Annotated in this window: 49 protein-coding genes and 1 tRNA gene; 18 read left to right on the top strand and 32 right to left on the bottom strand. The window is 67.1% G+C overall.

Annotated features, from left to right (window positions below; translation table 11 throughout):
* Positions 1 to 1,014, top strand: a 1,014-nt coding sequence (locus EPO55_RS12390) for an MFS transporter (RefSeq protein ID WP_296337145.1), incomplete at its 5' end; no start/stop codon positions are given.
* Here the strand turns inward: EPO55_RS12390 and EPO55_RS12385 are convergent.
* The 3 genes from EPO55_RS12385 to EPO55_RS12375 are packed head-to-tail and all read right to left on the bottom strand — an operon-like array spanning position 1,002 to position 3,470.
* On the bottom strand, positions 1,002 to 1,910 hold the full coding sequence (locus EPO55_RS12385; RefSeq protein WP_296337148.1) for a nitronate monooxygenase: 909 nt from the start codon (positions 1,908 to 1,910) through the stop codon (positions 1,002 to 1,004). The two genes, EPO55_RS12390 and EPO55_RS12385, sit on opposite strands and share 13 nt — an antisense overlap.
* Before the next feature lie 55 nt (positions 1,911 to 1,965).
* Positions 1,966 to 2,592 (bottom strand): glutathione S-transferase C-terminal domain-containing protein, encoded by a 627-nt coding sequence (locus EPO55_RS12380; protein WP_296337144.1) that lies wholly within the window; start codon positions 2,590 to 2,592, stop codon positions 1,966 to 1,968.
* Between the two features lie 41 nt (positions 2,593 to 2,633).
* Entirely contained in the window at positions 2,634 to 3,470 is an 837-nt protein-coding gene (locus EPO55_RS12375; RefSeq protein ID WP_296337143.1) for a DMT family transporter, read from the bottom strand.
* 130 nt (positions 3,471 to 3,600) lie between these two features.
* On the opposite strand from EPO55_RS12375, the gene EPO55_RS12370 reads away from it, so the two are divergent.
* Positions 3,601 to 4,377, top strand: a complete 777-nt coding sequence (locus tag EPO55_RS12370; RefSeq protein ID WP_296337142.1) for an aldolase/citrate lyase family protein — start codon at positions 3,601 to 3,603, stop codon at positions 4,375 to 4,377.
* Here the strand turns inward: EPO55_RS12370 and EPO55_RS12365 are convergent.
* The gene (locus EPO55_RS12365) at positions 4,364 to 5,581 is read right to left on the bottom strand and encodes a cytochrome P450 (RefSeq protein WP_296337141.1); all 1,218 of its coding nucleotides are present in this window, start codon (positions 5,579 to 5,581) and stop codon (positions 4,364 to 4,366) included. The two genes, EPO55_RS12370 and EPO55_RS12365, sit on opposite strands and share 14 nt — an antisense overlap.
* Before the next feature lie 134 nt (positions 5,582 to 5,715).
* Here EPO55_RS12365 and EPO55_RS12360 point away from each other — a divergent pair, with 134 nt between their 5' ends.
* Genes EPO55_RS12360 through EPO55_RS12350 form a run of 3 tightly spaced genes read left to right on the top strand, consistent with a single transcriptional unit; the run spans position 5,716 to position 8,774 of the window.
* Positions 5,716 to 7,662 carry a potassium transporter Kup gene (locus tag EPO55_RS12360; protein ID WP_296337140.1) on the top strand — a complete coding sequence of 649 codons (1,947 nt, stop codon included), beginning with the start codon at positions 5,716 to 5,718 and terminating at the stop codon, positions 7,660 to 7,662.
* Between the two features lie 15 nt (positions 7,663 to 7,677).
* Positions 7,678 to 8,376, top strand: a complete 699-nt coding sequence (locus EPO55_RS12355; RefSeq protein ID WP_296337139.1) for an alpha/beta hydrolase — start codon at positions 7,678 to 7,680, stop codon at positions 8,374 to 8,376.
* Positions 8,373 to 8,774 (top strand): GNAT family N-acetyltransferase, encoded by a 402-nt coding sequence (locus tag EPO55_RS12350; RefSeq protein WP_296337138.1) that lies wholly within the window; start codon positions 8,373 to 8,375, stop codon positions 8,772 to 8,774. Before EPO55_RS12355 ends, EPO55_RS12350 begins: the two co-directional genes overlap by 4 nt.
* 145 nt (positions 8,775 to 8,919) lie before the next feature.
* On the opposite strand, the gene EPO55_RS12345 is transcribed toward EPO55_RS12350, so the two are convergent.
* Positions 8,920 to 9,312: a hypothetical protein gene (locus EPO55_RS12345; RefSeq protein WP_296337137.1), complete on the bottom strand. Its 393-nt coding sequence runs from the start codon at positions 9,310 to 9,312 to the stop codon at positions 8,920 to 8,922.
* Positions 9,313 to 9,458: 146 nt separating this feature from the next.
* On the opposite strand from EPO55_RS12345, the gene EPO55_RS12340 reads away from it, so the two are divergent.
* The gene (locus tag EPO55_RS12340; RefSeq protein ID WP_296337136.1) at positions 9,459 to 9,866 is read left to right on the top strand and encodes a translational machinery protein; all 408 of its coding nucleotides are present in this window, start codon (positions 9,459 to 9,461) and stop codon (positions 9,864 to 9,866) included.
* 12 nt (positions 9,867 to 9,878) lie between these two features.
* Here EPO55_RS12340 and EPO55_RS12335 read toward each other — a convergent pair whose 3' ends face one another.
* Entirely contained in the window at positions 9,879 to 10,295 is a 417-nt protein-coding gene (locus EPO55_RS12335; protein WP_296337135.1) for a MerR family DNA-binding protein, read from the bottom strand.
* Between the two features lie 127 nt (positions 10,296 to 10,422).
* Entirely contained in the window at positions 10,423 to 10,911 is a 489-nt protein-coding gene (locus tag EPO55_RS12330) for an invasion associated locus B family protein (protein WP_296337133.1), read from the bottom strand.
* Positions 10,912 to 11,014: 103 nt separating this feature from the next.
* Between EPO55_RS12330 and EPO55_RS12325 the strand changes: the two genes are divergently transcribed.
* Positions 11,015 to 11,584: an NAD(P)H-dependent oxidoreductase gene (locus EPO55_RS12325; protein WP_296337132.1), complete on the top strand. Its 570-nt coding sequence runs from the start codon at positions 11,015 to 11,017 to the stop codon at positions 11,582 to 11,584.
* Between the two features lie 6 nt (positions 11,585 to 11,590).
* Here EPO55_RS12325 and EPO55_RS12320 read toward each other — a convergent pair whose 3' ends face one another.
* The 3 genes from EPO55_RS12320 to EPO55_RS12310 form a co-directional block, all read right to left on the bottom strand.
* Complete coding sequence (locus EPO55_RS12320; protein ID WP_296337131.1) at positions 11,591 to 11,908, bottom strand: cytochrome C; 318 nt, start codon at positions 11,906 to 11,908, stop codon at positions 11,591 to 11,593.
* Positions 11,902 to 12,594 carry a CBS domain-containing protein gene (locus tag EPO55_RS12315; RefSeq protein WP_296337129.1) on the bottom strand — a complete coding sequence of 231 codons (693 nt, stop codon included), beginning with the start codon at positions 12,592 to 12,594 and terminating at the stop codon, positions 11,902 to 11,904. The genes EPO55_RS12320 and EPO55_RS12315 overlap by 7 nt, the downstream gene beginning before the upstream one ends.
* Before the next feature lie 108 nt (positions 12,595 to 12,702).
* Positions 12,703 to 13,920, bottom strand: coding sequence for an FAD-dependent oxidoreductase (locus EPO55_RS12310; RefSeq protein WP_363718988.1), 1,218 nt, complete (start codon positions 13,918 to 13,920; stop codon positions 12,703 to 12,705).
* 185 nt (positions 13,921 to 14,105) lie between these two features.
* On the opposite strand from EPO55_RS12310, the gene EPO55_RS12305 reads away from it, so the two are divergent.
* Together EPO55_RS12305 and EPO55_RS12300 are read left to right on the top strand one after the other, a co-directional pair.
* Positions 14,106 to 15,311 carry an MFS transporter gene (locus EPO55_RS12305; protein WP_296337128.1) on the top strand — a complete coding sequence of 402 codons (1,206 nt, stop codon included), beginning with the start codon at positions 14,106 to 14,108 and terminating at the stop codon, positions 15,309 to 15,311.
* A 35-nt stretch (positions 15,312 to 15,346) separates the two neighbouring features.
* A complete protein-coding gene (locus EPO55_RS12300; protein ID WP_296337126.1) occupies positions 15,347 to 15,961 on the top strand; it encodes a hypothetical protein in 615 nt (204 codons plus the stop codon).
* Here the strand turns inward: EPO55_RS12300 and EPO55_RS12295 are convergent, their stop codons facing one another.
* Together EPO55_RS12295 and EPO55_RS12290 are read right to left on the bottom strand one after the other, a co-directional pair.
* Entirely contained in the window at positions 15,962 to 16,339 is a 378-nt protein-coding gene (locus tag EPO55_RS12295; RefSeq protein ID WP_296337125.1) for a c-type cytochrome, read from the bottom strand. It lies immediately after the preceding gene.
* On the bottom strand, positions 16,336 to 16,725 hold the full coding sequence (locus tag EPO55_RS12290) for a cytochrome c family protein (RefSeq protein ID WP_296337124.1): 390 nt from the start codon (positions 16,723 to 16,725) through the stop codon (positions 16,336 to 16,338). The genes EPO55_RS12295 and EPO55_RS12290 overlap by 4 nt, the downstream gene beginning before the upstream one ends.
* A gap of 49 nt (positions 16,726 to 16,774) precedes the next feature.
* Between EPO55_RS12290 and alkB the strand changes: the two genes are divergently transcribed.
* Positions 16,775 to 17,413: a DNA oxidative demethylase AlkB gene (alkB, locus tag EPO55_RS12285; protein ID WP_296337146.1), complete on the top strand. Its 639-nt coding sequence runs from the start codon at positions 16,775 to 16,777 to the stop codon at positions 17,411 to 17,413.
* Here the strand turns inward: alkB and EPO55_RS12280 are convergent, their stop codons facing one another.
* Genes EPO55_RS12280 through EPO55_RS12270 form a run of 3 tightly spaced genes read right to left on the bottom strand, consistent with a single transcriptional unit; the run spans position 17,414 to position 19,988 of the window.
* Entirely contained in the window at positions 17,414 to 18,385 is a 972-nt protein-coding gene (locus EPO55_RS12280; RefSeq protein WP_296337123.1) for a tripartite tricarboxylate transporter substrate binding protein, read from the bottom strand. It abuts the gene before it with no gap.
* A gap of 17 nt (positions 18,386 to 18,402) precedes the next feature.
* Positions 18,403 to 18,831 (bottom strand): Zn-ribbon domain-containing OB-fold protein, encoded by a 429-nt coding sequence (locus tag EPO55_RS12275; RefSeq protein ID WP_296337121.1) that lies wholly within the window; start codon positions 18,829 to 18,831, stop codon positions 18,403 to 18,405.
* The gene (locus EPO55_RS12270; RefSeq protein ID WP_296337120.1) at positions 18,828 to 19,988 is read right to left on the bottom strand and encodes a thiolase family protein; all 1,161 of its coding nucleotides are present in this window, start codon (positions 19,986 to 19,988) and stop codon (positions 18,828 to 18,830) included. Before EPO55_RS12270 ends, EPO55_RS12275 begins: the two co-directional genes overlap by 4 nt.
* Positions 19,989 to 20,047: 59 nt before the next feature.
* On the opposite strand from EPO55_RS12270, the gene EPO55_RS12265 reads away from it, so the two are divergent.
* The 3 genes from EPO55_RS12265 (at position 20,048) to EPO55_RS12255 (ending at position 22,416) form a co-directional block, all read left to right on the top strand.
* Positions 20,048 to 21,571, top strand: a complete 1,524-nt coding sequence (locus tag EPO55_RS12265) for an amidase family protein (RefSeq protein WP_296337119.1) — start codon at positions 20,048 to 20,050, stop codon at positions 21,569 to 21,571.
* A 138-nt stretch (positions 21,572 to 21,709) separates the two neighbouring features.
* Positions 21,710 to 21,952 carry a hypothetical protein gene (locus tag EPO55_RS12260; protein ID WP_296337118.1) on the top strand — a complete coding sequence of 81 codons (243 nt, stop codon included), beginning with the start codon at positions 21,710 to 21,712 and terminating at the stop codon, positions 21,950 to 21,952.
* Between the two features lie 128 nt (positions 21,953 to 22,080).
* Complete coding sequence (locus EPO55_RS12255) at positions 22,081 to 22,416, top strand: hypothetical protein (protein WP_296337117.1); 336 nt, start codon at positions 22,081 to 22,083, stop codon at positions 22,414 to 22,416.
* Positions 22,417 to 22,463: 47 nt separating this feature from the next.
* Here the strand turns inward: EPO55_RS12255 and EPO55_RS12250 are convergent, their stop codons facing one another.
* Together EPO55_RS12250 and EPO55_RS12245 are read right to left on the bottom strand one after the other, a co-directional pair.
* Positions 22,464 to 23,648, bottom strand: coding sequence for a CoA transferase (locus EPO55_RS12250; protein WP_296337115.1), 1,185 nt, complete (start codon positions 23,646 to 23,648; stop codon positions 22,464 to 22,466).
* Between the two features lies 1 nt (position 23,649).
* Positions 23,650 to 24,051 carry a hypothetical protein gene (locus EPO55_RS12245; RefSeq protein ID WP_296337113.1) on the bottom strand — a complete coding sequence of 134 codons (402 nt, stop codon included), beginning with the start codon at positions 24,049 to 24,051 and terminating at the stop codon, positions 23,650 to 23,652.
* Positions 24,052 to 24,071: 20 nt separating this feature from the next.
* Between EPO55_RS12245 and prmB the strand changes: the two genes are divergently transcribed.
* Positions 24,072 to 24,959 (top strand): 50S ribosomal protein L3 N(5)-glutamine methyltransferase, encoded by an 888-nt coding sequence (prmB, locus tag EPO55_RS12240; RefSeq protein ID WP_296337112.1) that lies wholly within the window; start codon positions 24,072 to 24,074, stop codon positions 24,957 to 24,959.
* Between the two features lie 105 nt (positions 24,960 to 25,064).
* On the opposite strand, the gene EPO55_RS12235 is transcribed toward prmB, so the two are convergent.
* The gene (locus tag EPO55_RS12235; RefSeq protein WP_296337111.1) at positions 25,065 to 26,138 is read right to left on the bottom strand and encodes an ATP-dependent 6-phosphofructokinase; all 1,074 of its coding nucleotides are present in this window, start codon (positions 26,136 to 26,138) and stop codon (positions 25,065 to 25,067) included.
* Positions 26,139 to 26,180: 42 nt separating this feature from the next.
* On the opposite strand from EPO55_RS12235, the gene EPO55_RS12230 reads away from it, so the two are divergent.
* Together EPO55_RS12230 and EPO55_RS12225 are read left to right on the top strand one after the other, a co-directional pair.
* Entirely contained in the window at positions 26,181 to 26,711 is a 531-nt protein-coding gene (locus EPO55_RS12230) for a Spy/CpxP family protein refolding chaperone (protein ID WP_296337109.1), read from the top strand.
* Between the two features lie 56 nt (positions 26,712 to 26,767).
* Entirely contained in the window at positions 26,768 to 27,277 is a 510-nt protein-coding gene (locus tag EPO55_RS12225; RefSeq protein WP_296337107.1) for a DinB family protein, read from the top strand.
* Between the two features lie 92 nt (positions 27,278 to 27,369).
* On the opposite strand, the gene EPO55_RS12220 is transcribed toward EPO55_RS12225, so the two are convergent.
* The 10 genes from EPO55_RS12220 to EPO55_RS12175 all read right to left on the bottom strand — a co-directional run bounded on the left by EPO55_RS12220 (position 27,370) and on the right by EPO55_RS12175 (position 36,525).
* Positions 27,370 to 27,445: transfer RNA gene (locus EPO55_RS12220), tRNA-Lys, on the bottom strand.
* A gap of 105 nt (positions 27,446 to 27,550) precedes the next feature.
* On the bottom strand, positions 27,551 to 28,687 hold the full coding sequence (rodA, locus tag EPO55_RS12215) for a rod shape-determining protein RodA (RefSeq protein ID WP_296337105.1): 1,137 nt from the start codon (positions 28,685 to 28,687) through the stop codon (positions 27,551 to 27,553).
* 10 nt (positions 28,688 to 28,697) lie between these two features.
* Positions 28,698 to 30,593: a penicillin-binding protein 2 gene (gene mrdA, locus EPO55_RS12210; RefSeq protein ID WP_296337104.1), complete on the bottom strand. Its 1,896-nt coding sequence runs from the start codon at positions 30,591 to 30,593 to the stop codon at positions 28,698 to 28,700.
* A gap of 10 nt (positions 30,594 to 30,603) precedes the next feature.
* Positions 30,604 to 31,176, bottom strand: coding sequence for a hypothetical protein (locus tag EPO55_RS12205; RefSeq protein ID WP_296337102.1), 573 nt, complete (start codon positions 31,174 to 31,176; stop codon positions 30,604 to 30,606).
* Positions 31,177 to 31,193: 17 nt separating this feature from the next.
* The gene (gene mreC / locus EPO55_RS12200; RefSeq protein ID WP_296337101.1) at positions 31,194 to 32,084 is read right to left on the bottom strand and encodes a rod shape-determining protein MreC; all 891 of its coding nucleotides are present in this window, start codon (positions 32,082 to 32,084) and stop codon (positions 31,194 to 31,196) included.
* Positions 32,085 to 32,127: 43 nt separating this feature from the next.
* Positions 32,128 to 33,168 (bottom strand): rod shape-determining protein, encoded by a 1,041-nt coding sequence (locus EPO55_RS12195; RefSeq protein WP_296337100.1) that lies wholly within the window; start codon positions 33,166 to 33,168, stop codon positions 32,128 to 32,130.
* Between the two features lie 133 nt (positions 33,169 to 33,301).
* Complete coding sequence (gene ppa, locus EPO55_RS12190; protein ID WP_296337099.1) at positions 33,302 to 33,835, bottom strand: inorganic diphosphatase; 534 nt, start codon at positions 33,833 to 33,835, stop codon at positions 33,302 to 33,304.
* 7 nt (positions 33,836 to 33,842) lie between these two features.
* The gene (locus EPO55_RS12185; RefSeq protein WP_296337098.1) at positions 33,843 to 34,181 is read right to left on the bottom strand and encodes a hypothetical protein; all 339 of its coding nucleotides are present in this window, start codon (positions 34,179 to 34,181) and stop codon (positions 33,843 to 33,845) included.
* Complete coding sequence (locus tag EPO55_RS12180; RefSeq protein ID WP_296337097.1) at positions 34,181 to 35,335, bottom strand: acyl-CoA dehydrogenase family protein; 1,155 nt, start codon at positions 35,333 to 35,335, stop codon at positions 34,181 to 34,183. Before EPO55_RS12180 ends, EPO55_RS12185 begins: the two co-directional genes overlap by 1 nt.
* Before the next feature lie 92 nt (positions 35,336 to 35,427).
* Complete coding sequence (locus EPO55_RS12175) at positions 35,428 to 36,525, bottom strand: Zn-dependent alcohol dehydrogenase (protein WP_296337096.1); 1,098 nt, start codon at positions 36,523 to 36,525, stop codon at positions 35,428 to 35,430.
* 42 nt (positions 36,526 to 36,567) lie between these two features.
* Here EPO55_RS12175 and EPO55_RS12170 point away from each other — a divergent pair, with 42 nt between their 5' ends.
* On the top strand, positions 36,568 to 37,323 hold the full coding sequence (locus EPO55_RS12170) for an SDR family oxidoreductase (RefSeq protein ID WP_296337095.1): 756 nt from the start codon (positions 36,568 to 36,570) through the stop codon (positions 37,321 to 37,323).
* Positions 37,324 to 37,467: 144 nt separating this feature from the next.
* Here EPO55_RS12170 and ilvC read toward each other — a convergent pair whose 3' ends face one another.
* Positions 37,468 to 38,487, bottom strand: coding sequence for a ketol-acid reductoisomerase (gene ilvC, locus EPO55_RS12165; RefSeq protein ID WP_296337093.1), 1,020 nt, complete (start codon positions 38,485 to 38,487; stop codon positions 37,468 to 37,470).
* Positions 38,488 to 38,574: 87 nt separating this feature from the next.
* On the opposite strand from ilvC, the gene EPO55_RS12160 reads away from it, so the two are divergent.
* A complete protein-coding gene (locus EPO55_RS12160) occupies positions 38,575 to 39,141 on the top strand; it encodes a hypothetical protein (RefSeq protein WP_296337091.1) in 567 nt (188 codons plus the stop codon).
* On the opposite strand, the gene EPO55_RS12155 is transcribed toward EPO55_RS12160, so the two are convergent.
* The 3 genes from EPO55_RS12155 to EPO55_RS12145 form a co-directional block, all read right to left on the bottom strand.
* A complete protein-coding gene (locus EPO55_RS12155) occupies positions 39,138 to 39,776 on the bottom strand; it encodes a LysE family transporter (protein ID WP_296337089.1) in 639 nt (212 codons plus the stop codon). The genes EPO55_RS12160 and EPO55_RS12155 overlap by 4 nt on opposite strands.
* Entirely contained in the window at positions 39,777 to 40,289 is a 513-nt protein-coding gene (gene ilvN / locus EPO55_RS12150) for an acetolactate synthase small subunit (protein WP_296337088.1), read from the bottom strand. It abuts the gene before it with no gap.
* A partial coding sequence (locus EPO55_RS12145; RefSeq protein WP_296337087.1) for a thiamine pyrophosphate-dependent enzyme occupies positions 40,286 to 40,894 on the bottom strand: 609 nt, incomplete at its 5' end. The genes EPO55_RS12145 and ilvN, both read right to left, overlap by 4 nt.

The following is a 40,894-nucleotide window of genomic DNA, read 5'->3' as shown; positions in this document are numbered from 1 at the left end:
TTCAAGCCGATCGTCGGCATGCTGTCGGACCGCTACGGCCGGCGTATCTTCTTCTTCGTGGCACTCCTGCTGTTCGCAGGCTTCCCGTTCCTCTACCGGTTCGTCCACACGCCCGACCAACTCGTCTGGCTGCGCGTGCTGCACGGCACGGCGACCGCGATCTTCGGTCCCGTCACGCTCGCGATCGTGACCGAGATGTCGACGCAGAGCCGTGGCGCACGGCTTGGCCTGTTCGAGATGGCACGCGGCAGCGGCCATCTGATCGCCCCGGCGGTTGCGGGCTTCATCCTGGCCTGGAGCTCGCCCGAGGTAGTGTTCACCGTGGTCGGGCTGCTGAGCTGCGCCGCCTTCGTGCCGGCGCTGTTCGTGCGCTTCGACGAGTCCAGGCGGGAGGCGGTCGATCGTACGGGTTTCTTCGCAGAGCTGGTCGACGGCGTGAAGCATGCCGCGACGCGACGCGAGCTCTGGTTCGTGGGCGTACTCGAGTTCGCGATCTACGGTTCCATCTATTCGCTCAAGGCCTTCCTGCCGATCTTCGCCCTCGAGGCGGGCTACGGCGTGTGGGCCGCGGGCCTGTTCTTCACCTTCCAGGAAGCGACGCACCTCCTTGTCCGGCCGTTCGGCGGCCGGCTGGGCGACCGTCGCGGCTATGCGCCCACCATCGCCTTCGGTCTGATGGCAATCGGCGGGGCGCTGGTGGCACTGCCGGCCGCGCCAAACGCCGGCGTGCTGCTGGCCCTCGCCGTCGTCGTCGGCATCGGCCAGGGCCTGACGTTCCCCTCGACGGTGGCGCTGATCGGCAATCGCATCGCCGTCAATCATATCGGCATGGGCCTGGGCTTCTACGGCGCGCTACGCAACGGTGGAAAGGTCACGGGCCCGATCATCGTCGGCGCCCTGCTGCAGGTCTTCGCCGCGAAGCTGGTATTCCCCGGCCTTGGAATTGCAGCCCTGCTCGTGGCTGCCGCTCTTCTGATCCTGGCTGCACCGCGCGGCCGCGTTCAGACTCCCTGACGCGCCGCCCGGTACTCGGCCTCGGTTCGCTCGATCAGCTCCGCGACCGAGGGCACGTCGCTGACTCCCGACACCGAGTGGCCGGCGCTCCAGATGTCCTTCCACCGCTTGGCATCGGGCTTGTCGCGCTCGGCGGCATTGATGTCCTTGGCAATGTCGATGGCACCGCGCACCGGCAGATTGTCGGGATCGAGCCCCGCCGCGGCGATCGAAGGCCGCAGCATGTTGGTCTCGAGGCCGGTGAAGGCTCGGGTCAGCAGCACGTCGTCGAGCCGGCTTCGCACCAACATCTGCTTGTAGCCGTCCTTGGCCAGGCTCTCGCGGGTGGCGATGAACTTGGTGCCCATGTAGGCAAGATCGCAGCCCAGGGTCTCGGCAGCGGCGACCGCCTGGCCATCGGCCATGCCGCCCGCCATCACCACGATGCCATCCCAGAACGCCCGGACCGCGCGCACGAAGGCGAAGGGGTTGACCCAGCCGGTTTGGCCGCCGGCCCCTGCCGTCAGCAGCACCAGCCCGTCGACACCGGCGGCGACGGCTTTCTCGGCGTGACGCACCGAGGCCACATCGGCCAGCACCAGGCAGCCCGAGTCCTTGAGCGGTTTTAGCACCGGTTCCGGCGATCCGACCGAGGTGATGACCAGTTCGACCTTGGCGCGCAGCACGGCGGCCAGGTCGTCGGGCACGCGCGGGTTGGAGCGGTGCACGATCAGATTGGGACAGAGCGGCGCCGGTGCGTGCCCGGTCTCGTCGGCGGCGCGCTTCAAGTCGTCGGCCATCCCGACCAGCCAGCCGTCGAGTTCCTCGACCGTGCGACAGTTGGCGGTCGGGAACGAGCCGATCACGCCACTGCGACACGCTGCCGTCACCAACGCCGGCCCCGACACCAGGAACATCGGGGCCGCGATCAGCGGCAGGCGGAGGCGGCTCCTGAGGGTGTCAGGCAGCACCTCAGGCCGCGGCGGCGAGGCCTTCCTGCTCCAGCACGCGCTTCACGGCCGGACGTGCCTTCATGCGCTCGTAGTGGGCGGCGACGTTCTTGGGCAGCGGCATCTTCATGCGGCCGGCCGCCCAGAACTCGACATAGAAGAGCGCCGCGTCGGCCACCGAGAACTTGCCGGCGAGGTATTCCTTGCCTTCCAGCGCCTTGTCCATCAGCGCCAGGCCGTTCTCCATGATCTCCTTGCCGCGCGCCTTGACCTTGTCGTGATCGGCTTCGGTCGGTGCGTAGTTCACCGGCCGGAACATGCGCGAGAAGCCCTGCATGTGCATGGTCGAGACGGCGTAGTCCATGGCTTCGAGCGCCTTCGCCTCGGCGTCGGCATCGGCCGGCATCAGCCCCTTCTCGGGATTCTTGCGCGCGAGCCAGGTGGCGATCGCCGGGAACTCGGTGAGCACCGAGCCATCGTCCTTCTGCAGCGTCGGCACCTTGGACTTGGGATTGAGCTTCACGAACTCGGGCCCGTACTGCTCGCGATTGGCGCCGTCGATCTTGTGCAGGTCGTAAGGCTTGCCGATCTCCTCGAGCAGCACGTGGATCCCGAGCGAGCAGGCACCAGGCATGTAATAGAGCTTCATGGTTTCCTCCAAATGATGGGTCGATACCGGACCAGCATATCTCATCGCAGTAGGGCGAGAAGCGCAATCCCGCCCACGACCAGCGCCGAGGCAGCCGTGCGACGGAGGCCGAAGCCTTCCTTGAGTACAAGGGTGCCCAGCACGGCACCGAAGATCACGCTGGTTTCGCGCAACGCCACCACCGGTCCCAGTGGCAGGCTCCGGGCGGCGAGCAAAAAGGCGAGGAAACCCGACACTGAAATAGCGCCGGCCAGCAGGCCGACAGCGCCATGGCGGCGGACGTAGGCCGGGAGTTGGGCGCGGCGAGTCACCAGGGCGTAACCGACCATGCCGAACCCGGTGACGATTTCCAGGCACGCCTGGAAGCCCAGGACCGTGCCGGCTGCACGTACGCCGAGCCCGCCGAAGAAGCTGTAGGTCGCGACCGACACGCCGGTCGCCAGTGCAAAGCCTACTGCCTGGCGGCTGGCGCCGGCGCCGATCGACAGCGCCATGATGCCGAGCGAGATCAGGCCGACCGCCACCATCTGCCCCATACTCAGCGTCTCGCCGATGGCCAGGAATGCGGCGATCGTCATCAGCACCGGCGCGATGCCGCGTGCCAGCGGGTAGACCACGCTCATGTCGCCCGCACCATAGGAGCGGATCAGAAGCGCGTAGTAGGCGAACATCACGCCGGCGGTGAGGCCGAGCCACTTCCAGCTCTCGGGGGCCGGCCAGTCGACGAACGGCAGGGCGGCAAGGCCCATCAGCAGGCCCGCCGTCCGGATCGCCACCATGGTGAGGACGCGGTCGCCGGCCGACTTCACCAGCGCATTCCAGATCGCATGGGCGATCGCCGAGAAGATGACGAGACCGTAGAGCAGCGCCGGAGTCATGACGTCTGATTGGCGACCCTGTCCGCCAGGCGGTCAACGCGGCGGTTCCAGTTGAGCCGCCACGCAAACGCCGCCTATGGTGCGGACCGCAAAGAGAAATCACACCGAGACGTCCCGGGGGAAACTGAACATGCCGACACCGAACCTGCGCGCCCTCGTGGGCACGCCCAAGACCAAGATCGGCACCTTTCTGTTCGAGTTCACGACTCCCGGCATCGGCCAGATCCTGAAGGCGGCGGGCGCCGACTTCGCCGTGCTCGACATGGAGCACACCGGCTTCGGTTTCGACACGGTGCGCAGCGTCGTGCGCTATCTGCAGGCCGCCGACCTGCCCCTGGTCGTGCGCGTGCCCTCGCAGTCCCGCCACCACATCTCGCGCGCGCTCGATACCGGCGCCGACGGCGTCATGGTGCCGATCGTGTCGTCGGTCGAGCAGGCCAAGGCGGTGCTGGAGGCGGCCAAGTATTGGCCCGACGGCACCCGTGGGGTGGCGCTGGGCCTCGCCCATGAGCGCTTCGCCATGCGCACCGAACCGCTGTTGCCGCGATTTGCCGAACAGAACGCCCGCACCGCCATCATCCTGCAGGTCGAGGACCCGAGGGGCGCAGCGGCCGCCGACGAGATCGCCTCGATGCCCGGCGTCGACATGCTGTGGCTCGGCCACAACGACCTCTCGGTGGCGCTGGGCGAGCCTGGCGCCTTCGACCACCCCGACTTCGCGCAGGCCGAGCAGGCGACGATCGCGGCGGCGAAGAAGCACGGCAAATCGGCCGGCCGGCTCGCGGTCGACGCCCGGCAAGGCGCCGAATTCGCCCGCATGGGCTATGACTTCGTGTCGATCGCGGGTGACGTCTGGCTGCTGCAGCAGGCTTTCGCCGCCGGCATCGAGACGGTCAGGCGCGGATGATCACCGGCAAGGCGCGGATGCCGCGGATGAAGTTCGAGTAGAGCCGCAACGGCGGGCCCGCGAGTTCGATCGCGAGGTCGCGCTTCAGGAGCTCTTCCCACAGGATCCTGAGCTGCATCTCGGCGAGGCGATCGCCGACGCAGCGGTGGATGCCGGCGCCGAAGGCGAGATGATGGCGCGGTTTGGCGCGCCCGACGAAGAATCGCTCGGGCTCCTCGATCGCGCTCTCGTCGCGATTGCCCGAGACGTACCACATCACCACCTTGTCGCCCTTGGCGATGGCCTTGCCGCCGAGTTCGGTGTCGCGGGTCGCGGTGCGCCGCATGTGGATCACCGGCGTCTGGTAGCGGATGGTTTCCGACACCAGGGTCGGCAGCAGGCTGGCATCGGCCCGCACCTTGGCGACCTCTTCGGGATGCTCGATCATCGCCATCAGCCCGCCGCTCATCGAATTGCGCGTGGTGTCGTTGCCGCCCACGATCAGAAGACCGAACGTGCCGATGAACTCGCGCAACGGCAGGTTCTGCGTCGCCTCGCTGTGGGCCATCATCGAGATCAGGTCGAATTTGGGGGGCTGGGCGGCGCGTTCCTTCCACAACGCCCCCATGATCTCGGCCATCTGCATCAGCTCGGCCATCCGCTCGGCCTCGCTCTTCACCACGGCATCCTCGGCCTCGATGTTGGCGATGGCGACGTCGGACCAGTGGGTGAGCTTGCGCCGGTCGGCCCACGGGAAATCGAACAGGGTGGCCAGCATCATGGCGGTGAGTTCGGTCGACACGCGGTCGACCCAGTCGAAGGTCTCGTTGCGCGGCAGGCCGTCGAGCACGGCCTGGGTGCGCCGGCGGATGGTGCCTTCCATGTTGGCGAGGTTGGTGGGCGCCACGATCGGCGCCACGGTCCGGCGCTGTGCGGTATGGCGCGGCGGGTCCATGCGGATAAAGTTGGGCAGATCCTGGCCCCGCGGCTGGTCGGCGATCTGGATGCCGCCCAAGCTCTGGTCCGACGAATAGGTGCCGTGGTCGAGCTCGACCTTCATGATGTCTGCGAAGCGGGTCACCGACCAGTAGGGCCCATAGGGGCTGTCTGCGTGGCGGTGCACCGGATCTTCCCGCCGCAGCCGTGCGAAATGCGGCGCCCAGCCATCTTCGCGGTAAAGGCGCGGATTGCTGACGTCAGCGTGCTCGGGGGCGGGCTCGGTCATGCCCAAAGGCCGCCCCCGGACCGGTTCCAAGTCAAGCCCATTCGCCGCAACGGACCCCGATTTGGCGCGTTGACAGTCGGAAGGCGCAGGCGCAAACCGTCGCGCCGCCGCCCCCTTTGGCGGCGTTTGATATCATGGCCGCAGCCGACACCAGCCCGCCCACTCCTCAGACCTCGCCCGCGACACCCGCGGCCAACGGCAGCAATGGCCATTCTGCGCCTGGCGGCGCCGCGGCCGGCCTGGTGGTGGGGGCGCTGGGCGTGGTGTTCGGCGACATCGGCACCAGCCCGCTCTACGCACTGCGCGAGACCTTCCTCCACGGCACCGGCCTGACGCCGACGCCGGAGCATGTGCTGGGTGTGCTGTCGACGCTGTTCTGGGCGGTGACGCTCACCGTCACCATCAAGTACGTCGTGCTGATCATGCGCGCCGACAACAAGGGCGAAGGCGGCGTGCTCGCTCTGGCGACACTCGCCACGCGCGGGTTGAACGGCAAGAGGCGCAGGGTGCGCCACGCCGTCATCGTGCTTGCGGTCATCGGCCTCGCACTATTCTACGGCGATGCCATCATCACGCCGGCCGTTTCCGTCATGGGCGCCGTCGAGGGCCTGTCGGCCATCACGCCGGCCTTCACCCCCCTCGTGATCCCGCTGGCGCTGGTCATCCTGGTCGGGTTGTTCTTCCTGCAGGCCCGCGGCACGGCCGATGTCGGCCGGCTGTTCGGGCCGGTCATGCTGCTGTGGTTCGTCGTGCTGGGCGTGCTCGGTGCCTGGCAGATCGCCAAGAACCCGGCCGTGCTCTACGCGATCAACCCCTACTACGCCGTCAGGCTGATCTCCGACCAGGGCCTCGGCATCTTCTGGGCCTTCGGCTCGATCGTTCTGGCCGTCACCGGCGCCGAAGCGCTGTACGCCGACATGGGCCATTTTGGCCGTAAACCGATCCGGGCCGGATGGCTCGGTCTCGTGATGCCCGGCCTTCTGCTCAACTACTTCGGCCAGGGCGCGATGATCATCGAGGATCCCGAGATCGTCCGGCAGGTGTTCTTCGAGCTGGTACCGAAGGACTACATCCTCGCGTTGGTGGTGCTCTCGACGCTCGCCGCCGTCATTGCCTCGCAGGCCGTCATCACCGGGGTCTTCTCGCTGACCCGCCAGGCGATCCAGCTCGGCTACCTGCCGCGCATGGAAATCAAGCACACGTCCGAGACCACGATCGGCCAGATCTACATCCCGCGCGTGAACTGGATCCTGATGGGCGGCGTCGTGGCCCTGGTCGTGGGCTTCGGCTCCTCGGGCGCCCTGGCCGGTGCCTATGGCCTGGCCGTCACAGGCGCCATGCTGGTCGACGCGGCACTGGCCACCGTGGTGGCGATCCTGGTGTGGCGCTGGTCGTGGCCGCTGGCGGTGGGCGTGTTCGGCCTGCTCGCCATCCCCGACCTCGCCTTCTTCATCGCCAACGCCCTCAAGATTCCCGACGGCGGCTGGCTGCCGCTGGTGGTCGCGGCCTTCGTCTACTTCACCATCACCACCTGGCGGCGCGGCCGCCGGCTGGTCGCGACCGAACTCAGCGAGGGCTCGCTCCCGCTACGCCAGTTCCTCGAGCGCATGGAGCGCGTGCCCGACCGCGTCGCCGGCACGGCGGTGTTCCTGACGGCCGACGCCACCCACACACCCGCGGCCTTCCTGCACAATCTGAAACACAACAAGGTCCTGCACGAGCGCATCATCATCCTGCAGGTCGAGACCATGGACGTGCCGCGCGTGCCCGACGCCAATCGCGTCGAGGTCGAGCGGCTGGGCAAGGGCTTCCATACAGTGGTGGCGCGCTACGGCTTCACCGAGCAGCCCGATGTGCCCGAGGCGCTCCGTGCCTGCCGGCCGCACGGCATCGCCTACGACGAGATGGAGACCAGCTTCTTCCTCGGCCGCGAGACGCTGGTGCCCGCGCAGCGTTCGACCCTGGGCAGGCTGGGCCGCGACTGGTTCATTTCACTTTCCCATTCGGCGTCGGCAACCAAGACCTTCTTCCGCATTCCGCCGAACCGCGCTATCGAGCTGGGCAACCAGATCCAGGTTTAAGTCCCGAGGGCAGACATGCCGCGACCCACGCTCGTACTGCTGCCCGGCCTGCTCGCCACGCGGCGTGTCTTCCAGCCCCAGATCGACGCCCTTTCCGACATCGCCGACATCGTGGTGCCCGAGCTCTGGCACCACGACTCGATGGCCGCCATGGCCGATGCAGCGCTCGCGATGGCGCCGGCCCGCTTCGCCCTCGCCGGCTTCTCGATGGGCGGCTATGTCGCCTTCGAGGTCCTGCGCCGCGCCTCCGAGCGCGTCGAACGACTGGCGCTGATCGACACCCAGGCCACGCCCGACGCGGCCGAGGCGACGGCCCGCCGCCACGGTCTGATGGAGCAGACCAAGATCGGCCGCTTCCATGGCGTGCAGCCTTCGCTGCTGCCGATGATCCTTCACCGCTCGCACATCGACGACCCGACCATCGTGCAGCCCATCCTCGACATGGCGCTGGAAGTCGGCGCCGAGGGCTTCGTCAACGAGACGCGGGCCACCATCGCGCGGCCCGACAGCCGGCCGCTGCTGGTCGACATCGAAGTTCCGACCGTGGTGATCGTCGGCCGCCAGGACCTGACGACGCCGCTCGTCCGCGCCGAGGAGATGGCCGCCGACATCTCGACCTCGCGGCTGGTCGTGCTCGAGGAGTGCGGCCACATGGCGCCGCTGGAAAGGCCGGCCGAGGTGACGGCCGAACTCAGGAGATGGTTGACGCAATGAACACGATCTACGCCCGCGAGGACTATCTCGGCGCCGACGAATACATCGACGTCGTTCGCAAATCGGGCCTCAACCGGCCGGTCGACGACCGCGGCCGCGTCGAGCGGATGCTGGCCCACGCCAACCTGATCCTGACCGCACGCCAGGACGGCAAGCTGGTCGGCTTCGCCCGCTCGCTCACCGACTTCTGCTTCTGCTGCTACCTGTCCGACCTCGCCGTCGACAAGGCCTGCCAGGGCCAGGGCATCGGCAAGCGCCTGATCGAGGAGACGCGCACGGCGGCCGGCGGTGCGCTCACCACCACGCTGCTGCTGTCGGCGCCGACGGCGATGAGTTTCTACCAGGGCATCAAGATGCCCCAGGCCGACAACTGCTTCCTCTACCGGCGGCAGCAGTAGCGACGCCTCCCGACGCGAGACAAATCGGAAACTGACTTTTTGCGCCCCCGGGCCTCGCCGGCGGCGCCCAAGCGCCTGACCCTCCTGAAAAATCCGGCGCGCGACGGAAGGCGCGTTGTCTCCCGAAGTGAGACATTTTGAAAACTCACTTCTCGCGCCCCAGCACCTCCGACGACCACATCAGCGCGGCCACGATACGGTCGTTGGCACGCCCGATATGGCCGATCTGGCGGCCTCGATAGAGCACCGGCCGCGTCCTGGGATTTTCGACCCGGTCCATGGCGGCCAGCAGGATCGTCTGGCGTCGCCACGTCAAGCGCTCGCGGCAGTCCCGGTCGAACGTCTCGTCCTGCTGGCGCCAGCGGTGGGCGGTGCGGCGGTCTATTCCGGTCCGCGCCGCCGCCTCGCTCATCGAGCCCCAGCGGTGGAGATGGCGCAGGAAATCGCGCTTGCGGCGGGCGAGGCTCGGCCGCTTGGGTGGTACATGCCATTTGACGTCGGGATAGCCGCCCGGCGGCGGCGGATCGCTGTAGGGCATCGACTCCTCCTTGGATAGGAGTATGTATACTATTCCTATTAAATACTGTCAATATCCTACCGGCTGCCCATTGACCTGAATCAAGGCACCAGCCCGTGCCGCGGCACAGGGTCGGCGCTGTTGCAAACATTGGTCGGGATTTTCGCATGCTGCACAGTCACGCTGTCGTCTGGATGGACTCGAAGGAAGCCCACGTCTTTCGTTTCAACGCCGAAGATGTCGAGCGCCAACGCATCAAGGCCCACAGCCCGTTCCGCAAGGTTCACCACAAGGCTGGCGTCATCGGCGCCGGGCATCAGCAGCTCGATCGCGACTATTTCGATCACATCGTCGACGCGCTGCGCGGCGTGGACGAATGGCTGCTGGTCGGACCTGGTGGCGCCAAGGATCAGCTCGTGCATCACGTCGAGACACACATCGGCTGGCTGAAGGAAAAGCTGTTCGCGATCGAAGCGATGGACCATCCGACCGACGGCGAGCTTCTCGATCACGCCCGGCGCTTCTTCAAGGCGGCGGACAAGTTGCGCCCGAACTCACCGCCGGTGGCGGGATAAGAGAGCCGCGCGTCAGCCGGAGGGGTGCGACAGGGCGTTCAAGATCGGGCAATGCACGGCGCTGCCCTTTTGCGGGCAGGCCGACACCAACGGCGCCAGTATGCGCTCCAGGCGAGTGAGGTCATCCAGCCGCCGGCGGATATCCAGGAGGTGCCGTTCGGCGACCTCGTGGACGTCGCCGCAGGTGTGCCGTCCCTTCTCGGCCATCCCGAGCAGTTCGCGAATGGCCTCGGTCGAGAAGCCCAGTTCCTGGGTCCGGCGGATAAAAGTCACGCGAGTGACGTCGGTGGTGCGGTAGAGTTGCAGCCCCCCGGCGGTTCGCCGCGGTTTGTCGATCAGGCCCAGGCCCTCGTAGTAGTGAATGGTGGCGACATCGACGCCGGCCTGTTGGGCCAGTGCGCCGACGGCAATCGTAGCAAGCGCGGACATGGCGACTTTGCCTCAAGACCGTGGTTCGGAACCTCCCGGATCGGGACGGCAGCAGAATAATGCCATGGTCCCGGATCGCATGCGAGGTGCAAATAGTTGCCCGTTCACCAAGCGAGCCGGGCCTTGGTCAGCGCCGGCGCTGCTGCGCTTCGACTGCCCTGCGGTACTGCGCCTCGAAGCCGGCCAAGCTCTGCTGAAACGGCCCGGCCATGGTGCCATCGCCCAGGCTGACCTGCACGACGATCTGCGAGCCCGACCGCATCTGCTGCAGCAGTTCGGCGGACTTGCCCTGGACGTAGGAGCATTCGCCGCCGCCGGCGCAGATGTCGGTCGAGACGAAGGGATTGCCGTCGACCTGAAGGCTGGCCCGCTTGCCCACGCCGTCGCCCACCACCGTGAGGGTGGTGTAGGCCACCGAGTAGCTCACGATCAGGAAGGTGCCGAGCAGGTTGTTGGGGCCGCCGTCGATCATGTTGGACACGGTGCAATCGAGCCCGCGCTCGGTATTGCAGTTCATCACCCACTGGTTCGGCGGCTGGTTCTGGCCCATGCCCTGGGCGAACGCCGGCGATGCAAGAGCCAGAGTGCCGGCCGCAACGAGAACTGATCGAAACATGGGCTGCTCGCCTCCGGCCTTGTTTGCCAACTCCATCCACGGACCCTATGTAGCCGCCAGTTCATCGCCGACAAAGCGCCAGTTACCAGGGAGATACCAAGAGATGTCCGAGACCATCAAACTCGTCGCCTTCTGCGGCAGCCTGCGCAAAGGTTCGTTCAATCGCCTGGCGCTCGCTGCCTTCACCGAGCGGCTGCCGGCTGGCGTCACGCTTTCAACCATCGAAATCGGCGACTGGCCGCTCTATGACGCCGACGTCCAGGCCAAGGGATTTCCCGACAAGGTGCAGGCCGCCCACAAGGCCATGCTCGAGGCCGACGGCATCGTGTTCGCGACCCCGGAATACAACTATTCGGTCTCGGGCGTGCTGAAGAACGCCATCGACTGGCTGTCGCGCATGACTCCGCAGCCCTTCGCCGCCAAGCCGGTCGCCATGTTCGGCGCCGCGGGCGGCCCGCTCGGCACGGCGCGCGCGCAGTACCACCTGCGCCAGATGATGGTGTTCCTCGACGGTCGGCCGGTGAACAAGCCCGAGGTCATGATCGGCCTTGCGCACACCAAGTTCGTCGACGGCAAGTTCACCGACGAGGTGGGCGCCAAACTGCTGGCCGATCTCGGTGCTTCGCTCGCCCTCGCGGTCAGGCAGGCAAGGGCGGCCGCGAAAGTGTCGTGACGAGCTTCAGTTCGGACGCAGGCTGAGGATGTAGGCGATCAGGTCATCCTGGTCGCGCGCGCCCAGCGACAGGTCGGGCATGCGGCCGTGCGGCGCCGACATGACGCCCTTCAGAGAAGCCGCCGTGGTCTCGCGCTTGGCGGCGATGGCGGGAAGTGTCGGCAGTCCGTCGGCCCGCCCGGCCGATGTCGTGCGGTCGACGACGTGACAATTGCCGCACCAGCGCTCGGCCAGTGCCCGCCCCCGGTCGAGATCAGCCGCCTCAGCCAAGCCGGGCAGCAGCAGCAGCAGCGGGGCGATCGACCAGCGCATCTTCTTCACCATGTGTAGAGGCCTCGTGGGGTCACCACCATGTGGTTGGTGACGGCTTTCACCCCGGGGATGGCGGCGGCAAGAACGCGGCAAGCCTCGCACTGGGCAGCCGAGTCGGCGTGGCCCCAGATCTCCACATTGCCGTCCTGCACGATGATGTTGCGGACCAGCGAAGGCGACCACGGCTCGCGATCGAGCTTCAGCAGGATCTGCTCGCGCAGCGCCGCATCGTCGACGGCGGGCGTCGCAGGGGGGGCCGGCGCCGCGATCAGCGCCTGCAGCAGGTTGGCGCGGCTCACGATGCCCACGACCTTGCCTTCGCGCACCACGGGCAGGCGCTTGATGCCGAACTGATCCATCCGCGCCGCCACGACCGACAGCTCGGTGTCCTCTTCCACCATGACGACCGGGTGGCTCATGACGTCGGCCACCGTCCGGCCGTGCGCCTTGAGATAGTCACGCGCCAGCGTGGCGCCCTCCTCGAACAGGGCCTTCCAGCGGGTGGTGATCTTCTCGGAGCCGATTTCCGCCCGGTGGATGAGATCGCCCTCGCTCACGATGCCCTGCAGCCGGCCGGTCGCATCGACCACCGGTAGGGCACTTATGCGTTCGCCAAGCAGCAGGCGCGCAGCCTCGAGGACCGTAGCGTCGGCTTTGATGCAAACCACCGTGGTGGTCATGATGTCTGCGGCCTTCATCGGTCCCCCCCCACTGGGTCTGGGCATTGGGGGACAAGATCGGGCCACCGGCGCCGGCACGCTTTGATCTGGATTAAACGCCAGGCACGAAAGATCGATTACTTGGCGTCAGATGGGCCGGGTCTTCACATGTTCGGGCTGCACGCCCATCGCCAGCACGCGCGCCGGCAGCCGGCGCAGCAACGGGAAGCGGTTGAGCATCCGTACCGGCCACGGCGGGCGCAGCGGGCGCGTGCCCGAGAGTGTCGGCGCGATCATCCGGTTTTGCAGGAAGACCTGGATGGCCTGTGTGGCCTTCACCGGCCACATGCGGTGCGCCTGCACGGCGGCGAGGTCGGAGTCGGCCAGCCGGCCCTCGCGGAGCGGCGCCGCCAGGATGTTGGAGGCGGCAACGGCGTCCTGGACGGCGATGTTCACGCCGACACCGCCGATCGGCGACATGGTGTGGGCGGCATCGCCGATGCACAGCACGCCCGGCCGCCACCATTTCTCGAGCCGCTCGACACCCACCGTCAGCAGCTTCAGGTCGTCGACCGTGGCCAGTTCGTGGACGCGGTCGGCGAGGAACGGCATGAGCTGGACGAGCCGGGTACGGAACGGCTCGATGCCGGCGGCCTTCAGCCTGTCGGCCGTACCCTTGGCGATGACGAAGGCGCATTGCCAGTAATCGCCGCGATCGAGCATCACCAGGATGCTGCCGGTGTCGAAGCGGCCCATCGTCTCCGCCGTGTCGCTGGGCTTGTGCGTCATGCGGAACCACAGCACGTCCATCGGCGCACCCAGCACATTGACCTTGAAGCCGGCGGCCTCGCGCACGGTCGACCGCCGGCCGTCGGCGCCGACCACGAGATCGGCGCGGATCTCCTGCGGCCGGCCATCGACGGTGGCGCGAACACCGACCACCTTGCCGCCCTCCTCGATCAGCCCGTCAGCCTCGGCATTCATCAGAAGCGTGAAGGCGGGATAGCGCTTGCCCGCGTCGGCAAGGAAATCGAGGAAGTCCCATTGCGGCATCATGGCGATGTAGGGTGCGCGCACCGGCAGATGCGAAAAGTCGGCGACCTGCACCCTCTCCTCGCCGAACTGGGCGCCGAAACGCGACACCTTCTGATGCGGCAGCTTGAGGAAATCATCGAGCAGGCCGAGTTCATCCATCACGTTCAGGGTCGAGGGATGGACCGTGTCGCCGCGAAAATCGCGCAGGAAGTCGCCGTGCTTTTCCAGCACCACGACCTTCACACCGGCCCGCGCCAGCAGGAAGCCCAACATCATGCCGGCGGGCCCGCCGCCCACGACGCAGCATTGGGTTTGCAGGATCGTCATCATGCCATTTCCTTCGAATTGTCATCCCGAACGACGTGAGGGACCTTCCCGTGGCCTCAAAGGTCCCTCGCTGCGCTCGGGATGACAATATTTCTTTGGCAAACTCACAGTCCAAACTGGCCTTGAGGTAATGCTTCGGCCCACACCGAAGGACAGTGACGCCGCCCGCGTGCTACGGGAACCGCCAAATGGCATCCCGACTGCCGCTCCTTTTGCTGCTGATCGCGGTGACCTGCCTCAGCCAGTTCTACCGAGTCTCCAACAGCGTGATCGCGCCGGAGCTCACGCGCGACCTCGATCTCAGCGCGCGCCAGCTCGGCTGGGCGGGCAGCGCCTTCTTCTTCGCGCTCTTTGCCGTGCAAATCCCCGTGGGCATGTGGTTCGACCGTTTCGGCGCCCGCCGTACGGTGGCGGCCCTGTCGCTGCTGGCCATGCTGGGCTCGTTGTGGATCGCGCGCGCCGCGGACGCCGCCGATCTCATCGCTGGCCGCACCATCGTGGGCATCGGCTGCGCCGCGTCCTTCATGTCGGTGGTGTTCCTGTGCTCGCGCTGGTTCGAGCAGGCCAGGCTCGCGACGGCGCTCTCCTGGGTGTTCGCCGCCTCCAACATCGGCACCCTGGCCGCCGCCACGCCGCTCGCCTGGGTGGCCGGCACCGTCGGCTGGCGCCACGGCTTCCTGGGCCTTGCCGCCGTCACGCTGCTGGTGGCGGTAGGCTTTCTGGCCTTCGTACGCGACCGGCCGCCGGAGTATCTCGGGCCCGAAGCCCGCAAGGAGACGCCGGCCGAGATCCTGCGCGGCCTGTGGGAAGTGTGGCGTACGCCGGGTCTCGGTCCCGTGCTCTCCATGCACTTCTTCGCCTACGCCACGATGCTGACGGTGCTGGGCGTATGGGGCGGGCCCTATCTCTACGACGTCCACAAGCTCGACGGCGTGGAACGCGGCAACGTGCTGCTCGCCATGGGCGTGGCGCAGATCCTGGGCATCCTGGCCTACGGGCCGATGGACCGCGTGCTGCGCTCGCGCAAGAAGGTCGTGTTCGGCGGCGCCGCAATCTCGATGGTGCTGCTGGCCGTCATGGCGCTGATGGCCAATCCGCCGCTGTGGCTCGCGGTCATGCTGCTGGTCGCCTTCTGCTTCTTCTGCGCCTACGGCACGGTGATCGTGGCCCAGGGCCGGGCGCTGTTTCCCGACCGCCTGGCCGGCCGCGGCGTCACCACGGTCAACATGGCGCAGTGCCTGGGGCTGGCGGTGCTGCCGGCGGGCACCGGCTACATCGTCGAAGCCTTCGGCTCAGGCGACACCGCCTACCGCTGGGTGTTCGCCACGCTGGCCGGCGGCCTCGCGCTGGGCTCGATCGCCTATGTACGCGCCCGCGACAGCGCCACCGGTTGAGGCGTAGACTGTCGGCTCCTATGCGGAGAGCCGCCATGGTTTCACGAGCGATGCGGACGTTCGCGGCGGGCGCCGCCCTCCTCCTTGCCGCCGCCGGCGCGGCGGCACAGACCTCACCACCGCCGGCCGTAGCCGCTCCCGACAATCATGCCGCAACCGGGCTCAGCTTCCCGCCGCAGATCGCCAACGCGCGCAAGGTTCGCTCGACCGACCTCGGCAGGACACTCGGTCGGCCCGAGCTCGGCTTTGATTGGAGCTATCAGATCGATGACCAGCTCTTGGCCTCGGTCTACATCTACGACGATGGCCAGAAGACGATCCCGACCGGCCCGGAAAATACGGCGGTCTACGACCAGTTCGACCAGGCCTACAAGGCCATCCACCAGGTGGCGCAAAACGCCGGCCGCTACGAAAAGCTGAAGCCGATCATGGGGCCGGCCTTCTGCCCGGTCGGCCATGTGGTGTTCCGCTGCGTCACCTTCTCGGCGGTGCAGAAGGTCGACAAGCGGCCGATCAACACGACGCTCCTGGTGACCGGTTATCGCAACCATTTCCTGAAGGTCAGGATCGATTGGCCGGAAGGTGCGAACACCAGCCAGCAGGCCGTCGATCGTTTCGTCCAGACCCTGGTCGGGGTCATCATGCGCTGACTACTTCGTCGCCTCCTTGAGGTAGGCGATCACATCGGCCAATTGGTCGCGCTGCTTTATCCCGGCGAATACCTTCTTCGTTCCGGGCATGTCGGCCTTGGGGTCGCGGAGATAGGCGGCCAGCGTCGCGTCGTTCCATTCGATGGCGAACCTGCGCATCACCTCGGAATAGCCGTAGCCCTGCCCGGTGCCCGACCGGCGGCCCATGATGCGGTAGAGATTGGGCCCCGTCGTGGTCGCGCCACCCCTCTGGAGCGTATGGCAGGCCTTGCACTGCGTGGCGAACACGCGCTCGCCCTTGGCCACGTCCTGCGCCGATGCCGCCGAGGCCGACAATCCCACGGCCAGCACGCTTGCGACGCCGATCCAGTTCCTCACTTGGTCGCTTCCTTGAGATAGGCGACCAGGTCGGCGAGTTGGCCGGCGTTCTTCACGCCGTTGAAGAGCATCTTGGTGCCGGGCACCTTGCCCTTGGGGTCGCGGTTGTACTCGGCCATCGTGGTGTCGTCCCAGACGATGCCCGACTTCTTCATGGCGTCGGAGGAGTCGTAGCCTCCGCCGGAGCCTGCCTTGCGGCCGAACACGCCGTGGAGGTTGGGGCCGGCCGTGCTGGCGCCATCCTTCTCGAGCGTATGGCAGGCCCGGCACTGGGTATTGAAGACGCGCTGGCCGCGTGAGGCCTCGCCGGACTGGGCAGCGGCGGTTCCGGCAGTGGCCGCCATGCCGGCTGCGATCACAGCGGCGGCAGTGATCCAACTCTTCATCACACTACTCCTGATGTTCCGGTCGAGGATGCCCTATATCTGGGCCACGATGCAGAGCCTGTTCGACACTGATGGCGGAATGGAGGCACTGGGGCCCGGTGCCGCGGTGCTGCGTGGCCGGGCGCTGCCCCGCGGCGAAGCCCTGCTCGCAGCCATCGACGCCATTGCCGCCGCGGCACCGTTCCGGCGCATGACGACACCTGGCGGCTTCGAGATGTCGGTGGCCATGACCAATTGCGGCCTGGGTGGCTGGATCACCGACCGCAAGGGCTATCGCTACACCGGGGTGGACCCCGAAACCGGCCGGCCGTGGCCTGCGATGCCCGCTGCCTTCCTGGCGCTGGCGCGCGAGGCGGCGGCCGCCGCGGGATTCGCGGGCTTCGTGCCGGACGCCTGCCTGATCAACCGCTACGAGCCCGGGGCGCGGCTGTCGCCGCACCAGGACAAGGACGAGGCCGACTACGGCCATCCCATCGTGTCGGTGTCGCTGGGATTGCCGGCGACCTTCCAGTTCGGCGGGCCGAAGCGCAGCGATCCCCTCAGGAAGGTAAGGCTGCACCACGGCGACGTCGTGGTGTGGGGCGGACCGTCACGGCTCGCCCACCACGGCGTGCTCGCGCTGAAGGACGGCGAACACCCGCTGACCGGGCGCCGCCGCTTCAACCTCACGCTCAGGAAGGCGTTCTAGTCACTCCGGCTTGAGGTTCTGCTCCTTGATGAGCGTCACCCAGCGCTTCTCTTCCAGCAGGTACCATTCCTTGAATTGGGCCGGCGTCGAGCTCCTGATCTCCACGCCCTGCTTCTTGAAGCGCTCGATCACCTCGGGTTCGGCCGTGATCTTGGCGATGGTGGCGTGAAGCTTGTCCTGGATCGGCTTGGGCGTGCCGGCCGGCACCACCAGACCCTGCCAGAACACGACGTCGAAGTCCTTGAGGTCGCTCGATTCGGCCACCGTCGGAATATCGGGGAAGCTGGGCGAGCGCTTGGCGCTGGAAATCGCGATGGCGCGTGTCTTGCCCGACTGCAGGAACGGTATCGCCTCGAGCGAGGCCGAGAACATCATCTGTGCCTGGCCCGAGGCCACGTCCTGGCCGGCCTGCGCGCCGCCGCGGTAGGGCACGATGGTGTAATTGAGCCCGGTCTTCGCGCGGAACATCTCCGCCGCCATGTGGTTGGTGGCGCCGATGCCCGAGGTCGCCATGTTGAACTTGCCCGGGTTGGCTTTCAGGTAGGCGATCAGCTCGGCCATGGTCTTGACCGGGAAGTCGGCGTTCACCTGCAGGATGAAGGGCGTGAAGCTGATCAGCGACACCAGGTCGAAGCTCTTGTGCGGATCGTACTGGACGTTGCCCTGCAGCGTCGGATTGATGATCAGCGAGGTGCCGCCGCCATAGAGCGTGTAGCCGTCGGCCGGGGCCTTGGCGACGAAGTTGGAGGCCACGGTCGTGGCCGCGCCCGCCTTGTTGTCGATCAGGACCGGCTTGCCCAGCAGGGCGCTCATGCGATCGCCGATGACGCGCACGATCGCGTCGTTCAGGCCACCCGCCGGATAGGGCACGATGAAGGTGATCGGTTTGTTGGGGTAATCGGATTGAGCGGACGCGGAAAACGGCAACACGAGCGCGGCGAATGCCAACGCGATGAACTTCGAACGCTTCATTTTCTTCCTCCCTGGGGTCAGTCGCCGACGAAGAACGGCAGCGTCACTTCCTTGTTGACCGGCTCGAAGCCGAGCCGGACGCGCTTGCCGATCTTGAGGTCGGCCTCGGTTACTCCGCGCAACGGCGCATTCACGCGCACGCCGGCGTCCATGTCGACCAGCGCCACTATGTAGGGTGCGGCTGCCTTGAAGAAGAAGTTGAAGGGATGGTGGCACACCGTCCAGGCATGAATCGCGCCGCCCTGTGCCGCTTCCCTGAATTCGCTCTCCATCGAGAAGCAATGCGGACAGACCGGCCGCGGATAGTGCCGGACCTTGCCGCAGGCCGAACAGTGCTGAAGCATGAACTTGCCCTCGCGCAGGCCGTCCCAGAAGGGCTGGCTTTCGCGCGTCGGCGTCGGCAGCGGACGTTCAGGCGCGGGCGCGGCAACGGGGGCGGTGCTCATGCTGCTCTCCGCAGGATCGCGATCGAGCCGTCGCCCATGTCGCCATAGCCGGTGACGAGGCCCACCTCCGCATCCTTGACCTGCGCGCGGCCGGCCTCGCCGCGGAGCTGGCGGGTGAGCTCGATCGCATGGTTGAGGCCCACGACATGGCCCTGGCTCAAGAGCCCGCCATGGGTGTTGATCGGCAGGTCACCGCCGAGACCGATGCGGCCGTCCATGATGAACGGCCCGCCCTCGCCGGTCTTGCAGAAGCCCAGGATTTCGAGCTGGCGGATCACCGTGAAGGTGAAGCAGTCGTAGATCTCGGCGACGTCGATGTCCTTCGGGCCGACACCCGCCATTTCGTAGGCGCGCGGCGCCGACTTCACGAGGCCGAACTCCAGGAGATCGGGGCGCTGGGCGATCGAGGCCGGTGATTCGGGATGGCCCTCGGCCACGCCCATGATGGTGACCAGCGGCTTCTTCAAGTCGCGCGCGCGATCGGCGCGGCTGATGATGATGGCCGCACCACCATCGCTCTCGAGGCTGCAGTCGAACAGGCGGAAGGGATCGGAGATCATGCGCGAGGCATGATGCTCCTCGACCGTGAGCGGCTTGTTCATCACCACGTTGCCGTTGAGGATCGCGTGCTGGCGCGTGACCACGGCGACCTCAGCGAAGTGGCGCGCCGTCGTGCCGTAGAGCTCCATGTGGCGGCGCGCACCCTGGGCGTAGAGCTGGGCGGGCGCAAACATGCCGATCGGCGCCTCGAACTCGGCGGCCAGCGCAAATTGCGGGAACTGCTGGAGCCGCGTCGACACGCGCGCGCCGGAATAGCCGGTGCGGCCAACCGCGATCAGCACATGGTTGCAGACGCCGGTCGCCACCGCCATGGCCGCGCTCTGGATGGCGGCGACACAGGTGGCGCCGCCCATCGGCACGAACAGCGACAGCTTGAGGTCGGGCAGGCCGAGATTGGCGATGAAATCCTCGGCAATGCCACCGCCCGGGAAATAGGGCACGACGCCATCGATGTCGCGCGGCGACAGCCCGGCGTCGGCGATGGCGGCGAGGCTTGCCTCGAGCTGAAGCGCGAGCGCGCTCTTGGGCGTGCCGCGCGTGTAGGCGGTCTCGCCGATGCCGCTGATTGCCGCCGCTTCGCGGAGCGGATGTGCCATTGTTTGTTTCCTCCGACAGGCATCGTGCCCTAAGCTCGCCCGTCCGCGAAGGGGGAAGAATGTCCAAGGAAGAGTTGGTTTCGCTGTCATCCGTCGAGATGCGTCGTCGTATCGGCACCAAGGAAATTTCGCCGGTCGAACTGCTGGAGGCCTGCCTCGCCCGCATCGAGGCGGTGAATCCCGCGGTCAATGCCGTGACGGCCATGTGCGTGGCCCGTGCGCGCAAGGAAGCCAAGGCGGCCGAGACCGCGGTGCGCCGCGGCGAGGAGCTGCCGTTGCTGCATGGGCTGCCCACCGGCATCAAGGATCTCGAAGAAACCAAGGATCTCCTCACGACTTACGGCTCGCCGCTCTACCGCGACTTCGTGCCGGCCTACGACAATGTGATGGTGAGCCGCGTGCGCCAGGCCGGCGCGATCATCGTCGGCAAGACCAACGTGCCGGAATTCGGCGCCGGCTCGAACAGCCGCAACCCGGTGTGGGGCGCCACGGGCAACCCGTTCAACACCACGCTCAATGCCGGCGGCTCCTCGGGCGGCTCGGCGGCGGCACTGGCCACCGATCTCCTGCCGGTCTGCACCGGCTCCGACACCGGCGGCAGCTTGCGCAATCCCGCAGCCTACTGCGGCGTCGTGGGCTTCCGCCCCTCGCCCGGCATGGTCGCTGTCGAGCGCCGCGCCATGGGCTGGACGCCGATCTCGGTGTTGGGCCCGATGGGTCGCTCCGTGGCCGACCTCAGCCTGCTCTATGCGACCCAGATCGGCCAGCACGACACCGACCCGCTCAGCTTCCCGATCGACGGCGCTGCCTTCGCCGAGCCCTGGCCGGTCGATCTCGGCAGCCTGCGTGTCGCCTGGACCGAGGATTTCAGCGGCGCGCCGGTCGAGAAGGGCATTCGCTCAACGATGCGCGAGAAGATCAAGGCGATGAAGCCCTTGTTCCGCAGTCTCGACAAGGTCGAGATCGACTATGGCCAGGCCGACCGCTGCTTCGACGTGATCCGGGCCGTCAGCTTCCTGTCGCGCTACCAGGACCTCTACACAAACAACCGCAAGATGCTCGGCCCCAACATCATCGCCAACTACGAGATCGGGGCCAAGCTCAGCCTCGCAGACTTCGCCTGGGCGCACGCCGAACAGACCCGCATCTTCCGCAGGTTCCAGGAACTCTATCGCGACTACGACCTGGTGCTGGGCCCGACGGTCGGTTTCTCGCCGTTCCCGTGGAAGCAGCTCTATATCGACGAGATGGACGGCAAGAAGCTGCGCAACTACTACCACTGGATGGCGTCGGTCTATTTCGTGACGCTGACCAGCAACCCCGCGGTGTCGCTGCCCTGCGGCCTCGACCACAAGAAGATGCCGTTTGGCCTGCAAGTGATCGGCCGCTTCCGCGGCGACGGCGAGGTGCTGGGCGCGGCACATGCGATGGAACAGGCCTTCAAGGGCATCCCGGGCCTCGCCCGGCCGCTGCCCAACATGGCCAAGCTGCGCAAGCCGACGGCGGCATTGAAGTCGATCGTCACGCACCCGCCCAAGCTCGACGCCAAAGTGGCGCGCGGTCCGGCGCCGGGCGCGCTCTGAGAAACGCGGCAACCCCACTGGGGTTGTCGCGACCGGCTTTACACAAATTCATCCTGCCGCCGCGGTGACGCCACCGGCGCCGACGTACCTCATTGCATGGAGGCCCGTTCCTCGACGGGCATTCGACGGAGGTAAATCATGCGCAACGTGAAGTGGCTGATGGCGGCAGCCCTGGTGGCCGCGACCGCGGGCTGCGTGGAGTCATCGGGCTATCCCAACGCGTCCTACGGTGCCAATCGCGGCTACTACATCAACGGCAGCTACTACAACGCCAACACGCCGCGGCGCGGCCCCTACGGCGACTACGACCGCGACGGCGTGCCGAACCGCTACGATCGCGACGCCAACGGCGACGGAGTGCCCGACTCCTTCCAGCGGTAGTGTCACTTGGCGCCCGGCATCTGGTGCCTTCAACAAATCTCAATTACGCCGTCACCTCACCATGGTCGGCGGCGTAAATGCCAACATGGGAGGGAGCCCGACATAAGGGCCCTCCCATGGAGGCAACGATGCGAAACCTCAGGGTTCTTGTCTCGCTGAGCACGATGGCTGCAACGGCCGGATGCATGGAAACGATGGGCTCGGGCTATCCGGCCACCTCATACGGCAGCAGCTACTACAGCCAGCCCAGCTATTATAGTCAGCCTACTTACTACAGCCGACCAAGCTACTATTCGACGCCTCAGCCGGTGGTGGTGACCCAGACCCGCTACGTCCCGGTCGCCAGCCCGACGCCACGACGAGGTCCCTACGGCGACTACGACCGCGACGGCATTCCCAACCGCTACGACCGCGACAAGAACGGCGACGGCGTGCCCGACCGCTACCAGCGGCGACGATACTAGCCGCAGCCGCCCCAGTCGCTCCTCGGCCCACCGCGGCCGGGCTGGAACTAGGATCGCGTCTGCTTCTTTGGCCTGGCGCGGCCGCGCGCCTCGGCCCGGACCTCGGCATCGTGCTGGCCGAGCGTCGGCGCGGCACGGCGCACGCCACCTGGCGTCGCCGACATCTTGAGCGGCACACCCAGCGTCTTCTGCCGGCCGGCCTTGGCATGGTCGACCTCGGCCACCATGCCGCGCGCCAGGATCTGCGGGTCGGCGAAGACCTCGTCGTGATGCAGAACCGGCCCGGCCGGAATGCTCTCGGCCTCCAGTGCCGTCATCCAATCGTCGGTCGAACGCTTCACGATCTCGGCCTGCAGGAGGCCCGCGATCAGGTCATTGTTCTTCACCCGATCGGCGTTGCTCCTGAAGCGCGGGTCGTCGGCCAACTCGGGCTTGCCGACCAGGGCGCAGAGCTTGCGAAAGAAGTTCTGCTGCGCCCCACCGATGGTGAGCCAGCCGTCGGCCGTCTGGAACACCTGGTAGGGCGAGGAGCCGCGATGGGCCTGGCCGAGCTTCTCCGGCCGGATGCCGTTGGCGAAGTAGTTGGCGGCCTCGTAGACGCCCAAAGACACCGTAGCCTCGAGCAGCGAGGTTTCGACCCACTGGCCCTGCCCGGTCTTCTGCCGCGCCTGCAGGGCCGCCAGGATGCCGATGGCGAGATAGAGCCCGGCGCCGACGTCGGAGATGGCGAGCGGAATGCGGTAGGGCGGCCCGTCCTTGGGCCCGGTCACCGACATCAGGCCCGACATCGCCTGGATCATCAGGTCGAAGCCGCCGCGCCTGGCGTAGGGCCCGGTCTGGCCGAAGCCCGAGATCGAGCCCAGCACCAGCCGCGGGTTGCGCGCCGACAGTGCGGCCCAGCCGATACCCAGGCGATCCATGACGCCTGGCCTGAAATTCTCCAGCACGACGTCGGCGCCGTCGACCAGGTCCCAGAAGATTTCCAGGTCGGCCGCGGCCTTGAGGTCGAGCCTGACGCCGCGCTTGTTGCGGTTCCACAGCATGAAGGGGGCTGACTCGCCCTCGACGAAGGGCGGCGCGCCGCGCATGGAATCGCCCTGCGGGCTCTCGATCTTGAGGACATCGGCGCCGAGATCGGCGAGCTGCATGCCGCAGAACGGGCCGGAGAGATGCGTGGTCAGGTCGAGGACGACCAGGCCATCGAGCGCGCCCTTCCTGGTCTCGGTGGCCATGCTATTTGCCCAACAGGTTCTTGAGATCGGTCATCGTCGAGGTCCACTTGCTGCCGCCGAATCCGTTGGACACGATCTTGCCGTCCTTGACGATGAGGAAGCGCGGCGTGCCGCTCTTGCGCGGGAGCTGGTCGAGGATCGGCTTCAGGTCGCCCGGCCAGTAGCGCTCCTGGTAGGCTTCCTTGAGCTTGGGCGCGTCGACCTCGATCCACGTCACTTGTCGGAACTCCGGCGAGGCGATCCAGGCGGCCTTGTTGGCGTTCTTCCATGCCGTGCAGGGTGGGCAATCCCAGCCGCCGACATAGATGACCTTGATCTCCGACGCCGCGTGGGCCGAACCGAGCGCCGTCGAGGCGGCCAGGAGCGCGACCGGGGACGCGAAAACGAAGGCACGGCGATTCATGTCGGGTAATCTAGGCCGGCATGCCCCGCCCCACCAATCCCCCTCTCGTCACCCTGGGTGACTTCTTCCGGTTCGCGGTTCGCCGCTTCCGTGCCGCCCGCCTGGCCTACGGCCACGGCACCACCAACGCCGTCGATGAAGCGGCCTTTCTGGTGCTGGAAGCGCTCCGCCTGCCGGTCGAGCGGCTTGAGCCCTGGCTCGATCTTCGGCCGACCGCGGCCGAGCGGGCGCGCCTGCTCACCCTGATCGAGGCGCGCATCGCGCTGCGCCTGCCCGCCCCCTACCTGGTCGGTGCGGCCTATATGCACGGCGTGCGCTTCCTCGCCGACAAGCGGGCGCTGATCCCACGCTCCTTCATCGGCGATCTGTTGGTGGGCGGCGGCCTGCCGATCGGCGATCCTTCCCGTGTCCGCCGCGTACTCGATCTCTGCACCGGCTCGGGATGCCTCGCCATCTTGGCGGCGCTCGTGTTCCCGCGCGCCAGGATCGACGCGGTCGACCTTTCGGCCGGTGCGCTGGCCCTGGCGCGGCGCAACGTGGCGGCCCACCGCCTGGGAGACCGCATCACGCTTCACCGCGGCGATCTCTTCAAGCCGCTGGGTTCCAGCCGCTACGACCTGATCCTCAGCAACCCGCCCTATGTCGATGCAGCCGGCATGGCCAAGCTGCCGCCGGAGTACCGCCACGAGCCGCGCATGGCGCTGGCCGCCGGCGACGACGGGCTCGAGCTGGTGCGCCGCATCCTGGCCGAAGCGCCACGCCATCTGGCAAAGAACGGAAGCCTGCTCTGCGAGATCGGCCGGGGCCGCAAGCCGCTCGAGGCGGCTTACCCGCGCTTGCCCTTCCTCTGGCTCGACACCGAGCAGAGCGAGGGCGAAGTGTTCTGGATCGCGCGGAAGGACCTCTGACCCCCTCCGCCCCTTCGGGGCACCTCCCCCGCAGACGGGGGAGGAGGAGTTCTTATCCTTCCCCCGTCTCGGGGGAAGGTGGCGCGCAGCGCCGGAAGGGGGTCATCAGCCTGCATCTCCCAGACAGATCCCCAGCGCCCGGGCGGTGCGGATCAGGGTGCCGTCGGGATCGACGGTGCGCGAGCGGCCCACGACCTTTTCGAGCGGCACGTCGATCACCTGACGGTTCCACCACGCCACCATCCGGTCGCCCTTGCCGTCGGCCAGCACGTCGACCGCGCGCACGCCCAGCGCCGAGGCGAGCAAACGGTCTTCCGCCGTGGGCATGGCGCCGCGCTGGACGTGCCCCAGCACGGTGGCGCGCGCCTCGGCGCCGGTGGCCTTCGCCAGCCGCTTGGCCAGCCACTCCCCGACACCATGGCCGGGCGCATCGGCCGACGCATCGGCCGCCTCATCGGATTGCCCGGCGGCCTCGGCCACCACGACCAGCGCCGAGGTGCGGCCCTCGGCGCGCAGACGGGCGATGTGGCCCGTGACGCGGTCGAGCCGCCAGCGCACTTCCGGAATCAACACGACATCGGCGCCACCGGCGATGCCGGCGGCGATGGCGATGTGGCCCGCGTCGCGGCCCATGACCTCCAGCACCATGACACGCTCGTGGCTGGCGCCGGTCGGCTGCAGGCGGTCGAGCGCCTCTGTGGCGATGGCAACGGCCGTCGAGTAGCCGACGGCACGCTCGGTCTGGCCGACATCGTTGTCGATGGTCTTCGGGATGCCGACGAAGGGCAGGCCCGACGGCGCCAGCAGTCGGCGCAGGAGGGCGAGGCTGCCGTCGCCGCCAACACCGATCAGCGCGTCGAGGCGAAGCTGGTTCAAGCCCTCGACCATCTCGCCGGAGCGGTCCTTGAGGCTGCCGTCGGCCATTGGGAAGGCGAAAGGATCGCCGCGGTTGGTGCTGCCGAGGAACGTGCCGCCCTGGCGCGCCAGCGCCGAATCGAGGCGTGCCGGGTCGAGCGTCACGGCCTCGACCGGGCGTTCCAGCAGGCCGAGCGTGCCGCGGCCGATGCCGATCGTCGTCCAGCCGTAACCGTGGTGGGCGCGCAACGCCACGGCGCGGATCACCGCATTGAGGCCGGCGCAGTCACCGCCGCTGGTGAGGATGCCGATTCGCTTGGTCATGCGGTGCCTCTCGCAGCTATTCTGGCGTCAAAGGAGTCCGAGATGCATCGCATTGCAAGCCTCTTCGTCGCGGCCATCACGCTGCCGCTGTCTGCCCTGGCGCAGCACAATCATCCGCAACCCTATGCCGGCCTCGACTCCCGGCCGGTCAAGGCCCTGTCGCCCGAACAGCTCGCCGACCTGCGCGCCGGCCGCGGCATGGGGCTCGCCTTGCCGGCGGAGCTTAACGGCTATCCCGGACCGACGCATGTGCTGGAACTTGCCGGCCCGCTCCACCTCACGCCCGAACAACGCGCCCGCACCGAGGCCCTCGTTGCCGCCATGAAAGCCGAGGCGATCCCGCTCGGCGAGCGGTTGATTGCCAACGAAACGGCCCTCGATCGCCTGTTCGCCGAGAAGCGGGCGACGGTGGGAACGCTCGACACGGCAGCCGCAAACGTCGGCACTGCCCAGGCGGCGCTCAGGGCCGCGCATCTTCGCTATCATCTCGACATGATGGCGGTTCTGACACCCGAACAGGTCGCGCGCTACGTTGCGCTGCGTGGCTACGCGGGCAGCCAGCCGCACCGCTAGGATTGAACGAGCCAATCAATCTTGAAGTCGGCGGCGGCCGCGGCAGGATAGGCGGCATGAAATCGCATTACACCATGTTTGCGGGCTACAACGCCTGGGCCAACCGCCGCCTCTACGACGCCGCGGCGCTGTTGTCCGATGCCGATTACCGCGCCGACAAGGGCGCGTTCTTCAAATCGATGCACGGCACGCTCAACCACCTGCTGGCGACCGACCGCATCTGGATGAAGCGCTTCACCGGTGAAGGCGAGGCGCCCGAGCGGCTGGACGCCATCCTGCACGACCGCCTGGCCGACCTCGATGCCGCGCGCACCGCCTTCGACCGGCACATCGTCGCCTGGGTCGATAGCCTCGACGAGGCGCGCCTGCGCGGCGTGATCCGTTACCGCCGGGTCTCGACGCCGGACGAGTTCGTCCAGCCGCTGATGCCGGCGCTCGACCACTGGTTCAACCACCAGACGCACCATCGCGGCCACGCGCATATGATCCTGACCACGCTCGGCCGGCAGGCACCGGAACTGGACCTGCTCTACTACCAGCGCGAGGCCGAAGCTGGCCGCGCCTGAGGCCGGCGCAGGATCGCGCGACCGATCCAGCGGACGATATGCAGGGAATTAAGGAAAAGCCCCGCTGAGCGGGGCTTTGTTTCATCCGGCAATGGTGGGCGCTGTAGGGCTCGAACCTACGACCCGCTGATTAAGAGTCAGCTGCTCTACCAACTGAGCTAAGCGCCCCCGATTGCTGGGGACATTGGCCGGAAGCGGCGCGGCTATACCAAGCAGGATACCCCTTGTCGATAGCCCCGCAGCAAAGAAATCCCCGGGATTCTTCCAGCATTTTCACCGTGTGCGCGGCAATTGCGCATCGCGGTAGACGTTGACCCCGATCAGCAGCCCGCAGGCGAACATGACCGAGACCATGGCGGTGCCGCCGTTGCTGACCAGCGGCAGCGGCACGCCAACCACCGGCAGGAGGCCCATGACCATGGCCGAGTTGATGAAGACATAGAGGAACATCATGGCAGTGACGCCGAGCGCCAGCAGGCGGCCGAAATGATGCTGGCTGCGGAAGGCGATCGAAAAACCCCAGACCAGCACCAGGGCGAACAGGGCGAGCAATACGAAGGCGCCGACCATGCCCCACTCCTCGACGAAGGTAGTAAAGATGAAGTCGGTCTGCTTCTCCGGCAGGAAGTTCAGCGACGACTGCGTGCCCTTGAGGAATCCCTTGCCGAACAGGCCGCCCGAGCCGATGGCGATCTTGGACTGGGTGATGTGGTAGCCGGCGCCCAGCGGATCGCGGTCGGGATCGAGGAAAGTGAGCACGCGCTTGCGCTGGTACTCGTGCATGAACGACCAGGCGATCGGCAGGCTGGCCACCGCGCCCGCGGCCGCGACGAGGAACATCCACAACCGCACCCCGGCCACGAACAGCAGCGCACCGCCGGCCATCAGCACCATCATCGCCGTGCCGAGGTCGGGCTGCACCATCACCAGCGCGACCGGCGCCAGGATCACCAGGAGCGGCGGCAGGGTGTAGAGGAACTGCGAGGCCTGCTCCTTGCGCAGGCCGTGGTAGTAGCGCGCCAGCACCAGGATCACCGCCACCTTGGCGATCTCCGAGGGCTGGATCTGCATCGGCCCGATCACCAGCCAGCGCTGCGCGCCCATGCCGATCTTGCCGATCAGGTCGACGGCGACCAGCAGCGCCAGGGACACGATGTAGATCGGCCAGGCCATCGCCAGCCAGACCTTGGGATGGATCAGGGCCACCGTCAGCATCAGGATGAAAGCTGCGCCGTAGCGCACGGCATGCCGGCTGGCCCAGGGCTCGAAGCGGCCGCCGGCTGCCGAGTAGAGCGCCAGCACGCCGACGCCGGCAATCGCCGTCAGCACCAGCGCCAGCCCCCAGTTGATCCGCCAGATCCGTTCCGCGAAGCCCACCGGCGCCGGTGCGTCCAGCGCGGTGCTGCTCATCGTCCGGCCTTCATCGCGATGCCATCTTCCGGAAGCGGTCGCTGCGCCTCGACGGATCGCGCTTCATGGTCTCGACCAGCACGTCGCGGCCGATCGGGCCGGCGGTGGCGCCGCCGGCCATGCCGTGCTCGACGATGACGGCGCAGGCGTAGCGCGGATTGTCGACCGGGCCGTAGCAGACGAACAGCGCGTGATGGCGCAGATGCCAGGGCAGCTGGGCCTGGGTGATGCCCATGTCGCGCTCGCGTTCGGTGATGCGCTTGACCTGGGCGGTGCCGGTCTTGCCGGCGAAGGCCAATGCCGGATCGCGCACGCGAAGCTGGTTGGCGGTGCCGAGGCCGGAATTCACGACCTGGTTCATGCCGTCGCGGATCATCGCCAGATGCTGCGGATTGAGCCGGAGCGATGGCGCCGCAGGCTTGCTGCGCGGCGGCGGCGGTCCGAGCTCCTCGCGCGGCGTCGCCTTGGCGAGCAGCAGGTTGGGCTGCACCTCGTAGCCCCCGTTGGCGAGGCGGGCAGTCATGATGGCGAGCTGCAGCGGCGTGCAGTTCATGTAACCCTGGCCAATGCCGAGGTTGAACGTATCGCCGTGCTGCCAAGGCTTGCCGACCTTCTCCTGTTTCCAGGCACGCGTCGGCTGGTTGCCGGCCGACTCGCCCGGCAGTCCGAGGTCGCTCTGCCGGCCAAAACCCAGGCGGGTCGCCATGTCGCTGATGCGGTCGACACCCGCACGCCGCGCCGCCTCGTAGAAGAAGCAGTCGCATGAGCCCGCAATCGCTTCGACGACGTTGGTCGAACCGTGGCCGCCCTTCAGCCAGCAGTGAAACTTGATGCTGCCCAGCTCGAGGTAGCCGACGCAGGGCAGCCGCGTATAGGGATCGATCGCCTTCGATTCCAGGGCGGCCAGCGCCGTCACCATCTTGTAGGTCGAGCCCGGTGGATAGACGCCGGCGATCGCCTTGTTGTGGAGCGGCCGCTCGGGATTATCCAGCAAGTCGCGCCATTCGCTGTGCGTGATGCCGCGCGCGAAGGTGCTGGGGTCGAAGCCCGGCGTCGAGGCCATGACGAGCACGTCGCCGGTGATCACGTCGAGCACCACGACCGAGCCGCTCTGGTGCTGCTTCATTTTCTCGGCGGCGAAGCGCTGCAGGTCGAGGTCGATGGTCAGCAGCGCGTTCGAGCCCGGCTGGCCCTCGGTGCGGTCGAGCTCGCGTACGACGCGGCCGACGGCGTTGACCTCGACCTGGACCGCGCCGGCACGGCCGCGCAGGTCGTCCTCGAGCGAGCGCTCCACGCCTTTCTTGCCGAACCGCATGGTCGCGAGCTGAAGCACCGGGTCGTCACGGCCGGCGAGATCCTCGTCGGAGACCCGGCCGGTGTAGCCCACGATGTGGCTCATCAACTCGCCCTCGGGATAGTCGCGCGACTGGCCGAGGTCGATGAACACGCCGGGCAGGTCGGGGGCATTGAACTCGATGCGCGCCACGTCCTCCCAGCCGAGATTCTCGCGCACCACCACGGGCTGGGCGTTGCGGCTGCGCTTGAGGTCGCGCAGCAGGCGATTCCGTTCGGTCTCGCCGAGGTTCAGGATCTGATCCAGGCGCTCGACCAGTACATCGGCGCCGCGGCCCCGGTCGGACGTCGCCATGGCGCGGAAATTGTTGCGGTTGACGGCGAGTGGCTGGCCGGTGCGATCGAAGATCATCCCGCGCGACGGCGGCAGCAGCCGCAGATTGATGCGGTTCTCCTCGGCCAGCGTGGCGAAGCGATGGGTCTCGATGACCTGGAGCTGGTAGAGACGTCCGGCCAGTGCCGACAGCAGGATACCCTGCACGCCGCCCAGCAGCAGGGCGCGCCGGGTGAACAGCCCGCTGCGTTCGCCGTCGCCCTTGCGGAAGGGCTTCATGACCCGGCCTTCATGACGTGGTCTCTCCCGGCCGCGCCGTGCCGCGCGATTCGTCGGGCACGTTCAGCGGGTCGCGGGCGCGCACGCGCGCGAGCAACGGGGCGAGCAGCGGATAGATCGAGATCACCACGGCATATTGCATCAATGCCGGAACGGGATCGATGGCTGTCCAGGTCCAAAGCGCGGTGAAGAACCACACCAGGATGACGAAGCCGAGCGCCAGCAGGCAGAAGCCGAACCACTGGAACAGGAACGGCACCCCCACCAGGTAGCGGCGGTTGTTGACCACGGCCGCCCGGATCAGCACGAACCCAAGCGCGCTGACGCCGACCGGCGCGCCGGGGCCGCCCAGCAGCAGGTCGAGCAGGATACCCATCGTCAGCAGGAGCGGCCCGGGCAGCCGTTCGGGCGTGGCCAGGCTGAACTGGAAAACAACCAGCGCCGGCAACAGTGGCAGCGCGCCCGAGAGATAGGGCGCGCGCAACGGCGCCAGGGTCAGCAGCACAAAGAACAGCAGGACCGCGCCGGGCAGCGCCCAGCGCCCCCAGCGATCGAGCATGGCGAGGAGGCCGTCTGCGCGCATGTCAGGAAATCCCCACGTCAGCGGATCCTGATGCCGGCCGGCGGCGCCGCCGGCCCGGCCGGGGTGCCGCCCACCAGCCCGGTGACGCCGTAATCGACGACGCGCACGAACTCGAGCCGCGAGAAATCGGCGAACGGCCGGACGCGGACGCTGCCCTCGCCGGTCTCCACCACCTCGCCGATCGGGATGCCGACCGGGAAGCTGCCACCGTGGCCGGAAGTCACGATGCGGTCGCCACGCTGCACACCGGCCACACTCTGCAGCAGGGTGAGGCGAAGTTGCGGGGAATTGTCGCCGGCCAGGATGGCGCGCTCGCGCGTGCGCTCGATCAGCACCGGCAGGCGCGAATTCACGTCGGTGACGAACAGCACACGGGCACTGTGCTCGCCGACCTCGGCGATGCGGCCGGCCAGACCTTCGCCGGTCACCACCGCCTGGCCAGAGGCGACGCCGGCCTTGCGCCCGACATTGAGGAGCGCGCCGCGGACATAGGCGCTGACGCTGTCGCCCACGATGCGGGCAGTGATGAAGGAGGCCTCGGGCCCTTCGCGGAAATTGGCGAGGCCACGCATGCGCTCGTTCTCGTTCTCCAGTCGCCTGGCGGCGGTCTGCCACGCCAGCAGGCGGGCATTCTCCTCGCGCAGGCGGGCGTTCTCCTCGCGCAAGCTTGCGAATTCCTTGAGGTCGGCAATGGTCCGGTTGGCGGCGGCGACGGGACGAGCGATGGCCTCGAGCACCGGACTGGCGAGGTCGAGGGCCAGCACGCGGGCATGCTCGACCAGCACGGTGTCGGCCTTGCCGACCAGCATGGCGCCGAACGAGGCGATCACGAGCAAACCGAGAGCGAAGCGCTGCACCACCGTGCGCACCTGGCTCGCGACTACCTCGAAGTCGTCCCGGATCGCCATATTCTGCCCATTCTACCCCAAAGCGGGCGGGGCGTGTGGCCTGTTAGTACATCGACGACAGGACGCCGCGCAGTCGGCCAATATTCTCCACAGCGTGGCCGGTGCCCAGCGCCACGCAAAGCAACGGGTCCTCGGCCACCGAGACCGGCAGGCCGGTGGCCTGGCGCAGCACGGTATCCATGTTCGACAGCATGGCGCCGCCGCCGGTCAGCACGATGCCCTTGTCGACGATGTCGGCGGCCAGTTCCGGGGCAGTGTTCTCCAGCGCCACCTTGACGGCCTCGACGATGGCGCTCACCGGCTCCTGCAGGCTCTCGGCGATCTGCCGCTCGGTGATGACCAGCTCCTTGGGGACACCGTTCATCAGGTCGCGGCCCTTGATTTCCATGGTCCGGCCCTCGCCATCCTCGGGCGGGCAGGCCGAGGCGATGGCCTTCTTGATGCGTTCGGCCGAGCTCTCGCCGACCAGGAGGTTATGGTTGCGGCGGATATAGGCGATGATCGCCTCATCCATCTTGTCGCCACCGACACGCACCGAGCGCGGATAGACGATGCCACCCAGCGACAGCACGGCCACTTCCGTCGTGCCGCCGCCGATATCGACCACCATGGAGCCGGTGGGCTCGGTAACCGGCAGGCCGGCACCGATGGCCGCTGCCATCGGCTCCTCGATCAGCCAGACCTTGCGGGCGCCGGCGCTCTCGGCCGACTCCTGGATGGCGCGGCGCTCGACGGCGGTGGAGCCGGAAGGCACGCAGACCACGATCTGGGGGTGGGCGAAGCTGCGCCGGTTGTGCACCTTCGAGATGAAGTGCTTGATCATCGCCTCGGCGACTTCGAAGTCGGCGATGACGCCGTCGCGCAGCGGGCGGATCGCCTGGATGTTGCCGGGCGTTCGGCCGAGCATCATCTTGGCCTCTTCGCCCACGGCGAGGACCTGTCGCTTGCCGCTCTGCGTGGTCAAGGCCACGACGGACGGTTCGTTGAGAACGATGCCCCGACCCTTCACATAGACCAGCGTATTGGCCGTGCCGAGGTCGATGCCCATGTCCGCCGAAAATAGCCCGATGACACGCGACAGCATTGAGTTAAGTCTCTGCAATTAAAGAGAAAAAGTGCACGCGTTGGCGTCTGCTCAAAGCCCGACACCAAGGTGCGGTCGGTTTAGACCGCCCGGCAGGGTCTCGCAAGGCGATTCAACGGGTTGCCGAGGTGTTCTAACGCTTCGCACTCGCGCGCTCGATCGCCTCGCTCACCAGCCGTTCAGCATCGGCTGGTCCTTCCCAGCGCAGCCCCCTCACCCATTTGCCCTTCTCCAGGTCCTTGTAGTGCTGGAAGAAGTGGGCGATCTGCTCGCACAGCACGGTCGGCAGGTCCTTGTAGGTCTTGATGCCCGTATAGAAGGGATGGAGCTTGTCGATCGGCACCGCGAGGATTTTCTCGTCCATGCCGGCCTCGTCCTCCATCAGCAGGACGCCGACCGGCCGGCAGCGGATGATGGCGCCCGGCACCACCGGCACCTGGCTGACGACCAGCACGTCGCAGGGATCGCCGTCGGCCGACAGCGTGTGCGGGATGAAACCGTAGTTGCCCGGATAGAACATCGCGGTATGCAGGAAGCGGTCGACGAACAGGGCGCCCGACTCCTTGTCGAGCTCGTACTTCACCGGCACCCCGCCCAGCGGGATCTCGATCAGGGCGTTCAGGTCCTTCGGCGGATGGCGGCCGACCGAAATCTTCGCGATGTCCATGACAGCCTCACTCGTTCTCGAGTCTGCGTTCCTGCCGCTCCAGCCAGGCGACCACGTCGGCGCGGCTGCCGGCCTCGATATGGGCCCATTGCGGCGACTTCATGCTCTCGCCGCCGGCGTCGCGCCAATATTCCTTGACGATCACCAGCGTCCACCCGGGCTTCGCCGCCCTGGTGCCCGTCGTCACCTCGATGGTGAAGCCATGGCTGGCGCCGGCATAGCTGTGGCGCTCGCGCAGCCAGTTCACGCCGTCGATCGACCACCGGGCCCTGGGCGTCCGCGTGACACCGGGATCGAGCAGGCGGTCGACGATGCGGAAGAACGACGCGTCGCCGATCTTGCGCACTACAAACCCATCAGCTTGGCGATGGTGTTGCGGTGGATGTCGTTGGTGCCGCCGCCGATCGAGCCCACGCGGACGTCGCGGAACAGGCGCTGGATGTCGTGCGCCATGGTGTAGCCGGCGCCGCCCATGATCTCCATGGCGAGATGGGCGCATTTGAACTCGCCGTCGGTGCCCTGGATCTTGGCGATCGCCGTCTCCTCGACCGGATTGAGTCCGGCATCGAGCATGTCGGCCAGGCGATAGGTCAGCGCCTGAGTCGTCTTGAGCATGATCCGCATGTCGGCGAACTTGTGCTGGATCGCCTGGAATTTCGAGATCGGCTGGCCGAACTGCACGCGCTCCACGGCGTAGGCCTTCGCGTACTCGATCGCGAAATGCATGTTGCCGCAGGCCTGGGCCGCCAGGCACAGGCGCTCGAGGTTGAGACCCTTCATCAGGCCGGACCAGCCGCGATTCTCCTCGCCGATCACATGGTCGGCCGGCACGAACACGCCGTCGAGGAAGATCTCGTTGGCGTGCGTGGTCCGCCGGCCGAGCGTCTCCAGCGGCTTCATGGTGAGGCCCGCCGCGCGGGCATCGACCCAGAAGAGCGTCACGCCCTTGTGCTTGGCCTCGCTGTCGGTCTTGGCGACCACCATCAGATAGTCGGCGACGTGGGCCGCGCTGATGTAGAGCTTCTGGCCCGTGAGGCGATAGCCGTTGCCGTCGCGCACCGCCCGCGTCTTGATGCCCGAGGCGTCGGAACCGGTGTCGGGTTCGGAGAGCGCGAAGGCCGATTTCAGGCGGCCGGCACAGATCTCCGGCAGGTAACGCCGCCGCAGATGCTCACCGGCGGTGAGCTGAAGATGCATGCCGCCATAGACGACGGTCGGCAGGTAGAGGGAAGACGCGCCGCTGTAATGCCGCGCCAGCGCCTCGACCAGCACGACCAGATCCTTGCGGCTGCCGCCCATGCCGCCGTAGGCAGGATCGTAGGGCAGCGCCATGTAGCCGGCCTCGGCCAGGGCCTTGAAGGCGGCGTGCGGGAATTCGCTGGCGGCATCGAGCCGGCGGATTTCCTCGGCCGGCAGCACGCGCGCCAGAAGCCCGGCGACGTTGCGCCGGATCAGGAGCTGCTCTTCGGTCAACCCGAAGTCGTCGAGCGAGCCGCTCACTTGGACTTGGTATCCGAACGGTAGAGGTAGTAGGCGTAGCCACCGACGCTGGCGAGGGCCACGAACACGAGCGCTTCGTACAGGGACATGGGCTACTCGAACACCACGACGCCGCGCGCCACTTCGCCTGCCATCATGCGCTTGAAACCGTCATTGATGTCCTGGAGCTTGTAGGTGCGGCTGATCAGGCCGTCGATGTTCAGCCGCTTGTTCATGTAGTGGTCGACCAGCACCGGAAAATCGAGGTCGGGCCGCACCGAGCCGTAGAAGGTGCCGCTCACCGTCTTCTCGGCGAACACCATCATGAAGGGCGAGTAGCTGGCGCGCACCGTTGCCGCCGAGATGCCGACCGCCACGGCATGACCGCCTGGCGCGAGAGCATCGAAGGCCAGCGCCTGGGTCCGGTCGTTGCTGACGGCGTCGAAGGAATAGTCGACGCCGAGGCCGGTGATTTCCTTCACCTTCTTCACCGGATCGTTGTCGGTGGCGGTGTTGATCGTGTGGGTGGCGCCGAAGGTCCTGGCCATCTCGAGCTTGTTGTCGAGGATGTCGGCCGCGACGATCTTGCCCGCCCCCGACAGCACCGCGCCCTGGATAGCGTTCAACCCAACGCCGCCGCAGCCGATCACCAGCACGGTCGAGCCCGCCTCGATCTTGGCATGGCGCGTGACGGCGCCGACGCCAGTGGCCACGCAGCAGCCGACCAGGGCCGCCTGGGCCCACGGCATGTCCTTGCGGATCGGCACCACCATCTCTTCCGGCACCACGACCTCTTCGGCGAAGGTGCCGATGCGGGCCATCTGGTTGATGCCCTGGCCCTTGTGCTTGATGCGGAGCGTGCCGTCGTAGAGCGCGCCCGGCGGCGAGCCTGAGCGGCCGATGCAGAGGACGGTGCGGCCCTGGCTGCAGTAGCGGCAGCGTCCGCAATGCGGCCGGAAGGAGAAGATGACGTGATCGCCCGGCTTCACGGTGGTGACGCCGGGGCCGCATTCCAGGATCTCGCCGGCGGCCTCGTGGCCCGGCACGATCGGCATCGGCGAGGGCCAGTCGCCGTTCATGACGTGCCAGTCGCTCTGGCAGACGCCCGCCGCCTTCATCTTGACCCGGACTTCCAGCGCCTTGGGCGGATCGAGTTCGCACTCGAGCACCTGCAGTGGTTCGTTGGGCTTGAACAGGACGGCGGCCTTCATGATTTTTCCTCCCACATCGCGTCCAGTCTATATCATCGGGACATGAGCAAAACCCTCCTGATCACCGGCGGCGCCTCGGGTATCGGCGCCGCGACCGCCCGCCTCGCCGCCACGCGCGGCTACCAGGTCGCCATCAACTACCGCTCGCGCGACGCGCAGGCGAAGAAAGTGGTGGCCGACATAATCGCGAAAGGCGGCAAGGCCATGGCGCTCCCCGCTGACATGGCGCGCGAGGCCGATATCGTCCGGATGTTCCAGGAAACCGAGAAGGCGCTGGGGCCGGTCACCCATCTGGTGAATAGCGCTGGCTTCAGCCAGCGGACGCGGGTCGACGAATACGACGCCGCACTTCTGGAGAAGTTCTTCGCGGTGAACGTGATCGGTCTGATGCTGTGCTGCCGAGAGGCCGCCAGGCGCATGTCGACCAAGCACGGCGGCAAGGGCGGCGCGATCGTCAACGTCTCGTCGATGGCCTCGACGATCGGCGGGCGGATCGGCTCGTCGGCCTATGCTGCGACCAAGGGCGCGGTCGATTCCTTCACCAAGGGCTTTGCCCGCGAGGTCGCACCCGAGGGCATCCGGGTGAACTCGCTCAGGCCCGGCATGGTAATGTCGGAGATGACCGAGGGAAGGCTGAAGGACGCCGCCTTCCGCACCAGCATCGAGGCGTCGATCCCGATGCGGCGCGTTGGCGAGGTTCACGAGATGGCGGGCGCCATCCTGTATCTGCTGTCGGACGAAGCTTCGTTCATCACCGGTGCGATGCTCGATGCGGCTGGTGGGGGATACATTATTTAAGGCCGATCGAAGATCTGCGCAGTGTCATCCCGAGCGCAGCGAGGGATCCTTGATCTGCCGTAGCGAAAGATCCCTCGCTGCGCTCGGGATGACACACAAAAAAGCGGGCCCGCAGGCCCGCTTTTCAATTGGAGTCCGCGAAGGCTAGTTCTTGGCCTTGTCCACCAAGGCACCCTGCTTGATCCACGGCATCATGGCGCGGAGCTTGGCGCCGACTTCTTCGATCGGGTGCTCCGACATCTTCTTGCGCATGGCCTTGAACGAGGCCTGATTGACCTTGTTCTCGAGCATCCAGTCGCGCGCGAAGCGGCCCGACTGGATGTCGGCCAGCACGCGCTTCATCTCGGCCTTGGTCTCGTCGGTGACGATGCGCGGGCCCGAGCGGTATTCGCCGTATTCTGCCGTGTTGGAGATCGAGTAGTTCATGTTGGCGATGCCGCCCTCGTAGATGAGGTCGACGATCAGCTTCACCTCGTGCAGGCACTCGAAGTAGGCCATCTCCGGCGCGTAGCCCGCCTCGACCAGCGTCTCGTAGCCCGCCTTGATCAGCTCGACGAGGCCGCCGCACAGCACGACCTGCTCGCCGAACAGGTCGGTCTCGCACTCTTCCTTGAAGCTGGTCTCGATGGTGCCGGCGCGGCCGCCACCGATCGCCGAGGAGTAGCTGAGGCCGATCTCGAGCGCGTTGCCCGAGGAATTCTGCGCCACCGCCACGAGGCAGGGCACGCCGCCGCCGCGGACGTATTCCGAGCGCACGGTGTGACCGGGGCCCTTGGGCGCGATCATGAACACGTCGATGTCGGCGCGAGGCGTGATCAGGTTGAAATGGACGTTGAGGCCGTGCGCGAAGGCGAGTGCGGCACCCGGCTTCATGTTGGGGCCAAGATCGGCGTTGTAGATGTCGGACTGCAGCTCATCCGGCGCCAGCACCATGATGATGTCGGCCCACTTGGCGCCCTCGGCCGGGCTCATCACCTTGAAGCCCACGCCCTCGGCCTTCTTGATCGTGGCCGAACCGGGCTTCAGCGCAATGCGTACGTCTTTCACGCCCGAATCCCGCAGGTTCATGGCGTGGGCATGGCCCTGGCTGCCGTATCCCACGACCAGGACCTTCTTGCCCTTGATCAGGTTCACATCGGCGTCACGATCGTAATAGACACGCATTGGGGCCATTCCTCCTGGCAGTGTTTGCTCTGTCTTGCGACGGGGCTTACTAGACAACCCCACCCTCAAAGGCCAGCCTCGAATCCCATGTCCAAGCCCATGTCCGCCCTGCGCTTTTCACTCATATTGCTCCTCGCCAGCCCCTTCCTGGGTGGATGCGGCGACCGCTATTCGACCCTGCCGGTGCCCGGCGTCCCGGCGTCGGAGATGCCGGCGCTCGACCAGTCGATCACCAGTTCCAGCCCCGAGCGGGCCCAAAGGGGCATGGGCAATCACACCTGGTTCTGGACCCGCGGCGGCGGCCCGGCGCAAATCCACTATTCTACAGCTGACGGGAGGGATTTCGTCTGGCTGGTGGGCGAACGGAGGATCCTGGCCGGCGAGTGGCGCGTGGAGAGCAACACCAGCGCCAACGGCCAGGTGATGACCCAGATCTGCCTGCGCTATCCGGGCGTCCGGCGCCAGGACCTCAGCGCCAGCTGGCTCTGCCGGCCGGCAGGCACGATGTTCATGGAAATGCAGGAGCGCGAGGCGGGCGATCCGTTGCGCTTCTCGGGCCGTACCCAGGCGAAATTCGTGCTGACCCAGACTCCGGCCAGCCTGGCTGAGGTCGAGGGCCGCGTCGCCGCCACGCCCGAAAACCTCGGCTACTAGACCTCGCTTACCAGCAACCGCGCGCCGAGCAGGCCGAGCACGCCACCCATGAGGCGGTCGAGCCAGAGCTTGGTGCGCCGGTAGAAGGCGCGAGCGGCGCCACCCGAGAACAGGAGCGCCAGCAGCGCGAACCAGGTGAACTCGTTGAGGGCGACGATAGCCAGCACCGTGGCGTCCATCCAGGACGGCGGCTGGGCGGGCAGCAGCGAGATGAAGATGCTGCCCATGAAGACCATGACCTTCGGGTTGCTGAGCTGCAGCAACAGCGCCTTCAGGAAGCCCTGCCAGGCGCCGACCAGAACCGCCGATGGATTGGCCGCCGACGGGTCGGCCTCCGGCAGCGGCGCACCGGCATGGCGCAGCAGCATGTAGGCGAGATAGAGCAGGTAGAGCGCGCCGGCGATGCGGAACGCGAGGTAGAGCCATTCGAAGCGCGCGAACAGCACCTGCAGGCCAAAGAGCGCCGCTGCCGCCCACACCAGCGCCCCCAGCATCATGGCAAACGCGGCCAGCAGGCCGGCACGACGACCGGACACGGCCGCGGTCTGGATGACGAGAACGGTGGAGGGACCCGGGCTGGCGACGGCCAGCAGATGGACGACCGCCAGGCCCGCCAACGCGACGGCGTAGTCCACCTACAACGCCTCGCCGCCGCGCGACATGGCGACGATACCGGTGCGACCGACATCGACCACGCCCAGCTCGCTCATCAGGCCGATGAAAGTCTGGACCTTGTCGGAATTGCCGGTGACCTCGAAGACGAAGGAATCGGTCTTGGCATCGATCACCTTGGCGCGGAACACGTCGGCCAGGCGGAGCGCCTCGTCACGCTTCTCGCCGGTGCCCTTGACCTTGACCAGCGCCAGCTCGCGCTCGATGTGCGGGCCCTCGACCGTGAGGTCGCGCACGCGATAGACCGGCACCAGGCGATCGAGCTGCGCCTTGATCTGCTCGATGATCATCGGCGTGCCCTTGGTCACGATGGTGATGCGCGACAGGCTCAGCTTTGCATCGGTCTCGGCGACGGTCAGGCTCTCGATGTTGTAGCCGCGACCGGAAAAGAGGCCGACCACGCGCGCCAGGATGCCAGGTTCGTTCGCGACCAGGACGGAAATGGTGTGGCTCTGAATCTCCGCGGGCACGCTCACACCAGCACCATGCCTTCTTCCGACACCTTGCCGGCCTTGTCGTCGGGACCGAGCAGCATCTCGTTGTGTGCGGCGCCCGAAGGGATCATCGGGAAGCAGTTCTCCGCCTCGTCGACCAGCACGTCGACGACCACCGGTCGCTTGATCTTGATCATCTCCTGGATCACGCCGTCGAGCTTGTCGGGCTCATGGCAGCGCAGACCGACCGCGCCGAAGGCGTCGGCGAGTTTCACGAAGTCGGGCAGCGACTCCGAATAGCTCTCGGAATAGCGGCCGCCATGCAGCAGTTCCTGCCACTGGCGCACCATGCCCATGTAGTGGTTGTTGAGGATGAAGATCTTCACCGGCAGGTTATATTGCGCGACCGTCGAGAGTTCCTGGATGTTCATCAGGATCGAGGCCTCGCCCGCCACGTCGATGACCAGCGCATCGGGATGGGCGATCTGCACGCCCATGGCGGCCGGGAAGCCGTAGCCCATGGTGCCGAGCCCGCCGGAGGTCATCCAGCGGTTGGGCTGCTCGAACTTCAGGAACTGCGCCGCCCACATCTGGTGCTGGCCCACTTCGGTCGTGATGTAGTGGTCCTTGTCCTTGATGTGGTGATA

Source organism: Reyranella sp. (assembly GCF_004296935.1).
Taxonomy (GTDB): Bacteria; Pseudomonadota; Alphaproteobacteria; order Reyranellales; family Reyranellaceae; genus Reyranella.
This window is presented reverse-complemented; position numbering and strand designations above follow the sequence as displayed.

Bases quoted from the DNA above. Each gene is read 5' to 3' on its own strand.
- EPO55_RS12255 (WP_296337117.1), top strand. From the start codon at position 22,081: ATGCGAAACCTCAGGGTTCTTGTCTCGCTGAGCACGATGGCTGCAACG.
- EPO55_RS12250 (WP_296337115.1), bottom strand. From the start codon at position 23,648: ATGGCCACCGAGACCAGGAAGGGCGCGCTCGATGGCCTGGTCGTCCTC.
- EPO55_RS12205 (WP_296337102.1), bottom strand. From the start codon at position 31,176: ATGCGCGCAGACGGCCTCCTCGCCATGCTCGATCGCTGGGGGCGCTGG.
- EPO55_RS12345 (WP_296337137.1), bottom strand. From the start codon at position 9,312: ATGCCCTACAGCGATCCGCCGCCGCCGGGCGGCTATCCCGACGTCAAA.
- EPO55_RS12235 (WP_296337111.1), bottom strand. From the start codon at position 26,138: ATGACCAAGCGAATCGGCATCCTCACCAGCGGCGGTGACTGCGCCGGC.
- ilvC (WP_296337093.1), bottom strand. From the start codon at position 38,487: ATGCGTGTCTATTACGATCGTGACGCCGATGTGAACCTGATCAAGGGC.
- EPO55_RS12275 (WP_296337121.1), bottom strand. From the start codon at position 18,831: ATGAGCACCGCCCCCGTTGCCGCGCCCGCGCCTGAACGTCCGCTGCCG.
- EPO55_RS12370 (WP_296337142.1), top strand. From the start codon at position 3,601: ATGCCGACACCGAACCTGCGCGCCCTCGTGGGCACGCCCAAGACCAAG.
- EPO55_RS12245 (WP_296337113.1), bottom strand. From the start codon at position 24,051: ATGAATCGCCGTGCCTTCGTTTTCGCGTCCCCGGTCGCGCTCCTGGCC.
- EPO55_RS12225 (WP_296337107.1), top strand. From the start codon at position 26,768: ATGAAATCGCATTACACCATGTTTGCGGGCTACAACGCCTGGGCCAAC.
- EPO55_RS12325 (WP_296337132.1), top strand. From the start codon at position 11,015: ATGTCCGAGACCATCAAACTCGTCGCCTTCTGCGGCAGCCTGCGCAAA.
- EPO55_RS12365 (WP_296337141.1), bottom strand. From the start codon at position 5,581: ATGACCGAGCCCGCCCCCGAGCACGCTGACGTCAGCAATCCGCGCCTT.
- EPO55_RS12350 (WP_296337138.1), top strand. From the start codon at position 8,373: ATGAACACGATCTACGCCCGCGAGGACTATCTCGGCGCCGACGAATAC.
- EPO55_RS12195 (WP_296337100.1), bottom strand. From the start codon at position 33,168: ATGCTGTCGCGTGTCATCGGGCTATTTTCGGCGGACATGGGCATCGAC.
- EPO55_RS12340 (WP_296337136.1), top strand. From the start codon at position 9,459: ATGCTGCACAGTCACGCTGTCGTCTGGATGGACTCGAAGGAAGCCCAC.
- EPO55_RS12380 (WP_296337144.1), bottom strand. From the start codon at position 2,592: ATGAAGCTCTATTACATGCCTGGTGCCTGCTCGCTCGGGATCCACGTG.
- EPO55_RS12375 (WP_296337143.1), bottom strand. From the start codon at position 3,470: ATGACTCCGGCGCTGCTCTACGGTCTCGTCATCTTCTCGGCGATCGCC.
- EPO55_RS12360 (WP_296337140.1), top strand. From the start codon at position 5,716: ATGGCCGCAGCCGACACCAGCCCGCCCACTCCTCAGACCTCGCCCGCG.
- mreC (WP_296337101.1), bottom strand. From the start codon at position 32,084: ATGGCGATCCGGGACGACTTCGAGGTAGTCGCGAGCCAGGTGCGCACG.
- EPO55_RS12290 (WP_296337124.1), bottom strand. From the start codon at position 16,725: ATGAAGAGTTGGATCACTGCCGCCGCTGTGATCGCAGCCGGCATGGCG.
- EPO55_RS12335 (WP_296337135.1), bottom strand. From the start codon at position 10,295: ATGTCCGCGCTTGCTACGATTGCCGTCGGCGCACTGGCCCAACAGGCC.
- EPO55_RS12160 (WP_296337091.1), top strand. From the start codon at position 38,575: ATGTCCAAGCCCATGTCCGCCCTGCGCTTTTCACTCATATTGCTCCTC.
- alkB (WP_296337146.1), top strand. From the start codon at position 16,775: ATGCAGAGCCTGTTCGACACTGATGGCGGAATGGAGGCACTGGGGCCC.
- EPO55_RS12265 (WP_296337119.1), top strand. From the start codon at position 20,048: ATGTCCAAGGAAGAGTTGGTTTCGCTGTCATCCGTCGAGATGCGTCGT.
- EPO55_RS12230 (WP_296337109.1), top strand. From the start codon at position 26,181: ATGCATCGCATTGCAAGCCTCTTCGTCGCGGCCATCACGCTGCCGCTG.
- EPO55_RS12355 (WP_296337139.1), top strand. From the start codon at position 7,678: ATGCCGCGACCCACGCTCGTACTGCTGCCCGGCCTGCTCGCCACGCGG.
- EPO55_RS12305 (WP_296337128.1), top strand. From the start codon at position 14,106: ATGGCATCCCGACTGCCGCTCCTTTTGCTGCTGATCGCGGTGACCTGC.
- EPO55_RS12280 (WP_296337123.1), bottom strand. From the start codon at position 18,385: ATGAAGCGTTCGAAGTTCATCGCGTTGGCATTCGCCGCGCTCGTGTTG.
- EPO55_RS12270 (WP_296337120.1), bottom strand. From the start codon at position 19,988: ATGGCACATCCGCTCCGCGAAGCGGCGGCAATCAGCGGCATCGGCGAG.
- mrdA (WP_296337104.1), bottom strand. From the start codon at position 30,593: ATGAAGCCCTTCCGCAAGGGCGACGGCGAACGCAGCGGGCTGTTCACC.
- EPO55_RS12315 (WP_296337129.1), bottom strand. From the start codon at position 12,594: ATGAAGGCCGCAGACATCATGACCACCACGGTGGTTTGCATCAAAGCC.
- EPO55_RS12175 (WP_296337096.1), bottom strand. From the start codon at position 36,525: ATGAAGGCCGCCGTCCTGTTCAAGCCCAACGAACCACTGCAGGTGCTC.
- EPO55_RS12170 (WP_296337095.1), top strand. From the start codon at position 36,568: ATGAGCAAAACCCTCCTGATCACCGGCGGCGCCTCGGGTATCGGCGCC.
- EPO55_RS12385 (WP_296337148.1), bottom strand. From the start codon at position 1,910: ATGTTCCTGGTGTCGGGGCCGGCGTTGGTGACGGCAGCGTGTCGCAGT.
- EPO55_RS12260 (WP_296337118.1), top strand. From the start codon at position 21,710: ATGCGCAACGTGAAGTGGCTGATGGCGGCAGCCCTGGTGGCCGCGACC.
- EPO55_RS12320 (WP_296337131.1), bottom strand. From the start codon at position 11,908: ATGGTGAAGAAGATGCGCTGGTCGATCGCCCCGCTGCTGCTGCTGCTG.
- EPO55_RS12300 (WP_296337126.1), top strand. From the start codon at position 15,347: ATGGTTTCACGAGCGATGCGGACGTTCGCGGCGGGCGCCGCCCTCCTC.
- EPO55_RS12310 (WP_363718988.1), bottom strand. From the start codon at position 13,920: ATGATGACGATCCTGCAAACCCAATGCTGCGTCGTGGGCGGCGGGCCC.
- EPO55_RS12330 (WP_296337133.1), bottom strand. From the start codon at position 10,911: ATGTTTCGATCAGTTCTCGTTGCGGCCGGCACTCTGGCTCTTGCATCG.
- ppa (WP_296337099.1), bottom strand. From the start codon at position 33,835: ATGGACATCGCGAAGATTTCGGTCGGCCGCCATCCGCCGAAGGACCTG.
- rodA (WP_296337105.1), bottom strand. From the start codon at position 28,687: ATGAGCAGCACCGCGCTGGACGCACCGGCGCCGGTGGGCTTCGCGGAA.
- prmB (WP_296337112.1), top strand. From the start codon at position 24,072: ATGCCCCGCCCCACCAATCCCCCTCTCGTCACCCTGGGTGACTTCTTC.